Here is a 55,631-nt window from a genome sequence, read left to right as displayed (position 1 = left end):
ACCCAGACCCAGGCCTTCACCGACGCCGTGAAAAAAGGCGACCTGCCCACCGCTCGGAAACTCTATGCGCCGACCCGCGTGCATTATGAATCCATCGAGCCGATCGCCGAGCTGTTCAGTGACCTCGACGCCTCCATCGACTCCCGGGTCGACGATCACGAAAATGGCGTGAAGGCCGAAGACTTCACCGGCTTTCACCGCATCGAGTACAGCCTGTTCTCCGAAAACACCACCCAAGGCCTCGACGCCCTCGCCGACAAGCTCAACAGCGACGTGCTCGACCTGAAAACCCGGGTCGACGGCCTGACCTTCCCACCGGAAAAAGTTGTCGGCGGCGCCGCAGCGCTGCTCGAAGAAGTCGCCGCTACCAAGATTTCCGGCGAAGAAGACCGCTACAGCCATACCGACCTGTACGACTTCCAGGGCAACATTGACGGTGCGAAGAAAATCGTTGACCTGTTCCGTGGCCAGATCGAGAAACAAGACAAGGTATTCCTGGCCAAGGTCGACAAGAACTTCGCCACCGTGGACAAGATCCTGGCCAAGTACAAGACCCCGGACGGTGGCTTTCAGACCTACGACAAGGTCAAGGATAACGACCGCAAGGCCTTGGTGGGCCCGGTCAATACCTTGGCTGAAGACCTGTCGATGCTGCGCGGCAAGCTGGGCCTGAACTAAGCGCCCCACACACAGAAACACCCAGGCCCCGTGAAGAGCCTGGGTGTTTTTGTGTGCCTGGTGGTTTTACAGGATCCGGTAGAGCAACCGCTCGATGCGTACCCGGCTGACCCGGCGCAGGAACTTGCCCACCGCCACCGGGTAATCCACCAGCGTCTGCAGCTGTTGGTAGCCGGCAATGCGCGTGGTGTGCTGGAAAATATGCGCAAGCTCTTGCGCACGCGGCGCCAGCCACTGGCCCTGGGGGTCGTCGATCAGCAAGGCGTTTTCCAGGTCGAGTCGGAACGCCCTGGGGTTGAGGTTATTGCCAGTCAGCAGGGTGTAGCGCTGGTCGATCCACAGGCCTTTAAGGTGGTAACTGTTGTCGCCGTCGTGCCACAGGTGCAGGTTCAACTGGCCGCTGTCGATCATCGGCTGATGGCGCTTGGCAAAGCGACGCAGGCTGATTTCATACAGATACGGCAACGCCGCGATCACCTTGAAGGGTTCGCTGGGCGGAATGTAGAAGTCGTTGGCGGTCTTGTCGCCGACGATGATGTCGATCTTCACCCCGCGCGCCAGGGCCCGGTTGATCTCGCGCGTCACCGGCAGCGGCAGGTTGAAGTACGGCGTGCAGATAGTCAGTTGCTGCTGGGCGCTGGCGATCAGCTCGAGGATCACCCGGCTGAGCGGGTTGTTTTTGCCGACACCGAGTAACGGGCTGACCTGCAAGTGCCCATTGGGCAACTGCCCGGCGCTGGTGTCATACGCCGCATGCTTGAGGCGGCTGCGCAGGTCACCGATGTCGTTGCGCAGGCTGCGGGTGGTGGGCGGGTTGGGCAGGTCGAGGCGATGCACCGCCTTGGACGCTACCAGGCCATGCTCCACCAGGTGCTGCATGGAGTCGGCCAGCGCCTGGCTGTGGATCAGGTGATAACGGTCGAAGCGGTACTTGTCGAATTTGTGCAAGTACACGTTGTTCAGGCTGGCGCCGCTGTACAGCACCGTGTCGTCGATCACAAACCCCTTGAGGTGCAGCACGCCGAACAGCTCGCGGGTTTGTACCGGCACGCCGTACACCGGCACTTCACTGGCGTGACGCTGGGTCATGGCTTGGTACCAGGCGCTATTGCCCGGCTGCTTGCCGGCGCCGATCAGGCCACGCTGGGCGCGCAGCCAGTCCACCACCACGACGATGTCCAACGCCGGCCGTGCGGCTTTGGCGGCGTGCAGTGCGTCGTAGATCTCCTGCCCCGCCTCATCCTGCTGCAAGTACAACGCAACGATGTAGATGCGCCGGGTGGCCTGGGGGATTTTCTCCAGCAGGCAACGCCGATAGGCATCGGCGCTGGGCAGCACCTCGATGGCATCGGTGGACAGCGGGAAACCGCGCAGTTTAGGCAACAGGAAGCGTTTGAAGAACGACGGCATAAGGCTCGCAATGGGTCGAATCCGAAGAGGCCCAAAGCTTACACCATGGGGGTGCTCAGGTCTCGTCGGCGCACAGGGGAAAATGCCCATTGACCAAGAAGAACGATCGTTCTACTGTCTGAGGCATGAACGATATGACTCTTAATGAAACCCGCGACATTATTCTCGACGTGACCGAGAAGTTGATTTATCGCCACGGCATCGCCGCCACCGGCATGGACCTGCTGGTGAAAACCGCCGGCGTCTCGAGAAAAAGCATTTATCGCTACTTCAGCAACAAAGATGAGCTGGTGATTGCCGCCCTGCAGCGTCGCGACGAACGCTGGATGCGCTGGCTGCGCACGCAAGTCGAGCGCCATGAAGACAGTGGCGAACGCCTGCTGGCGCTGTTCAGCGCGCTGAAAAGCTGGTTCGGCTCGGCGGATTTTCGCGGCTGCGCCTTTATCAATACCAGTGGCGAAACCGGCAACGCGCAAGCCCCGGTACGCCTGCTGGCCAAGGCCCACAAACAGAAACTGTTCGAGTACGCACTTGAACTGTGTCAAGCACATGGCACCCCCGACCCGGAGCGGCAGGCCGCGCAGCTGCTGATCCTGATCGATGGCGCCATTACCGTTGCCCTGGTGATGGGCGATTCGACGGCTGCCGATACTGCGCAAGCGATGGCGCGGACCCTATTGGGGCTTTGAACTACTGTCGATGCACTTTCATAACTTTTCAGGAGCCGTTGCATGTCCTCTAACCCAGAAGTCCGCCCACCCCTGCCGCCCTTTACCCGCGAGTCGGCGATTGAAAAAGTGCGCCTGGCCGAAGACGGCTGGAACTCACGCGACCCGCAACGGGTGTCACTGGCGTACACGCTGGATACCCAGTGGCGCAACCGCGCCGAGTTTGCCCATAACCGCGAAGAGGCCAAGGGCTTCCTCACGCGCAAATGGGCCAAAGAGCTGGATTACCGACTGATCAAAGAGCTATGGGCCTTCACCGGCAACCGCATCGCCGTGCGCTATGCCTATGAATGGCACGATGACTCCGGTAACTGGTTCCGTTCGTACGGTAATGAAAACTGGGAGTTTGACGAAAACGGCCTGATGGCCAATCGTTTTGCCTGCATCAACGATTTGCCGATCAAGGAAAGTGAACGCAAGTTCCACTGGCCGCTGGGACGGCGGCCGGATGATCATCCGGGATTGTCCGAATTAAGTCTGTAGCCCGATCATTCCCACGCTCTGCGTGGGAATGCCTCCCGGGACGCTCCGCGTCCCTAATACGCACAGGTGACGCGGATCGTCAGGGGCTGCATTCCCACGCGGGAGCGTGGGAACGATCCGCGCGGCTGTTACTCAGTCCTGATTCAGCCCAACTCGATACAGCACCCCATCATCCTCATCCGTCAGCACATACAGGTAGCCATCCGGCCCCTGCCGCACATCGCGAATCCGCGCGTTCAAATCACCCAGCAAACGCTCTTCATGCACGACCTTGTCGCCATCGAACTGCAGCCGGATCAGCTCTTTGCTGGCCAGCGCGCCGATAAACAGGTTGTGCTGCCAGGCCTTGAAACGGTCGGCGTCGTAGAACGCCATGCCACTGATCGCCGGTGACTTCTCCCACACATGGTGCGGTGCCACGGTGCCTTCAGCGGTCTTGCCCTTGGCCTCGGGGATCGGCGTGAGGGAATAGTTGATGCCGTGCGTCGCCAACGGCCAGCCGTAGTTCTTGCCGCGTTCGATGATGTTGATTTCATCACCACCCCGTGGCCCATGTTCGTTTTCCCAGATCGTCCCGCTCCAGGGGTTCAACGCCAGGCCCTGTGGGTTGCGTTGGCCGTAGGACCAGATCTCAGGGCGTACCCCAGGCTGACCAACAAACGGGTTGTCGTCGGGTACGCGACCATCCGCATAAATGCGTACGACTTTACCCTGCAGCTTGTCCAGGTCCTGGGCGGTGGGCCGCACATTGTTTTCGCCCAGGGTCACGAACAGGTAGCCGTCACGGTCAAACGCCAGGCGCGAGCCGAAGTGGTTGCCGGTGGACAGCTTGGGCTCCTGGCGCAGGATCACCGTGAAGTCCTTCAAACCGCTCAAGTCATCGGCCAGACGCCCTCGCCCCACGGCGGTCCCGGCCTTGCCATCCTGGCCGCCCCCTTCGGCGTACGACAGGTAGACCATGCGGTCTTGCTTGAAGTCGGGCGACAGCACTACATCAAGCAAACCGCCCTGCCCCTTGGCCCACACCTGGGGCACGCCGGTCAACGGCGCGGACAGCTTGCCGTCCGGGCTGACAAAGCGCAGTTGGCCGGGCAATTCGGTCACCAGGAAACCTTGCCTGTCCGGCAGGAATGCCACCGCCCAGGGGCGATTCAGGCCCTTGGCGACCGGCGTCGCAGTAATGCTGCCTTGCTCACTGGGAAACTGTTGTGCATCGGCGGCTTGAACCGCAGCCATTGGCAGCAGCGTGGTTGCGCAAAGAGCGGCTAGCAGGGTTTTGCGTAGAAACATAAGACGGATCCTTACCGGCGATTACCGTTGGCATCATAGGTGGGAGCTTTGGTTTCGGTGTTCGGGCGACTGGGCGCGGCGTCACGCTTGGGATAGCTGTTGCCAATCCCGCCGTTTTCCACGGTAGGCCGAGGTTGGGTCGGCGCCGTCTGGATACCGCGAACGGCCGGCGCATTGGGCTGGGTGCCCTGCATGCTGTTGGGGTTGGCCCGGTGGATAGGGCTGTTGTTGGAGTCGTAACGACCCGGCAAGTTTTGCGCCTGGGCCAATGGCACCAGGGCCAGGCCCGAGCCCAGCACTGCAACCAGCGCTGCAAGATGACGCACATAACGGTTCATGACGATGCCTCTCTATGCCGAGGAGTACGTGCTTTCGATAACACGCTACCCCAGGGGTTCGTCTGGCGACATTAAATAGTTGCTCATCAGGTGTAACACGATCTGTCCGAGCATCTGCTCGCCGAAACTTTTGCCCAGGCCCACGAGTCACCAGAACACAGACTTATCTTTGTAGGAGATGCACTTATGCCCCGGGCAATCTGGAAAGGCGCCATCAGTTTCGGTTTGGTTCACATCCCGGTGTCGCTGGTGTCGGCGACGTCTGCCCAAGGCGTCGATTTTGACTGGCTGGACAAACGCAGCATGGACCCGGTGGGCTACAAGCGCATCAACAAGGCCACGGGCAAAGAAATCACCAAGGAAAATATCGTCAAAGGCGTAGCTTACGAAAAAGGCCGCTACGTGGTGCTCAGCGAAGATGAGATCCGCTCAGCCCACCCCAAGTCGACCCAGACCATCGAAATCATCGCCTTTGTCGCCAGCGACCAGATCCCCCTGCAGAACATCGATACGCCCTACTTCCTGGCCCCGGATAAACGCGGCGGCAAGGTCTACGCGCTGCTGCGCGAAACCCTGAAAAAAACCGGCAAGGTCGCCCTGGCCAATGTGGTGTTGCATACCAAGCAGCACCTTGCCGCCTTGATGCCGCTGGAGTCGGCACTGGTGCTGGTCATGCTGCGCTGGCCCGCCGAGGTGCGCAGCCTGGATGAGTTGGAGCTGGGCAGCGATGTGACCAAACCCACCCTGGCCAAGGGCGAGCTGGACATGGCCAAGCGCCTGGTGGAAGACATGAGCGCCGACTGGCAACCCGAGGAGTACCGCGACAGCTTCCAGGAAAAAATCATGGCGCTGGTGGAGAAAAAGGCCAAGGCCGGCAAGATCGAAGACGTGGAATCGACCGAAGGCAGCGAAGAGCGCAAATCGGCCGATGTGATCGACCTGACGGAACTGCTCAAGCGCAGCCTGGCGGGCAAACCTGCGGCGAAAAAAACCGCGGCGAAGAAATCCAACAAAAAGGCCTCTTGAGCCTGCCATTGGCTGGAGAACGACATGGCAAAGCCCCTGAGCGAGTACAACCGTAAACGCGACTTCGGGATCACCGCCGAACCCGCCGGCGACTCACCGGCCGGCAAGCGCAAAGCCTCGGCCCTGAGCTTTGTGATCCAGAAACATGATGCGCGTAACCTGCACTATGACTTTCGCCTGGAACTCGACGGCGTGCTGTTGAGCTGGGCGGTGCCCAAAGGCCCGAGCCTGGACCCGAGCCAGAAGCGCCTGGCGGTCCACGTTGAAGACCACCCGCTGAGTTACGGTGGCTTCGAGGGCAGTATTCCCGCCGGCCAATACGGCGCCGGGGATGTCATCGTGTGGGACCGCGGCATCTGGCAACCCCATGACGACCCGCACAAGGCTTACGCGGCCGGCAAACTCAAATTCAGCCTGGTCGGCGAAAAACTCTCGGGGGACTGGACCCTGGTGCGCACCCGGCTCAAGGGCAGCGGCGACAAGCAACAATGGCTGCTGATCAAGGAAAAGGACCAGCAGGCACGGCCCATCGCCGAATACGATATCGTCCAGGCCGAACCCGCCAGCGTGCTGAGCGACGCGGTGGTCGGCAAGCCCAAGGCCAAGGCTCAGGCAAAAACCAAAGCGGCACCCAAGGCAGCTCCCAAGGCGAGCACGCGCAAGCAGGCCACCGCCGTGCCCGAGCAGTTCTCCCCGCAACTGGCCACCCTGGTCGATCGGGCACCCGAAGGTGACTGGCAGTACGAGATCAAGTTCGACGGTTACCGCATCCTCGCGCGCATCCAGGGAGGTGAAGTGCGCCTGTTCACCCGCAACGGGCACGACTGGACCGAGCGCCTGCCGCGCCAGGCCAAGGCTTTGCAAGCGCTCAAGCTCAAGGACAGCTGGCTGGACGGCGAGGTGGTCAGCCTCAACGGCGACGGCCTGCCGGATTTCCAGGCGTTGCAGAATGCCTTTGACATCGGCCGCAGCCTCGACATCGTCTATTACCTGTTTGACGCGCCCTTCCTGAATGGCCGCGATCAGCGCGAAGACCCGGTCGAAACGCGTCGCGCCGCGCTCAAATCCGCGCTGTCCGCCAGCAAGAGCAAGCTGCTGCGCTTCTCCGAAGCGTTTGCGGCCAACCACCACGACATTTTCGAAAGCGCCTGCGACCTGGCCCTGGAAGGCGTCATCGGCAAGCGTGCCGGCAGCCCTTACGTGTCCAGGCGCAGTGACGACTGGATCAAGCTCAAATGCCGCTTGCGCCAGGAGTTCGTAATTGTCGGTTATACCCGCCCCCAAGGCTCGCGCACCGGGTTTGGCGCGCTGCTGTTGGCGGTCAACGACGACGCCGGGCTGGTATACGCCGGGCGCGTGGGCACCGGCTTCGACCAGGCATCGCTGAAAGCCATCTACACCCAGCTCACCGCGCTCGAGCGCGACGACTCGCCACTGCAAAAGCCGTTGACCAGCGCCCAGGCGCGTGGCGTGCACTGGGTCGAACCGAGCCTGGTCGGCGAGGTGCAATTTGCCGAATGGACCCGTGAAGGCGTGGTGCGCCAGGCCGCGTTTGTGGGCATGCGCACCGACAAGCCGGCCGCGCAGATCATTCACGAACTGCCGCGCGCGGCCAAATCGGTCAAGGCGCCTGCGGCGAAAAAAACCGAGAAGCAGGTGAAAACCGTGAAGGACCTGAAAATCACCCACCCTGATCGCGTCATCGACAAGCAGAGCGGTACGCAAAAGCAGCAACTGGCACAGTTCTACGCCGACACCAGCGCATGGATCCTGCCGTTCCTGCGCAACCGGCCCGTGTCGCTGCTCAGGGCGCCGGAGGGCATCGAAGGCGAACAGTTCTTCCAGAAGCACATCGAACGCATGACGATCCCCCACATCAAGCAACTGGACCAGGCTCTGGACCCCGGCCATGCACGCCTGATGGAAATAGACACTGCAGACGCCCTGGTCGGCGCCGTGCAAATGGGCACGGTCGAGCTGCACACCTGGGGCGCCACCACGGACAAGATCGAAACCCCCGACCTGTTCGTACTCGACCTCGACCCGGACCCCGCCCTGCCCTGGAAGGCCATGCTGGAAGCTGCGCAACTGACCCTCTCGGTGCTGGACGAATTGGGCTTGCAGGCCTTCGTCAAGACCAGCGGTGGCAAAGGCTTGCACCTGATTGTACCGCTGGCCCGGCGAGACGACTGGGACAGCGTGAAAGCCTTCGCCAAGGCCATTGCCCAATTCATGACCCAGCAATTGCCCGAGCGCTTCACGGCCACCAGCGGCCCGAAAAACCGCGTGGGCAAAATCTTCATCGATTATCTGCGCAACGCCAGGGGCGCCAGCACGGTTGCCGCTTACTCCGTGCGGGCGCGGCCCGGCCTGCCGGTTTCGGTACCGGTCAGCCGGGAGGAGTTGAATGGATTGCGCAGTTCCCAGCAATGGACAGTGGCCAACCTGCACGAACGCTTGCAGAGTTTGCAGGCCGACCCCTGGGCCGGCTATGCCAATCGACAGAAGATCAGCAAGAAGATGTGGGACAAGCTGGGCGCGAAGCCACCGAACTGATCCGCGCCATGGGTGGGGCTCAGATAAGGATGAAGATCAGCGCGAGGCCAGCGAAGATCGCCCACTTTTCCAGGTAGTAGCGCGTGCGGTTGCGCTTTTTCAGCTCCTTGCCGCGCAGCCGGATCTTGTACAAGCGGGTAAAGGCGCGGTTGAGGCCGCCGGTCTTGTCGCCTTCATCATTGGGCGAACCCGCAGCGGCCATCACATTGCGGCTGAACCAGCGGTTGAACGCGGCTGCCCAGCGGTATTTCATCGGCCGCTCGATGTCGCAGAACAGAATGATGCGGTTGTGGGCCGTGGTGTTTTCCGCGTAATGGATATAGGTCTCGTCGAACATCACCGGCTCGCCGTCGTGCCAGTAATAGCTCTCGCCGTCCACATTGATATAGCAGCCCGGATCGTTTGGGGTATCCAGCCCCAGGTGATAGCGGTAGGAGCCCGCATAGGGGTCACGGTGACGCACCAGTTTGGAACCCGGCGGCAGCTCGGCGAACATCGCGGCCTTGATCGAGCCGATGCTTTGCACCAGTTCGGTGGTGCGCGGGCACAGCTTCATCGCCGAAGGATGGCTGTCGCCGTACCACTTCAGATAGAAGCGCTTCCAGCCGGACTTGAAGAACGAGTTGAAGCCCACGTCATTGTATTGCTCCGAGCGCTTGATCTCCCCGGCGCGCATCAGGTTCTGAGCTTCCTGGCGGATCTCTTCCCAGTGCGCCTGCAACGGGCTCAGGTCCGGAAAATCGCTGGGCGACAGATAGGGGCGACTGGGTTGCTTGGAGAACAGATACAGGAAGCAGTTGATCGGCGCCAGGAACGTCGAGTGGTCGCTGAGCTGGCGGCCCAACTTGTGTCGCACCCGGCCACGCAAATGTACATACGCGATGGAGGCAACGTAGAGAGCAACAATGATGAGTTTCAAGGGATTCGTCACACGTCAGGGAGAGAACAGGCTGCTCCTGCGTGCCCACAACGGCCGAGGATGGATAAGCAGCACCTGAAATCACAATTCACATACAGGCGACACGACCGGCTGGAGGACCCTCCGATGTGTGACCATTGGCCGTTATTTAGCCATACTTTGTAACCAAAGGTTAACTAAGAATTGTGAAAAGCTGTCCACTGAGTGTGTTGGGGAGGTTGCGCAGGCGGGCCCCCAGGACCCGCCGGCCAGAGACGTCGCTACGGCTTAAAGCTGATCGTCCTTACGTTCACGGCGTGAAAAACTGCTGTCTTCCAATGCCGAATACGGTACCGCCTGACGCTGGGTAAACATGAGGTGGCGGACCAGCGCGACCATCAGCCCGAGCAGTAACCCGCCCACCAGGCTCAACGCAATGACCAGAGCTTTTTTCGGTTTGATCGGCGCCAGAGGCTCCTGGGCGCGACGGTCAATTGTCACCAGCTTCAGGTTGCTCATGTCGATGTTCAAACCACGCAACCTGGCGACTTCGGCGCGAAGCGGCTCGACGTCCTGCAGGAAGATGTCTTCATTGCCACGTTTGCGCAGCACTTCAACTTCGCGGTTGGCGTCCAACAGCTGGAGCTCCTTGCCAATTTCGGCAATACGCGGATTGGTGAAGTCATCGCTGGTGCGCTTTTGCAGCGCGGCGCGTTCGGCCTCCAGGGCCTCGGTACCCATGAAGTACAGCGGAATTTTCTGATTGTTGACTTCGGTGCGCATCACCTGGCTCGAGCCGGTTCGCGCGGAGTCGGCCATGGAGGATGGCGTGGTCGGTGTCCTGATCCCCATGGACTGAGCGATGCCGATGGCTTCAGCCAATTCCGCCAGGCGGTTGGTCCGCTCCATTTTCATCTGCAAGCGCAGGGCGCTGAGTTCGTCCTGCAATTGGGCGCGCTTGAGACGGTCCGCCTCGAGCAACTTGGCGATTTTCGATTCCTTTTCGGTGTCGTAGTTGGCCCGGGCGGCGTCGATCTTGCCCTTGAGCTCAGCCAGCCGGTTGTTCACGATCACCTTGAGGTCGGCGCCGACCTGCTGACGCTCTGCGGCAATGGCGTAGTCGACAAACCCGTTGAGAATTTTCACCCCATCAACATCGGTCGGGTACTGCAATTCCAGACGGATGTAGTTGCTCAGCGAGTCGGACTTCTTCGGGTCCGGCAGGATCAGATTGACCGAGTTCCGATTGAAGGCTTCAAAACTCTGTTCCAGGGTTTGCCCGGGTTTCTGAAACGCCTTGAACAATTCCTCGTGATCCTTGAAGAACCCAAGGCGAGCCTCGTAGGAGTCCAACTGCGCGCCCACTTTGAGCAACGCATCGGCGGGCGGCAATTTATACACTTCAGAGCGGTTCAACGCGTCCAGCTCGTTGATCGCCGCAGGCCGTAGCACGCTGCTGACCTCGTAGGTCTTGGGCGCCAGGAAGGCATACCCCGCACCTAGAACGCCCGCCAGAACCGTACAACCCACGATCAGCTTTTTTTGTCGCCAGATGGCGTGAAACAATTCAAACAGATCAATTTCATCAGACGCTACAGCGGGCGCAGGCGGGGAAGTACGATTCAAAATAAGCACACCTTAATTAATACTAAAAGGCCATCACTCGAAGAAACCCTAAAGCTTCAAATCAGGGACAACGCCCTGAGCACGGCGGACCAATGGCAATCTGACTACTGAGTCTGACGAAAAATCCCGCGTATTTAAGGATTATTTCTGCTTTATGTCGATGTGTAGCCAAAAAGATATTTTGATGTGGGATTAATCACGCTACAAGCGTAGCTAATACAACATGAAAATGCTGTCAAATAGCTGTCCCATAAAGAAAAATCCTGCCACCTGAAAGCACTGGTCCTGTGCGGATACAATCCCCTCCCCCCTTCAGCAAAAGGAAGTTGCATGTCATCCCCTTCAGTCACGGATTACCACGCCCTGCAAGGTGCCTGGGAGCAAACCGCCCTGGAAGACAATGGCGTACTCAATCCTGCCGATGCACATAGCGCGCCAGGTGCCATCACCAGGATCAGCGGCGACACGTTTGAAGTCGTCACGGTCGAGGGCGACCTCTTGCTGGCGGGGCGTTTTGTCCTGGATGCCGAAACCACGCCCAAGAGCATTACCTGGGTGGATGCCATCGGCGCGGACGCCGGCAAGTCGCTACCAGCCAGCTACCGGCTAGAAGGTGATCATTTTGTATTTATCGCTGCCGATGAAGGCATGCCCCGGCCCACCGTGTTCAGTACCGGCCCGGGGCAAACCATGCGCACCTTCGTACGCCGGGCATGAACGGCGCTCTTATCCGCTTTGATCATCGCATTTTCACAAGGCCTTCACGTTCCGGCCTATAGGGTGAAGCCTACCTACTCCAGTGATTCCCTTGGCCCGCCGTTATGTGCGGGCTTTTTTTTGCGCGCCGAAAAACGCCCTGGGCCAGCGCGAAACTTATCGCCAGGCGCGCAGGTCACTAGCCCAACGCGTGTCCGGCCCCTGGACAGCGTCCTGGAAGGTTGCATCGTGGCCCATCATTCAGACCTGCGCATTGCCTTGTCCCTGGACAGCCTGAATTTCTTCCTCGCGGATGTGCGCGACGGCCTGGGCCCGTACCTGGCGATTTATCTGCTGGCGGTACATAAATGGGACCCGGCCAGCATTGGCGTGGTCATGACCCTGGCGGGTATTGCCGCGCTGATCACCCAGGGTCCGGCAGGCGCATTGATCGACCGTACCCGCAGCAAACGCGCGGTGATTGCACTTGCCGCGCTGCTGGTCACGCTCAGTTGCCTGATGCTGCCCTTCGTCAGTTCGTTTGGCTGGGTGGCGCTGACCCAGGCCGCCAGCGCCATCGCCGCGTCGGTGTTCGCCCCGGCGATTTCCGCGATTTCCCTTGGCATCACCGGGCCGCGCGCGTTTACTCGGCGTACCGGACGCAACGAAACCTTCAATCACGCCGGTAACGCCGTGGCAGCATTGCTGGCCGGGGGTTTGGCTTATCTATTCGGGCCGGTGGTGGTGTTTTACCTGATGGCGTTTATGGCCGTCGCCAGTGTCATCGCGGTCGGTTGCGTGCCGGGCAAGGCGATCGACCATGAGGTGGCCCGGGGCTTCGACCCCGCGCATCATACTGACCATGAGCAGCCCTCGGGCCTGAACGTCTTGCTCGCCAACCGCCCCTTGTTGCTGTTCGCCATCTGCTGTGCGCTGTTTCACCTGGCCAATGCCGCGATGCTGCCGCTGGTCAGCCAGAAGCTGTCGCAGATCAACCTGCAGATGGCCACGCCATTGACCTCGGCCTGCATCGTCGCAGCGCAATTGGTGATGGTGCCGACGGCTATGCTGGTGGGGGCCAAGGCCGACCTCTGGGGGCGCAAGCCGCTGCTGCTGGCCGGTTTCATGATTCTGCCGTTGCGCGGCGTGCTTTATACCCTGTCCAGCGACCCCTACTGGCTGGTTGCCGTGCAGATGCTCGACGGCATCGGCGCGGGCATTTTCGGCGCGCTGTTCCCCGTGATCGTCAAGGACCTGACCCAAGGCACCGGCCGCTTCAATGTCAGCCTCGGCGCGCTGTCCACGGTATTTGGCCTGGGCGCGGCGCTGAGCAGCAGCCTGGCAGGCTTCGTGGTGCAAATGGCCGGCTACAACGCCGCCTTCCTGACCCTGGCCGGGGTGGCGGCCGTCGCGTTGCTGCTGGTAGGGCTGGCCATGCCCGAGACACTGGCAAAACCATCCTTCGCTCGCCATACACCTGTTGCCTGACATATGCGACAATGCGCGCCAAATTCCAACACACAGATTTTGCGCTCAGCGACCGGGTTTCGCGCCTCGATGTCGCTGTTGGCGCATGTCTGAAGGCTCCTGCCGGGACGACGCGATCACCCATGTTCCGCTGCCAACATTGACCTGAACTGAGAAATGCTCTCTGAAGATAGCCCGGCACCTTCAAACACTGCGCAGGTGAAGCTAACGGGGGCGGTGCCTGGAGCAGTAATGATGCGGTCTGCCATCACCGCTATCGAGCTGCTTCGGTAAAGCGTGCAGCCTTCATAACTGACGGCACTCTGTAAGAAGTCAGCGCTGTTCGAGGTATGAGGAACCGTGTCTAGAAGACCGGCCCTCGCAAGTGCCAGCGTTCCTCCACAGATACCGGCAATGGTTGCTCCACTTGAACGACTGGCATGAAGAAAGTCCCGAATATCCGGGGCTTCTGCACTGTCCCAGACCATCCCTCCAATGACGACGACAACGTCCGGTTTCCAGTCCAGACATTGTTGCAAGCTGCTATCGACCGTTACAGCCAATCCACCCTGCGAACGAAACTGCCCCGTAGTAGGAGCAAAAAACCTGACGTCGATCCCGTAAAACGGGGACGCCGTACCAGCAATGAAAGCATATTCCCAGTCCGCAAAACCGGGTGTCAGTATCAAACCCACGCGTGCCATCAGTCAGAATCCTCCATGAATGTCGTAACATATGACGACAACAAACAGACATCAAGGCCTGCGCCCTACGGCCAGCGCCAGCACGTTCGCAGCAAGAATCTGCTTTTGTGCTGCGCCCATGCTGTCCTCCAGGCAAGAAAAAAGCTGCAATATGCGACTTCGGTTAACCTTTATATTTTGTGGCAAGGAGCCATGTGATGTATTCGAAAGTCGTCTTAATGATTTTTGCAGCTGTTTCTGCGTCAGGTTGTGGGACCGTCAATACCACGTTCAGAGACGACGCTATCGCGAGCAACAAGCTTGCCCGATGGCACTCGCACTGTGATTCAGTTCCGAGAATCTATAGCGGTGCCGTTTTTGATTACTGCACACTCAATGCTGAGCCCCGCCACGGCACGGGCTTTGACGGATATCCCTCAGCGTCATTAATTGCGCTTGATATGGCCTTGTCTGGAGTGACGGACACGATACTGTTGCCCTATACGATTTATCTTCAGAGGAAGCATGGAGATATAAAAAAGTCGAGTTTCTGATCAGTCTTTCGCCGACGAATTTAATCAGCCACCACTTCTTCAGAGGTGCATTAGAGGTCGTATATCTGAATTTTTGGAAGCAAAACCGCTTTCTTGATCTTCAATCAGTGTTTCAAAGCATCACATTGTGCACGTAGGTCCCTATCGTCGATCGAACCGCAACTACCGTTGTTGGTTCTTGCGTTACACAGATAGCGCTGATCGCGGTCGTCAATGCTATTGCAGCTACCTCCGTTGGTTTCCGCATTGCAGGCATAGCGCAGGTCCCTATCGTTGATCGAACCGCAACTACCACGGCCTTCTTTGGCTTTGCAGTAAGCGCGCTGGTCCGAATCGCCAATACTGTCGCAGCCCGCAAAGGTATAGCCGCTAATCATCATCAGCAGTAAAAAGAATACTCTCATAGTTTTCCTTCCTAGGTTTGCTGGGAACTTAGCCGGTTTTCTCAGCCCGCTATGACGCGCTTCGTTCATCTTTAGCGCCATACACCCCGCCAGCATCGCCACCGCGACCGCCGCTATTAAAATTCGCATGTCGCTTCCTGTTCTTAAATCGAATCGATATCTACAGCGCTCATCGGGCGCAAGTACTCACAACGCCGGATATTTTTTCTGACGGAGATTGCCATGTACGGTCACTGCCATTCCAGCTAAAACACTCCGCATGTCGTTCCCTCTTTGGTTTGGCAGGCCTGCAACAGTTACAGCTGCTTAAATCGAACTACTACGGTGGATGCGAGCATGTCTCCTAAGCGCTTCCGTGAGCCAAAGAAAATAAATATCCAGTCAAAAATGCTCAGAATGGGCGTAGTGATGTTTCGCATAAAAGATTGATATAGATTGCAATTAAGGTGGCTGCGCTCGTCAATCACTGACATCCCCAACAATTTTTTACCCACGCTTTGACCGTTAGGCATTGCGTCGGAGAATAGGTAATAAGCCGCAGCAGCGCCGAAAGCCAGGACCGCGACCACATCTGGAGAAAAACCAACAAACTCAGTCGCGCGCCCGACGAAAAATAGCACAAAGAGGGTAATTAACGAGTCAATCCATTGCCCTCCAAGCCGACGCCCTAATCCGGCCAGGTTGTCTGGCTTCCGGTACTCGTTTTGCGTGGTACTCACTTCCATGCGTTTCCGCTCCAATGGATTTGATTTCAATATTTTCAGATGCAAAAAGTACAGCGCTTGGCTGGGCTATGTCTCATTGTTGGCGGACTTCTAAAATCGTCGCACTTGGATACTTAGCGAGTATTTTCCGGTCAGCCTCCCGCTGATCCACCCCGTTCTGAAGCAGATCGCTCATTCCGGAACCGTTGCTTGCTTTCAACTTGAACACGAATGTTCTCACTGTTGCCACGTTGCGGCTCCTTCGCTTTGATTGGAAACCCACGATGGCACTTTGCCTCGCCAGGCATCCAGTGTGGCTCCGGGCAATCAGGGAAACGGCGGGGAACTCGCCACCTTGGAGGCGAATGCTGAAAATGCCGATGATCGGAAACGCCACGGTACCTATCTCGGTGGAAGTAACCACCACAATGCCAAATTGACCAAGGGTCAGGCGGTGGCGATTCGGACAAAGCGAAGAGCGGGCGCGCGCGTGCAGGATCTCGCGGCCGAGCCTGGAGTGAGCGTAACTACCATCGAATCCATTATTTACAACCGGAGCTACTTGTCGCCAGGCGTCGAGTTCAAGCGGATGACGCTATGATCGCTACCCTCTGGTTCGAATACGTCTTCATCTACAAGGGGCCAAGGCCATGGCTGTGAAGTCCAGCTAGCGCGACACCGCCGTCATTTTCGTTGGAAAAAGCGATCTCAGAGCGACCGAAAGAGCCGCCGCTATGAAGGAAGCGGCAATTTTCGAAGATGAATGAATCACATTGAGAAAATCACCGAAGGTCGCCGTCCCCGGATCAGCTTTCAGGAGAAATAACACGATGAAGCCAAGATAGCAGCCTAGAGCACACCCCAAAAAAAGCCTCATTTCAGAACGCGCAAAAGCTATGGAGCGTTGAGTTAACAAAGCACCACTGTGGGCGGCGCTTCTTAGCGACTCGTTGAAATTCATAGGCTGGATCCTTCCATTGATTGATGGCGGACCATTAGTAAATCAACACAAAACAAACCCCAATCCCCCTGCATGCCTGCCGATGACCAGGCCGCTGATCCTCGAGTGCGGTGTACACCCTGACAAATTTGCCGGGGTGAACCTGCCCTCGATCATCGGCGCGTGCCAGGCGTGATGATCGCAAACAAATGCGACCCGGTCGGCGCCGGCCACGGCTGCGCTTACCGCCTCGGTTCTATCGCAGAAACAGGCGGGACCGTTTCGTATTGTTGTATGAGCGCGCCATGCACGCGTTGAAATTTGCGAGGGGTACGCGGAGCGTCGGAAAAAAGGCAAAGGGAACGTGCTGGAAACGCCCTCCATTTTCCCGCCGTCAAAGAACTCGGAGTACGTGAAACAGACATCTGACCTGCACAAGCAGTGGGTGCCGACGCTGAAAGCCCTGAATATCCGTCGTCGACCGCCATACAACTGTCGTCACACCTATGCGACAATATGCATTATGTCTGGCATGAACCCCGCCTTCATCTCCCAGCAGCTCGGCCATAGCGTGCAGATGCTGCTCTCGACTTATGCGCGTTGGATCAACTCAAGCTCAGATTGGAGCGAAATGGAAAAGCTCCAAATTGGTCCCAAATTGGTCCCAGTTCAAATAAGCGCACTCTAAGCTATTGATAGGTAAAGTAATTGATCTCCACAGCTAACATCACCATGCAGTTCGGCGCCAAGCCGCTCTTCGAGAACGTCTCGGTCAAGTTCGGCGCCGGCAACCGCTATGGTTTGATCGGTGCCAACGGTTGCGGCAAGTCGACCTTCATGAAAATCCTCGGCGGCGACCTTGAACCGTCCGGCGGCCAGGTCATGCTCGAGCCGAACGTGCGCCTGGGCAAGCTGCGCCAGGACCAGTTCGCCTACGAAGAATTCACCGTGCTCGACACCGTGATCATGGGCCACGAAGAGCTGTGGAAGGTCAAGGCCGAACGCGACCGCATCTACTCGCTGCCGGAAATGAGCGAAGAAGATGGCATGGCCGTGGCCGAGCTGGAAACCGAGTTCGCCGAGATGGACGGCTACACCGCCGAATCCCGCGCCGGTGAGCTGCTGCTGGGCCTGGGGATTCCCCTGGAACAGCATTTCGGCCCGATGAGCGAAGTGTCGCCCGGCTGGAAACTGCGAGTATTGCTCGCCCAGGCGCTGTTCTCCGACCCGGAAGTGCTGTTGCTCGACGAACCGACCAACCACTTGGACATCAACACTATTCGCTGGCTGGAAAACATCCTGACCCAGCGCTCCAGCCTGATGATCATCATCTCTCACGACCGTCACTTCCTGAACAGCGTGTGCACCCACATGGCTGACCTGGACTACGGCGAGCTGCGCCTGTTCCCGGGCAACTACGACGAGTACATGACCGTGGCGACCCAGTCCCGCGAGCAACTGCTGTCGGACAACGCCAAGAAGAAGGCGCAGATCTCCGAACTGCAGTCCTTCGTCAGCCGCTTCTCGGCCAACGCCTCGAAAGCCAAGCAGGCCACTTCCCGCGCCAAGGCGATCGACAAGATCCAACTGGCCGAGGTCAAGCCTTCGAGCCGTGTGAGCCCGTTCATCCGTTTCGAACAGAACAAAAAGCTGCACCGCCAGGCGGTCATGGTCGAGAAGATGGCCAAAGGTTTTGACGGCAAACCGTTGTTCAAAGACTTCAGCTTCCAGGTTGAAGCCGGCGAGCGCGTGGCGATCATCGGCCCGAACGGCATCGGCAAGACCACCCTGCTGCGCACCCTGGTCAACGAACTGACCCCGGACGCCGGCAGCATCAAGTGGACCGACGCCGCGGAACTGGGCTACTACGCCCAGGACCATGCCCATGACTTCGAAGACGACCTCACCCTGTTCGACTGGATGGGCCAGTGGACCCAGGGCGAGCAGATGATTCGTGGCACATTGGGCCGCATGCTGTTCTCCAACGACGAAATCCAGAAGTCGGTAAAAGTGATCTCCGGTGGTGAACAAGGCCGCATGCTGTTCGGCAAGCTGATCCTGCAAAAGCCGAACGTGCTGATCATGGACGAACCGACCAACCACTTGGACATGGAATCTATCGAAGCGCTGAACCTGGCGCTGGAGAACTACCCGGGCACGCTGATCTTCGTCAGCCACGACCGTGAGTTCGTATCGTCCCTGGCTACCCGCATCATCGAGTTGAGCGCAGACGGCGTGATCGACTTCAGCGGCACCTATGACGATTACCTGCGTAGCCAGGGCGTGGTGTTCTAAGAACAGCGCATAGCTGCCGGGGCAAACAGGTTCAAATGTGGGAGGGGGCTTGCCCCCGATGGCGGTGTATCAGTCACCTATGAGTGGGCTGAGCCACCGCTATCGGGAGCAAGCCCCCTCCCACATTAGACAGCGCAGTGGCATCATGACCGCACCGCCCGCCAGCGAACGAGTTCACATGCCTGCCGCCCCCTCCTCCCTGTCGATCACCCTGCAGATCGTCTCCATCGTCTTCTACACCTTCATTGCCTTCATCTGCATCGGCCTGCCGATTGCAGTAATTCCAGGCTATGTGCACGAACACCTGGGCTACAGCGCCGTGGTGGCCGGGGTCACCATTGGTTCGCAATACCTGGCCACCTTGCTCAGCCGGCCGATGGCTGGGCGCATGTCGGACAACGTTGGCACCAAGCGCGCCATTGTGCTGGGCCTGGCCGGCATCCTGATCAGTGGCGTGCTGACGTTTATCGCGGTGCTGCTGGAGGGTCTGCCAGCGCTGAGCCTGACCATCCTGATCGCCGGTCGGCTGTTGCTGGGCGTGGCCCAGGGCTTGATTGGCGTGGGCACCATCAGTTGGTGCATGGGCGCGGTCGGCACCGAACACACGGCCCGGTCGATTTCCTGGAACGGCATCGCTTCCTACGGCGCCATCGCCATTGGCGCGCCGCTGGGGGTGGTGATGGTCGCCGACTATGGCTTCGCCAGCCTGGGCCTGGCGCTGACGGGGCTGGCCGCGCTGGGCCTGATGCTGATCCGCAACAAACCCTCGGTGCCAGTGGTGCGTGGCGAGCGCCTGCCGTTCTGGGCGGTGTTCGGACGTATCGCACCGTTTGGCGCCAGCCTTTGCCTGGCCTCGATTGGCTACGGCACGCTGACCACCTTTATCACCTTGTACTACCTCAATCGCGGCTGGACCGGCGCAGCGTACTGCCTGACGGTATTTGGCGTGTGTTTTATCGCGTCGCGCCTGGTGTTCATTTCTGCCATCAGCCGCGTGGGCGGTTTCACCGCCGCCATCGCCTGCATGCTCATCGAGACTCTGGGCCTTACGCTGTTGTGGCTGGCGCCGTCGACCGGCGTGGCGCTGATTGGCGCGGGGTTGACCGGCATCGGCTTGTCACTGGTGTACCCGGCGCTCGGGGTCGAGGCCATCAAGCGCGTGCCAGACAGTAGCCGTGGCGCCGGGCTGAGTGCGTATGCGGTGTTTTTCGACCTGGCCCTGGCGATTGCCGGCCCGTTGATGGGCGCGGTGGCGCTGAACCTCGGCTATGGCTGGATCTTCTTCTGCGCGGCGCTGCTGTCAGTCACGGCGCTGGCACTGACCGTGCTGCTCAAGCGTCGCGCTTACTGATCGGCCGTCTGTAACCCGGCACGGGTGGCCTCGCCGAGGGTGTGACTGAAAAAGCGCCCGGCCTCGGAGACCAGATCGCGATGGATGCCCTCACGGTCGACACCGTCGGCATCGGTGCAGATGGCCGGCATCGTCGCCAATTGGTCGCTGTCGCACGGCGCCATGAACACGAAGTGCCCTGCCCCGGCCAACAGTTTGAAGTCCGGCGGCTCCGGCAGTTTGCGCGCCAGGGCGGCGGCGTTCTTGTCCACGGCCACCAATTTGTCGCCATCGCCACTGTAGAGCAGCACCGGTACGTGCACGTCAGCCAGGGTGTGGCGACCAAACATCAGGCTCAGCGGCGCCATCAGCATCAGCGCATGGATGCGCGGGTCGGCCTGGGGCTGCAAGTCGTCACGGTCGACCACCAGTTCGCCTTTGGTGGTGCAGGCGTCACGGTCCTCCGGGCGCTGCTGGCAATAGCGGCGCAGGCGCTCGAAATCCGGCTTGGCCCCCGCCAGGATCAGCGCGGTTTCACCGCCGGCCGAATAGCCGATCACGCCCACTTGGTCGATGTCGACGAAGGGCGACAGCATCGGGTCGTCCAGCGTCGCGGTGATTGCCTGGGAAATCTGGATCGGCCGGCCATACAGATTGCTCACGGTGCCCAGGCGGCTGTGATCCTTGTAGTTGTCGCCGGGGTGCAGCACCGCCACCACCACAAAGCCCTTGCGCGCCAGCGAAGTGGCCAGGTCATGCAGAGCCAGCGGCGTGCCGGTATTGCCGTGGGACAACATCAGCATCGGGAAACGGCCGATGGCAACCTTGGCGTCTTCGCCGGCAGCCACATGGTAGGCGCCCAACGTCGTGGTGTGCTCGGTGTCGGTGGAGGGGTAGAACGCAATGGCCTTCATCGGCTGCGAATCCAGCGGGTCCAGGACGCTCATGCGATGAAAGCCCACACTCCAATGGGGGTGCGGCGCAGGCGCGGCGTGCACTGAAAGCAGGCCGCCGCACAGGGAAAGAACCAAAACAGCACAGAGACGCATCATGGGGATGTCCACCTTTGCTGCGTGAGAACCGGCATGCCGTATGAAAATTCCAGGGTAGTGAACCCAAGCGTGCATAACCTGGGCCATAAATGCAAAAACTCCGTACCCCGCTCGCGCTCAGGCGAACAGAATACAGAGTTTAGACGCCGGCTTCAGATTGAAACCGGCCGCGACGAACATTTACACAAGCCTTACGCAGCGGCGAACAAGTGCTCGCTGATCAGCACGTTGGCGTCGCTCAAGGCTTTGCTGCGCACTTCGTCGCCGTAGGCCAGGCCTTCAGCACGTACGATTTCGATATCAGTGATGCCGAGAAAGCCGAACAGCAACTTCAAGTAGCCTTCATGGGCGGCACCGGACGCCTGGCCGGCATGCAGGCCGCCGGCGGTGGAGACGATGATGACTTTCTTGTTGCCGCACAGGCCTTCAGGGCCGGCCTCGGTGTAGCGGAAGGTCTGGCCGGCGACCGCGATGCGGTCGATCCAGGCTTTGAGCTGGGTCGGGATGGTGAAGTTGTACATCGGTGCGCCCACCACCACGGCATCGGCGGCGAGAAATTCAGCCAGCGACGATGCGCTCAGTTGCGCCTCATGCTTTTGCGCAGCATCGCGCAGTTCAGCAGCGGTGCCCAACGCACCCAGGGTGGCGCCGGAAAAATGGTTGATACTTTCGCTGGCGAGGTCACGGTAAGTCACTTCCACGCCCGGCTCGGCGGCCTGCCATGCCTTGACCACGCCGGCGCTGAGCTGACGGGAAGCGGAGTTGTCGCCGAGGATGCTGGAATCGATATGCAACAGTTTCATGGTGGATCTCCGAGGGTGGGATCGACAGGGGCGATCAGATGGTGTTGATGCTACGCATCCAACCAATAGTCGATAAGCCATCTGGAATGCGATAGATTGTCCCACTGACAGGACAATAGGCTGACCATGCAAGACCTCAACGACCTCTACTATTTCGCCAAAGTCGTCGAAGCCGGCGGTTTCGCCGCCGCCGGCCGCCTGCTGGGAATTCCCAAATCGCGCCTGTCGCGGCGCATTGCCGAGCTGGAGGAACGCCTGGGCGCGCGCCTGCTGCAACGCACCACCCGGCAACTGACCCTGACCGCCGTCGGCGAGCGCTACCTGCGCCACTGCCAGGCGATGTTGCTGGAAGCGGAGATGGCCGATGAGGCCGTGGCCAGCATGTCCACCGAGCCCCGTGGGCGTCTGCGGGTCACTTGCCCGGTCGGCCTGGCCCAACAGATCCTGCCGGAACTGGTGGCCGGTTTTCTCGCCGCCCACCCGCTGGTGCAACTGGACATGACCCTGGTCAACCGCCGCGTCGACCTGGTGGGCGAAGGGATCGACGTAGCCTTGCGCGTGCGCGAACTGGGCGACGAAGACCCGTTGCTGGTCACCAAACGCCTGCGCCAGGCACACACCGTGCTGGTGGCCAGCCCGGCACTGCTGCGTGATCGGCAGGTCGACAGCCTGGACGACCTCAGGCAATTACCGATAATGGGCGCACTCGAGGCGGACCGCATGGTGCACCAGCGCATCATCGACCCCCAGGGCAACGCTCACGAGCTGGTCATGGAGGCGCGCCTGGGCATCGAAGACTTTATCGTACGCAAGACCAGCGCCCTCATGGGCGTGGGCTTCACGGTGCTGCCGATGATGTATTGCGAAGAGGAACTGGCCAGCGGCCGACTGGTGCAGTTGCTGCCGCAATGGTCGTTACCCGGCGGCTGGCTGCAGGCCGTGTACCCGCACCGGCGCGGCGTGCTGCCGGCCATTCGCGCCTGGATCGACTACCTGGAAGAAGGTTTCAAAGGCTGTGGAGATCGCCTGCTATGAGCATGACCGAAGCGCAAGTCGCGCAATTCTGCCTGAGCCTGCCGGGCGCACGCGAGGACTACAAATGGGGCGGCGTACGGGTGTTCTCGATTGCCGGCAACAAGATGTTCGCGCTGCAGAACCTGCGCGGCGACTCGCTGGCGTTCAAGGTCGACAAGGAACTGTTCCTCGGCCACGTCGACCGCCCAGGCATCCACCCGGCGCCGTACCTGGCACGCGCGCAATGGATCATCATGAACACGCCCTACCCGCTGGCGCCCGAGGAACTGCGTGGTTTGTTGCAGCGCTCCCACCAATTGGTGGTAAGCAAGCTGCCCAAGCGCACGCAGGTGGGGTTGTTGCTATAGGACCGACAGTAGCGTGCCGCCGAGAAACAGCTGGTCCAGCCAGAACACTTGATGCAGCAGCACGATCACCCAGAACAGCACCTGGTAAGACACCTTGCGCGTCTTGTGCCGGAACACCTGCTGGGCGATCAACGCTCCCGGCCAACCGCCCGCCAACTCGACGGCGTGCAGGATGTTTTCCGGGATGCGCCGGCCCTCGGTCTGGGCCTTGCGCTTGTCACTCCAGTACAGAAAGAACGCCACCACGCTGACCACCCCGTAGGCCGCCAGTGGGATGACCGTCTCGCCGCGCTGCCACAGCAGCGCCGCACCCAGCAGCGGCGCGGCGCACAGCACTAGCAGGACCAACGCCTTCAGGCGCGAATGCTGAATGTTCATGGCTTGACGGCGGTCCAGTCGATCCAGCCGAATTGCCAGGTCGCCAGGATCACCAGGCCAAACGCAATCCGGTACCAGGCAAAGGCCGCGTAGCTGTGGTTGGCGATAAACTTGAGCAGGCCCTTGACCGCGATCATCGCGAAGATGAACGAGGTGACAAAGCCGATGGCGAACACCGGCAGGTCCGCCGGCTGGAACAGGTCGCGGTATTTGTAGCCCGAGTACAGCGCTGCACCGACCATGGTCGGCATGGCCAGGAAGAACGAAAACTCGGTGGCGGTCTTGCGCGACAGGCCGAACAGCAGGCCGCCGATAATCGTCGCACCGGAGCGCGAAGTGCCTGGGATCATGGCCAGGCACTGGGCGACGCCGACCTTGAGCGCGTCTTTCCAGGTGATGTCGTCCACGGTTTCGGCATGAACGACATGTTGGCGACGTTCAGCCCACAACATGACCACGCCGCCCACCACCAGGGCCGTGGCCACGGTGATCGGGTTGAACAGGTAATGCTTGATCAGGTCAGCGAAAATCACCCCCAGCACCACCGCCGGCAACACGGCGATGATCAGGTTTACGGTGAAGCGCTGGGCGTTGCGCTGAGTGGGCAAGCCGATGACCACATCGAGGATCTTGCGGCGAAACTCCCAGACCACGGCCAGGATCGCGCCCAGCTGGATAATGATATTGAATGCCTCGAAACGCTCGCCGCCGAAGTTGATCAGGTCGGCGACGATGATCTGGTGGCCGGTGCTGGAGATCGGCAGGAACTCCGTCAGCCCCTCGACCACGCCAAGAATCAATGCCTGTATGGCAGTCCAAAAATCCATGCTTTCTCCAAAGGTCACGCGCCTGGCATGCCTCTTATGTTTTTTAAGTTCACTGACAACGAGCGCGCTGCAGCGCCCGGCATCGATTCTCAATGCCGGACTGCAAAAATTCCGTGAAAAATCAGGCAGTACTCAGGTTTTTCGATTACGGGCCGAAAGCCTATCAGACAAGCCGAAAAAGTCGATGCAACACCCACAATTATAAAAGGCACGGAGTGACAGGACGATGAACAGTTTGCGCAATATGTCGATCAGCCGACGCCTCTGGCTGATCCTGGTAGTCGCCGTGCTGATGCTGCTGACCTTGGGCGCGTTGATGCTCAAACAGATCCATGACGACCTCTACCAGGCCAAGCGTCAACAGACCCAGCACGTGGTGCAAACCGCCAGCGGCGTGTTGGGCTACTACCAGAACCTGGAAAAAACCGGGGTGCTCACCCGCGAAGCCGCGCAGCAGCAAGCCCTGAGCGCAGTGCGCGGCCTGCGTTACGACCACGACGATTACTTCTGGATCAACGATCTCACCCCCGTGATGATCATGCACGCGGCCAATCCCAAGCTGGACGGCCAGAACCTCTCGGCGATCCGCGATCCGGACGGGTTTGCGGTGTTCAACGAGTTCGTGAGCCTGGCCAAGGCCAAGGGCGCCGGCATCGTCAATTACCGCTGGCCGAAACCGGGGGCCGATGCGCCGGTGCAGAAAACCTCCTACATCCAGTTGTTCGCACCCTGGGGCTGGATTATCGGCTCGGGCGTCTACGTGGACGACGTGCAGGCCGAGTTCACCGTCCAGGTGTGGAAAGCCTCGGCCATCGGCCTGGGCATCGCGCTGATCATGGCCCTGCTGGTGCTGTTGATCGCGCGCAGCATCCTGCAACCGTTGCAGGCGGCGGTGAATGCCATGGGCAACATCGCCAGCGGTGAAAGCGACCTGACCCGCAGCCTCGATACCCACGGGCGCGACGAGGTCACCCAGCTGTCCCAGCACTTCAATACCTTCACCGCCAAATTGCGCCAGGTGGTCGGCCAATTGCAGGTGTGCGCCAACGCCCTGGGCGAGTCGTCCACCGAGTTGGGCCACAACGCCAGCCAGGCCCACGACCGCAGCCAGCAGCAGTCGCAACAGATGGAACTGGTGGCCACCGCGATCAATGAAGTCACCTACGGCGTGCAGGACGTGGCCAAGAACGCCGAGCACGCCGCCAGCGAAATGCGCGACGCCCAAGCCCAGGCGCAACAAGGCCAGGTCAACATCGACGGCAGTTTGCAGCAGATCGACCAGCTCTCCAGCACCATCAGCCAGGCCGTGGAGGTTATCCGAACCCTGTCCAGCGAGAGCACCCAGATCGGCGGCGTGCTGGAAGTGATTCGTTCAATTGCCGACCAAACCAATTTGCTCGCCCTCAACGCCGCCATCGAGGCCGCACGCGCCGGCGAGCAGGGTCGTGGGTTTGCCGTAGTGGCCGATGAGGTACGCTTGCTGGCCCAGCGCACGCAGAAATCCACGGCTGAGATCCAGGCGATGATCGAGCGGCTGCAGGGCCATTCGGAAGCGGCGGTCAAGGTCATCAGCGACAGCCACAGCGCCTCGCAACTGACCATCGAACAAGCCGGCCTGGCCGGTGCAAGCCTCAGTGCCATCGGCCAGGCGCTGCATAATCTCAACGGGCTGAACGCCTCGATTGCCAGTGCCACCCTGCAACAGGCGCATGTGGTGGAAGACATCAACCAGAACGTCACCCAGGCGGCCGGCTTATCCCACAGCACCGCGCTGGCGGCTGAACAGTCGAGCGTGGCGAGCGCGCAATTGCGCGGCTTGAGTGAGCAGCTTGACGGGCTCTTGCGCCAGTTCAAAGTCTGACGCCCATGTCATGAGCACCCTGTGGGAGGGGGCAAGCCCTAATGCCAGCCAGTTAAGGCGACACCGAACCTGTGGCGAGGGAGCTTGCTCCCGCTGGACTGCGCAGCAGTCCCATTGTTTGGGGCCGCTTCGCGCCCCAGCGGGAGCAAGCTCCCTCGCCACAAGTTAGTTCTCGCTCCTGCTACTTCTTAACTGACCGGCATTAGGGCTTGCCCTCTCCCACATTTTTTTTCTGCATCAAACCAGGATCATTGTTGGGCCAATTGAGTCCACAACGCCGGCGCACCGGCTGCCTTGGCGATCGCGTCCAAGCGCGCGGCATGCTCGGCCAGGTCCTGCTCGCTGGCACGGATGATAGCTGTAGGCCTGCGATCAGCCGGCAGGCGACGAATCTCCGAGGGACGATTGCCCGAGCCTTCTGCCGAACCGTTGCCATCGGAGGCATTACCGGCCAGCGACAGGCTGGTCTGCCCACCGGTCATGGCCAGGTAGACCTCAGCCAGAATCTCGGAGTCGAGCAAGGCGCCGTGCAGTTCACGGCCGGAGTTGTCCACGCCGTAACGTTTGCACAAGGCATCGAGGCTGTTGCGTTGGCCCGGGTGACGCTCGCGGGCCATCATCAAGGTGTCGAGGATCGAGCAGTGCTGGGAAATATCCGCTCGATCCATCTGCCCCATCAGGGAAAATTCATTATTGATGAAGCCGACGTCGAACGCCGCGTTATGAATGATCAGTTGGGCGCCGTTGATGAACTCGAAAAACTCATCGGCCACTTCGGCAAAGCGCGGCTTGCCCTTGAGGAACTCGTCGGTGATGCCGTGGACGCCGATCGCGCCTTCGTCACTGTCGCGGTCCGGTTGAAGGTAGACGTGAAAGTGACGACCGGTCAGACGGCGGCCCATCAGTTCGACACAGCCGATTTCGATGATCCGGTGACCATCGGTCACCGGCATGCCGGTGGTTTCGGTATCGAGTACAACGGATCGGATGGCCATCAGGGTTCAGCTCTCAACGGTATGTGGTGAGTCAAAGGGCGCGATGTTAACACGTCAGCCAGCTTCAGCTCTGCTTGTAGCCGCGCACTTCATCCACGCCCCTGTTGGCGAGCTGGTCAGCCCGTTCATTGCCGGGATGACCGATATGCCCACGCACCCATTTCCAGGTGATGTCATGCCGGTTGCATTGCTCATCGAGCAATTGCCACAAGTCGGCATTCTTGACCGGTTCCTTGGACGCCGTTTTCCAGCCGCGCTTCTTCCAGTTGACCATCCACTCGTTGATGCCCTTCATCACATATTGCGAATCGGTCACCAGCAGGACGTTGCAGCGCCGCTTGAGCTCTTCCAGACCGCGAATGGCGCCCATCAGCTCCATGCGGTTGTTGGTGGTGTTGGCTTCGCCGCCCCACAACTCCTTCTCCACGCCCTTGCACACCAGCAATGCGCCCCAGCCGCCGGGGCCGGGGTTGCCCTTGCAGGCGCCATCGGTGAAGAGTTCTACGCTATCGGTCATCGGTTATTGAGCCTGAATCAAAAGAGGTTTTACGGTTCGCGCTGTTCGCGGTTGACCTTGGCCAGTGGCATCGGCACCAGCTTGGCGAGCGGTTCGCGGCGCACTTGCTGCACCGGCCGCAGCCCGACCGCGATCTTGCGCGCCACTAATAAATAGAAGCCCCCACCCGACAGTTGCCAGGCACCTGCGCGGCGTTCCCAGCCGGCGAGGCGCCCCTGCCATTTGGCGGACGCAAGCGGCGGACGATAGCACCCGAAGCGGCGTTTCTCCAGCGCGAAGCCCAGCAGGTTCAGCCAGTCGCCCACCCATGAAGGCGCGATGCAGCGCGCCTGGCGCAGGCCGTCCTGGGCAAACGCGTGGCGCAGGCCCCAACTGCTCCAGGGGTTGATGCCGACAATCAGCAAATGGCCACCGGGACGCACACTGCTGGCGGCTTCGCGCAACAAGCCGTGGGGAGACAGGCAAAAATCCAGGCCGTGCTGCAACACCACCACATCGGCGGCGTGTTCGCTCAGCGGCCAGGCCTGCTCCTCGCAGACGATTTCCACACCCGGCAACGGCGCCCCCAGGCGTACATTGCGTTGTACCTGCGGTGCGCACGGCGGCGTTTCGGCCGACGGGCCGTAATGCACCAGGTAGCCACCAAAGAACCGACCCAGCTCGTCGTCGAGCATGCGCCGCTCTTCATCCAGCAGAAATTGCCCAAGCGGCCCGGACAACCATTCGCGGGCTGCACCGATCAGGGCCAGCCACTCAGGATCGGCCTGGGCGAACGCTTTATCAGTCATTGCATTCTCCAACTCGCCTAGACGTTCTAAGATGCACCAATGTGTTCAGCTTGGCGAATCGAAGAATGATACAGATCAGTGCCCTGCCCGCCTTCACCGATAACTACATCTGGTTGTTACAGGATGAGCAAACCCACCGTTGCGCCGTGGTCGACCCCGGTGATGCCGCGCCGGTAATCGCCTGGCTTGAGCAGAACCCGGCCTGGGTACTCAGCGACATCCTGGTCACTCACCATCACCATGATCATGTCGGCGGTGTCGAGCAACTCAAAAAGCTCACCGGCGCCAACGTCTACGGCCCTGCGAACGAAAACATCCCGGCTCGGGACGTCGACTTGCAGGACAACGACCGCATCACCGTGCTCGGCTGGGATTTCGATGTGTATGCAGTACCCGGCCACACCCTCGGCCACATCGCTTATTACCATCAAGGCGTGCTGCTGTGTGGTGACACCCTGTTTGCCGGCGGTTGCGGTCGCCTGTTCGAAGGCACGCCGCAACAGATGTACGCGTCCCTGGAACGCCTGGCTGCCCTGCCTGCCGATACCTTGGTGTACTGCACTCACGAATACACACAAAGTAACCTCAAATTTGCCCAAGCCGTGGAACCGGATAATGCCGACATCGCTGCACGGGTCGCGCAAGTCGCTCAATTGCGCGCCCGTGGCGAGATGACGCTGCCTTCCAACCTGGCCCTGGAAAAACGCACTAACCCTTTTCTACGCACCTCCGAAACATCCGTTAAACAAAAAGCGGACGAACGGAACGGACGCGACAACCGCTCTGGGGCCGAGGTGTTTGCTAGCTTGAGGGCTTGGAAAGATAAGTTCTAAGCGGACGCAATCTGATACGTAATTTCTGAATGGTTGACCGGAACCGAAGCGCTTTCTAGAATCGCCCGACATTTTTGCCCGGAACTTACTTCCAGCCAATGTCGTCATCTATTCGTAAATCCATTTCTTCAGACGCATTGACCCGCCTGGCTCAAGCCGTGGCGGTGGCCGTTTCCGCAACTCTGGCGGGCTGCCAATCGACTCATTACGCTGCACAATCCACCGTGCAACCCAAACCCAATCTTGCTGCCAAGATCAAGCAAAAACCTATTTGGCTCTCAGAGAAGCCCAGCCCCGAAGTGCCCCAGGATGTCTGGGAACGCATGCGTCGGGGCTTTCAATTGCAGGACGGCGTAGGGGTCAACCCGCGCATCGAGCAACAACGCCTGTGGTTCGCCAGCAACCCCTCCTTCCTGGAAAACGCCGGCGAACGCGGCAGCCTCTACATTCACTACATCGTCGAGCGCCTTGAAGAACGCAACATGCCCCTGGAGCTGGCGCTGCTGCCGGTGATTGAAAGTGCCTACAACCCAATGGCCTATTCGCGCAGCGATGCGGTCGGCTTGTGGCAGTTCATTCCGTCCACCGGGCGCTACTTCAACCTGCGCCAGACCCGCGCCTACGATGGCCGCCGCGATATCACCGCCTCCACCACCGCCGCCCTGGACTACCTGACGCGTCTGCATGACATGTTCAACGGCGACTGGCTGCTGGCCCTGGCGGCCTACAATGCCGGTGAAGGCACGGTGAGCCGGGCCATCGAGCGCAACGAGAAGCTCGGCCTGCCGACGGACTACTGGAACCTGCCGCTGCCCCAGGAAACCAAGGACTACGTGCCCAAATTCCTGGCGTTGTCCCAGGTGGTGCTGGCCCCCGAGGCGTATGGCGTCAACCTCAACCCGATTGCCAACACACCGTATTTCGAAGTGGTTGAAGTCAAGCAAAGCATGGACCTGTCCCGGGTCGCCGCGCTGGCGGAAATCGATGAAGACGAGCTGTTCCAGCTCAACCCGGCCCTGAAACAACGCACCACCCTGGACGGCCCCCAGCATTTGCTGGTGCCTACCTCCAAGGCGCAACTGCTCACCAGCACCCTGTCGACGATGAAGCCGGAAGAATTGTTGAGCATGCGCCCGAAAAAGCCGGTGTTCGACGAAGTCGAGACCAAGGCGGTGGCCGGGCGTACCCGCAGCTACAAGGTGCGCACTGGCGACAACCTCACGCTGATCGCCAAGGCCAACAAGGTCGATGTGCATGACCTGCAGCGCTGGAACAAGCTCAACGGCCAGGCGCTCAAAGTCGGCCAGACCCTGGTGATGCAGGACACGCGTAAAGCCGCCGCGACCAAACCGGTGCAGTACAAGGTCAAGAAAGGCGACTCGCTGTACATGGTCGCCAAGCGCTTCAACGTCGAGATGCAACATCTCAAGCGTTGGAACCCACGCACCGGCCAGGCGCTGAAGCCTGGGCAGATGCTGGTGGTTTCCGGGCCAAGATAAAGGCCTGAAGAACACCGGGGAACCTAATGTGGGAGGGGGCTTGCTCCCGATAGCGGTGGGTCAGTTAGCCTATGTACTGACTGGCACAAAGCTATCGGGGACAAGCCCCCTCCCACATTGGATCTTCAGTGCTCTCAGCAGCCTTTTTCCATCCGGAACAAGCTGTTACTGTACCGATCATAAAGCCCAAGCCGCCCGGATCGGATCTCTGACTTGAAGCGTTCCCTCCTTCTACTAATAAGTCTGACCTTGAGCTTTGCTGCGAACGCGACGATTACCGAGAGCCACGGTTACGCGCAGTTCGGCACACTCAAGTACCCGGCCAAATTCACCCATTACGATTGGGTAAACCCTGCAGCGCCGAAAGGCGGGACACTGCGGGTGATGGCCTTTGGCACGTTCGACACCCTCAACCCTTATACCTTCAAGGGCACCAGCCCGGTTTCCACTGGTAACTTCCTGCAGTACGGCGTCAATGAGCTGAACGAACCGCTGATGGTCGGCACCGGCCAGTACGCTCCTTCCGGCGATGAGCCGACGTCCAGCTACGGGCTGATTGCCCAATCGGTGGAATACAGTGAGGACCGCAGCTGGGTTGTGTTCAACCTGCGCCACGAGGCGCGTTTTCACGATGGGGCACCGATTACTGCCGATGACGTGGCGTTTTCCTACCGAACCCTGTTGACCGAAGGCCACCCGCAATACCGCACCAACCTGCAGGAAGTGGCGCGGGTCGACATCCTCAATCGCCATCGCATTCGTTTTGTGTTCAAGCGCGCCGGCAACCCGCTGCTGATCCTGCGCCTGGGCGAGTTGCCCGTGCTGCCCCAGCATTACTGGAAGAACCGCGACTTCAAAGCCACCACCTTCGAGCCGCCACTGGGCAGCGGGCCGTACCGCATCAGCAAGGTCACCCCCGGCCGCCAGCTGGTGTTCGAACGGGTCAAGGATTACTGGGGCAAGAACCTGCCGGTCAACCAGGGTTTGTATAACTACAACAAGGTCGAGGTGGAGTTCTACCGCGACAGCGACGTCGCCTTTGAAGCTTTCAAGGCGGGCGAATTCGACATTTATATCGAACACCAGGCCAAGAACTGGGACACCGGCTACCACTTCCCGGCGGTGAACCGCGGCGAGGTTATCAAGGCACAGATCGCCCACCGCATCCCCACCCAGAGCCAGGGCCTGTTCATCAACACCCGGCGCCCGGCCTTCAGCCAGACCCAGGTGCGCGAAGCCCTGGGGTTGATGTTCGACTTCGAATGGACCAACCGCACCCTGTTCAGCAATGCCTACAAACGCGCCTTGAGTTACTACCCCAACAGCGAATTTTCCGCCACCGGCGTCCCGGTCGGTCACGAGTGGCTGATGCTCTCGCCCTACCGCGACCAACTGCCGGCCAAGCTGTTTACCCAGGCCTTCAGCCTGCCGCAGACCGACGGTCGCGGCATCCCCCGCGAGACCCTGCGCCACGCCCTGGCGCTGCTCGGTGAGGCCGGCTGGAAACTGTCCGGTCAACGCTTGCTGAACCAGGACGGGCAACCGCTGCGCCTGGAAATCCTGCTGGTCAACCCGAATCTGGAGCGCATCCTGCAGCCCTATGTCGAGAACCTGATCAGTATCGGCATCGACGCGCACCTGCGCACCGTTGACCGTGCGCAGTACAAGCAGCGCCTCGACCAGTTCGACTTCGACATGATCCTGGTCACCCTCAACCAGACCCTCAGCCCAGGGCTGGAACAGTGGCAGTACTTCCATTCCAGCCAGGCTGCCATCAAGGGCAGCAAGAATTACGCCGGCATCGCCAACCCTGTGGTCGACCACCTGCTGGAACAACTGCTCGCGGCCCAGACCCGCGAAGAACAACTGGCCGCCGGCCGCGCCCTGGACCGGGTGCTGCTGTGGCAGCACTACAGCATTCCCAATTGGTACCTCAACTATCATCGCCTGGCGTACCGCAACCGGTTCGCCTTTGTCACCACGCCGCCCTACAGCCTGGGCTTGAGCGCATGGTGGCTGAAAGCTTCGGAGAAAGCCCAATGATGTCTTTGCGCAGTACTCTATTCGCCAGCCTGTTGCTGTGCAGCGCGGCCCAGGCCGCCCCGCAACATGCGTTGACGCTGTATAACGAGCCGCCCAAGTACCCCGCCGATTTCAAGCATTTCGATTACGTGAACCCCGACGCCCCCAAGGGTGGCACCTTCCGTGAGTCGGCCATGGGCGGCTTTGACAGCCTCAACCCCTACATCAGCAAAGGCGTGCCCGCAGACAATCTGCCGTTGATCTACGACACGCTGGCCATGCAGAGCCTGGACGAGCCCATCACCGAATACGGCCTGGTGGCCGGCAAGATCGAAAAGGCGCCGGACAACAGTTGGGTGCGCTTTTACCTGCGCCCCGAGGCGCGCTTCCATGATGGCCACCCGATCCGCGCCGAAGACGTGGTGTTCACCTTCCAGACCCTGATCAAGGATGGCACCCCGCTCTACCGCACTTACTACGCCGACGTGGATGAAGTGGTCGCCGAGGACCCGTTGCGGGTGCTGTTCAAATTCAAGCGCACCAACAACCGTGAGCTGCCACTGATCCTCGGGCAGTTGCCGGTACTGCCCAAGCATTGGTGGGCCAGCCGGGATTTTTCCAAGGGCAACCTGGAAATTCCGCTGGGCAGTGGCCCGTACAAGGTGGCTGAGGTCAAGGCCGGGCGCATGATTCGCTACGAGCGGGTCAAGGACTACTGGGCCAAGGACCTGCCGGTCGCCAAGGGTTTCTACAATTTCGATAACCGCATTACCGATTATTACCGTGACAGCACCGTGTCCCTGGAAGCCCTGAAGGCCGGGCAGTTCGATTATTGGCTGGAGTTCAGCGCGAAAAACTGGGCCAACGCCTACAACATTCCGGCGGTAGCCGAGGGCCGCTTGATCAAGGAAGAAATCCCCAACGGTAACCCCACCGGTATGCAGGGTTTCGTGTTCAATACGCGCAAACCGATGTTTCAGGATGTCCGGGTGCGCAAGGCCATCAGCCTGTTGCTGGATTTCGAATGGAGCAACAAACAGTTGTTCAATGGCGCCTATACCCGCACGCGCAGTTACTTCGAAAACTCGGAAATGGCCGCCACCGGTTTACCCGGCCCGGATGAGCTCGCGATTCTCGAGCCCCTGCGCGACAAGATCCCTGCCGAAGTCTTCACCCAGTCCTTCGAGCCTTCCAAAACCGACGGTAGCGGCATGATCCGTGCGCAGCAGCGCGAGGCGTATCAGCTGTTGCAAGAGGCCGGCTGGAAGATCGTCGACGACAAGATGGTCGACACCACTGGCAAACCGGTCACCATTGAATTCCTGCTGGCCCAGACCGAATTCGAGCGCATCCTGCTGCCGTTCAAGCGCAACCTGGCCGACCTGGGCATCGACCTGGTGATTCGCCGGGTTGACGTGTCGCAGTTCATCAACCGCCTGCGCTCGCGGGATTTCGACATGCTGGTGGGCAGCTTTCCGCAATCCACCTCCCCAGGTAATGAGCAGCGTGAGTTCTGGAAGTCGTCCAGCGCCGACAAACCCGGCAGCCGTAATTACATGGGCCTGAAAGACCCGGCCGTCGACCAGTTGGTCGAGCAGTTGATCGACGCCGACTCGCGCAAAAGCCTGATCGCCCACGCCAGGGCGCTGGACCGCGTGCTGCAGTTTGGTTACTACGTAATCCCCAACTGGCACATCAAGACCTTCCGTGTGGCGTATTGGGACCACCTGGGCCATCCGCAAGTCTCGCCGCGCTATGACGTCGGCACCGCCACCTGGTGGGCCAAACCCGACGTCAAACCGGCGATCCCCCTGGACACCACACAAAGCGCCGAAGCGGCGAGCGGAGGCGATTGAATGCTGGCCTATATTGTTCGTCGCCTGTTGCTGATCATCCCCACGCTGTTCGGCATTCTGCTGATCAACTTCGTGATCATCCAGGCCGCCCCCGGCGGGCCGGTGGAACAGATGATCGCCAAGCTCGAAGGCTTTGACGGCGCCACCAGCCGCATCGCCGGTGGCGGCGCCGAAGTCGCGGTGGCCGGTTCCAGCTATCGCGGCGCCCAGGGGCTCGACCCGGCGCTGATCAAGGAAATCGAGAAAATGTACGGCTTCGACAAGTCGGCGCCGGAACGCCTGTGGATCATGGTCAAGAACTATGCCCGGCTGGATTTCGGCGACAGTTTTTTCCGTGATGCCAAGGTCATCGACCTGATCAAGGAAAAAATGCCGGTGTCCATTTCCCTCGGGCTATGGAGCACCCTGATCATGTACCTGGTGTCGATCCCCCTGGGCATCGCCAAGGCTACGCGCCACGGCAGCCATTTCGATGTGTGGACCAGTTCGGCAATCATCGTCGGCTATGCGATCCCGGCGTTCCTGTTCGCCATTCTGTTGATCGTGGTGTTTGCCGGCGGCAGTTACCTGGACTGGTTCCCCTTGCGCGGGCTGACCTCCAATAACTTCGACGAATTGAGCTGGAGTGGCAAGGTGCTCGATTACTTCTGGCACCTGGCGCTGCCCGTGACCGCCCTGGTGATCGGCAACTTCGCCACCATGACCCTGCTGACCAAGAACAGCTTTCTCGACGAGATCAACAAACAGTACGTGGTCACCGCCAAGGCCAAGGGCCTGACCAACCACCGCGTGCTCTACGGCCATGTGTTCCGCAACGCGATGCTGCTGGTGATCGCCGGTTTTCCCTCGGCCTTCATCGGCATCTTCTTTACCGGTTCCTTGCTGGTGGAAGTGATCTTCTCCCTCGACGGCCTCGGCCTGATGAGCTTTGAAGCGGCGATCAACCGCGACTATCCGGTGGTGTTCGGCACGCTCTTTATCTTCACCCTGCTGGGACTGATCGTGAAACTGATCGGTGACCTCACCTACACCCTGGTCGATCCGCGTATCGACTTCGCCAGCCGGGAGCATTGAGATGAACCTGTCCCCCCTCAATCGCCGCCGGTTCGAGCGGTTCAAGGCGAACAAACGTGGCTGGTGGTCGCTGTGGCTGTTCCTGATCCTGTTCGGGCTGAGCCTGGGCGCCGAGTTGATCGCCAACGACAAACCACTGGCCGTGCACTTCGACGGTGACTGGTACTTCCCGGCGCTCAAGCGCTATCCGGAGACCACCTTCGGCGGCGAGTTTCCCCTGGAAGCCAACTACAAGAGCCCGTATATCCAGGAACTGCTCAAGGCCAAGGACGCCTGGACCTTATGGGCACCGATCCCGTTCAGCTACCAGAGCATCAACTACGACCTCAAAGTGCCGGCCCCGGCGCCGCCGTCCAGCGTCAACCTGCTGGGCACCGATGACCAGGGCCGCGATGTACTGGCGCGGGTCATCTACGGTTTTCGCGTGTCGGTGCTGTTTGCGCTGACGCTGACCGTGCTCAGCTCGATCATCGGCGTGATCGCCGGCGCCCTGCAGGGTTTTTACGGCGGTTGGGTGGACCTGGCCGGGCAACGTTTCCTGGAGATCTGGTCCGGGTTGCCGGTGCTGTACCTGCTGATCATTCTCGCCAGCTTCGTGCAGCCCAATTTCTGGTGGCTGCTGGGCATCATGCTGCTGTTCTCGTGGATGAGCCTGGTGGACGTGGTGCGCGCCGAGTTCCTGCGCGGGCGCAACCTGGAGTATGTGCGCGCGGCCCGTGCGCTGGGCATGCAGAACGGCGCGATCATGTTCCGCCATATCCTGCCCAATGCGATGGTCTCGACCATGACCTTCATGCCATTCATTCTCACCGGCGCCATCGGCACCCTCACCGCCCTGGACTTCCTGGGCTTCGGCCTGCCGGCCGGCTCGCCGTCACTGGGTGAACTGGTGGCTCAGGGCAAATCCAACCTGCAGGCGCCGTGGCTGGGCATGAGCGCGTTTGCCGTGCTGGCAATCATGTTGAGTCTGCTGGTGTTTATCGGCGAGTCCGCTCGCGACGCCTTCGACCCGAGGAAATGAGATGAATCAGGACAATCTGATCGAAATCCGCGACCTCAGCGTCGAGTTCGTCACCGGCGAGCATCACCATCGCGTGGTCAATAACGTCAGTTTCGATATCAAGCGCGGCGAAACCCTGGCCCTGGTCGGCGAAAGCGGCTCGGGCAAATCGGTGACGGCCCATTCGATCCTGCGCCTGCTGCCCTACCCGTTGGCGCGGCACCCGTCCGGCACCATCCACTACGCCGGGCAAGACCTGCTGACGCTCAAGGAAAAGACCCTGCGGCACATTCGCGGTAACCGCATCGCGATGATCTTCCAGGAGCCGATGACCTCGCTGAACCCGCTGCACTGCATCGAAAAACAGATCAACGAAGTGCTCGGCCTGCACAAGGGCCTCACCGGCAAGGTCGCTACCCGGCGCACCCTGGAACTGCTGGAGCTGGTGGGCATCCCCGAGCCGCATAAACGCCTCAAGGCATTGCCCCACGAACTCTCCGGCGGCCAGCGCCAGCGGGTGATGATTGCCATGGCATTGGCCAACGAGCCGGAACTGCTGATCGCCGATGAGCCCACCACTGCCCTCGACGTGACGGTGCAATTGAAGATCCTGGAACTGCTCAAGGAACTGCAGGCGCGCCTGGGCATGGCGTTGTTGCTGATCAGCCACGACTTGAACCTGGTACGCCGGATCGCACACCGGGTGTGCGTGATGCAACAGGGCTGCATCGTCGAACAGGCCGATTGCGAGGCGCTGTTCCAGGCGCCGCAACACCCTTACACCCAGGAATTGCTGGCGGCGGAACCCAGCGGCGGGCCGGCCACCAACGCCGCCGGGCCACCGCTGCTGGAAGTGGACGACCTGAAAGTCTGGTTCCCGATCAAGAAAGGCTTTTTGCGCAACACCGTCGATTACGTCAAGGCCGTGGACGGCATCAACTTCAGCCTGCCCCAGGGGCAAACCCTGGGCATCGTCGGCGAAAGCGGCTCGGGCAAGTCCACCCTGGGCCTGGCGATCCTGCGCTTGATCGCAAGCCAGGGCGGCATTCGCTTCGAAGGCCAGCAACTCGACCGCCTCACCCAGCAACAGGTACGCCCGCTGCGCCGGGAAATGCAGGTGGTGTTCCAGGACCCCTTCGGCAGCCTGAGCCCGCGTATGTGCGTCAGCGAGATCGTCGGCGAGGGCTTGCGCATCCACAAAATGGGCACGCCCGCCGAGCAGGAGGCGGCGATTATTGCCGCCCTCAAGGAAGTCGGCCTGGACCCGGAGTCGCGGCATCGCTACCCCCACGAATTTTCCGGCGGCCAGCGCCAGCGCATCGCCATCGCCCGCGCCCTGGTGCTCAAACCGCGCCTGATCCTGCTGGATGAGCCGACGTCGGCGCTGGACCGTACGGTGCAACGCCAGGTGGTGGAACTGCTGCGTGGTTTGCAGGCCAAGTACAACCTGACCTACCTGTTCATCAGCCATGACTTGGCGGTGGTCAAGGCGCTGAGTCACCAGTTGATGGTGGTCAAGCAGGGTCAGGTAGTGGAGCAAGGGGATGCCGGGGCGATTTTCGCCAACCCACAACACCCCTATACTCGGCAATTGCTGGAAGCAGCCTTTCTGGTGCCCGCTTAACGTAGGAGCCCTCGCCATGTCGTTGAACACTCGCGCTCATCCTTCGCACTCGCCGCGCTTCTGGCGCGATGAGCGCTTGCCGTTCATTGAGGCGCGCACCATCGCCGACGGGCGCAAGGTGACGTATACGCGGCATGCTCATGAACATTTCTCCATCGGCGCAATCACCCACGGGCGCAGCTATTACCACCATGGCGCGCAGACCTACCAGATCAGCGCCGGCACCGTGGTGTTGATGAACCCCGGCGACGTGCATGCCTGCAATCCTATCGAAAACGAGCATTGGTCCTACCATATGCTCTACCTCGACACGCCCTGGCTGACCGACCTGCAGCATCAACTGGGCTTCAGTACCGACCAGGGTTACCGCCCGTTCAACACCCCCCATACGCAGGACCCGTCGTTGTACAACGGCTTGCTGGCGCTGTACCGCCTGTTGGTGGATGAGCGGGCCGAACTGCTGCACAAACAGAGCGCGCTGGTGAGCTACTTCAGCGAGGTGCAGCAGCGTCTGAACCCTTCGCTCGCACCGGTACGGGAGGTCAATCACAAGTTGGAGCGGGCCGCCGACTACATCCGTGAACACTGCACCGAGGCCCTGAAGCTCGAGGACATTTGCCAGGCGGCCGAGTTGTCGCCGTCTTATCTGATTCGTGCCTTCAAGCAGTATTACGGGCTCACGCCCCATGCCTTTCTGGTCAATTGCCGTATCCAGTTCGCCCGCACCCAGCTGCGCAATGGCGCGCTGATCGCCGATGTGGCGCTGGCCGCAGGGTTTGCCGACCAGGCGCATTTCCAGCGAGCGTTCAAACAGCACTTCGCCGCCACGCCCGGGCAATACCGCGAAATACTCAAGCCATCAGCAAATAACCCACACTGGCCACCAGCAACGCGGCCATCGAGCGGTTGAATACCCTGACACCCTGGGGATTGTGCAGGTAGCGCCGCAGAAACGTTCCGGCATAGGCCCAGCACGCCACCGACAGGTAGCAGATCACCAGGTAGAGGCCGGCGAACAACCAGACTTGCCCGGCATCGCCGTCCGCCGCAAACAGTCCCATCCCCGCCACGCAGGCCAGCCAGGCCTTGGGGTTGAGCCACTGCATGATCGCGCCGTACACCATCGATGGCGCCGTGGCGGCGCCATCGGCCTGCAACTGGCCATTATCCACGGCGAGCTTCCAGGCCATGTACAGCAAAAAGGCCACCCCGCCCCACTGGATCAGTTGGGTCAGGATCGGCCAGCGCAGCAGCACCTCGTGCAGGCCCAGGCCGATCAGTATCAACAGCAGCGTGAAGCCGAGCGCAGCGCCGAACACGTGCTTCTGGCTGGCGGCAAACCCGAAGCGCGCGCCGCTGCTCAGGGCGACCACGTTGACCGGCCCTGGCGTAATGGAAGTGGCGAGGGCGAACGCAGCCATGGAAATGATCAAGCTCATTGCGGTTCCTTTTCGTGATGCCAGACGGGATGGCATCACGGTATAGGCTGGAGCGAACTCGGTATTGAACAAAATGCCCCTCAAGCTGCGCGAGGCATCCAGGCTCAGCGCTGCGCGGGGATCCGGATATCGCCGCTGCGGCACTGGCTTTTCACGCTGCGCGGGCAACCGGCGAAGGCCAGGTCCTTGGTCAGGCATACCCGCACTTCAGACAGGACTTTGCCTTTGCAGACGACGGCCATCCCATGATTGCCCATGCGTGGGTTACTGTCGCGAAACAGCGCCTCGATCTCGCTGGCCGCTAATGACGGCGGCGTATTGAACGGCTGCAGTTGTGGCGGAATGACCACCGCCCCCAGTGCCGTATCGGTTTTCTCCAGGTATTCCAGCGGCACAAGCCCGCTGCAGGTGCCGTGCTTGGCCCATTCATGCTTGAGCAGCGCACGGGTGGGAAACAGCGTCGCGCCCTTGCGCATCTCCTCGTTGGTCAATTGCACGTCAGGGGCACAGGAGGCCGGCCACCCGCCTCGCGCGTACTGCGGCCACAAGCCATGCAGGACAAACCCATAGCCTTTGCCCGAACACTGTTCATTGTTCGGGTGTGTCAGGCAAAACGTCGGCGACCATGACAGCGACAATACATAGAAATCAAAGTCCCCCGGCAGCCCTTGGCTGCGCGGCGCTGCCGTTGCGCCGGTGATGATCAGCAGCCATCCCACCATCCAGTATTTCATCGCGATATCCGTTCAAACAAAGTGAATCACCACGCTATCGCGACGGCTAGGGATGTTGAGAGTAACGTTGTAGCACCTTGTCCAGGATTCGATCCGTCTTCAGCGCCTCGATCGCCAGCGAAGGGTGCTTGGCTTCCCCACGGATATGGGCATTCATCGCAAGCACGTGGTGCCATTGGATGTGCGCATGACAAGGCACTTCCAGCACCTCGTCGACCTCCCCTTCAAGACGCAGCGGCTGGTCTTCGAATACCGAGAACGTGATGCGCCCATGACTGCCGATCAGCTCGACCCGGTCTTCGCGGCGGTCTGCCACGAAGTTCCAGCAGCCCATGCCCAGCGCACCGCTGGCGAAGGTCCAGCAGGCGGTCACTGCATCTTCCGCCGCGTAACGCCCGGCCTGCCGCGCGGTAAAGCCCGAGACTTCGACGATATCTCCCGCCAGGTACTGGAACAGGTCGAACCCATGGCTGGCCAGGTCGGCAAAATAACCGCCGCCGGCAATCGCCGGATCCGTGCGCCAATTGGCGGGATTGGTGTCGGCCTGTGTCGCAGGCTTGCATAGAGTCCAGGTCAAGTGGCGTAGCTCGCCGATACGGCCTTCCTGCAACCAGCTGCGCACTTGCTGGAAGCGTGGCAATGAGCGCCGATAGTAAGAGACGAACAGGTGCAGCCCGGCGCGCTCGAAGGTGCGTTGCATCAATGCGCTCTGTTCGGCGTTCAACGACATGGGCTTTTCGACGCAGCAATGCTTGCCTGCCGCTGCCACCATCAAGCTGTACTCGAGGTGGCTGTCGGGTGGCGTGGCGATGTACACCGCGTCCACCTCGGGGTCGTCGATCAGGGCCTGGGCGTCGGTATAGAAGCGGGCAATGCCATGGCGTGTCGCATAATCGCGCACGGCGTCCTCGCGCCGCCCCATCACGGCCACCAGGGCGGAGCCTGGCGCTTTGTAGAAAGCGGGTCCACTCTTCAATTCAGTGACACTGCCACAGCCGATCATGCCCCAACGTACGGTGCTCATCTGCTCTCCTCGTTCGTTTATGTCAATCGGGCAGTATCCACATACACACCCTGGCGCGCCATAACCACTTAGCATGACAATTGCATTACACTTTTATGACAAAGATTTCGTTACAGGCACAGATGATGAAAATACGGGCCACGGTCATATGCGAACACGAGGGGCATATCCTCTTTGTGCGCAAGGCAAGATCGAAATGGGCGTTGCCGGGCGGTAAGGTCGAACGCGGTGAACGCCCAGTGGGCGCGGCAGAGCGCGAGCTGGAAGAAGAGACCGGGTTGAACGTGGACGGCTTGCTGTACCTGCAGGAGTTGAAGGCCCGCGACACCCTGCACCATGTGTTTGAAGCCTCGGTGGTGAACATCGACGAGGCGCGGCCGTGCAACGAGATCGTCGACTGCCAGTGGTACGCCTACAACGCTCTCGATGAGTTGGACACCACTGACGCCACGCGGCACATCGTCAAATCCTTCCTGCGCCGCCTCTGACGCGACGGCCTTGCCGACGCTGTTGTGCCAAATTCCAGGCAAAAAAAATCCCAAGTAGCTGATGGAAACTTGGGATTTAAAAATGCATAAACCGTGGGAGGTGAACGCACGGCTATAGTAGCGATTGCAAAAACACGTCACAAGATTGTTTTCTTCCTTTCGTCGGATTGGAAGCGTCGTAAGTCATTCAATAACCACATGTTTTTTAAGGAAAGAGGCTAATTTGTGCCACTTTTTGGTGCAAGTTAGGGGCAAGGCTTTGAACTTAATCCGCTTATAAAAAAGGGTTATTAGTTATTCCACTTTCACAGTTTTCAATAACGGTTTGTTCAATCGCCTGCATGCGCGCTGCAGCGCCCAACACTCCAGCACGAAGTTGCGCAAGCTGTCAGCTAATCGGGGCTTAGGCGCTCATGAAGTCAGTATGCCCTGCTTTTTTCGTAGCGAACGTCATCACCCTCAACACGGCCGGCCCTCAGCCACCCCAGGCGCTGATAGAACCCATTAGCGCGGACTTCATCGCGGCCATCAGTGACCAGGTACACGCGCTCGTGATGCACAAACAACGCGGCCTCGGCCACCGCCATCAACCGCCGGCCCAGGCCCAGGTTCTCGTGGGAAGGCAACACGAACATCGCGAACACCTCGCCGGTCTCAAGATCAACCATGGAAAAGGCCGCTGCCTGGCCGTCCACTTCCGCGACCCATGCGCACGGGGCTGCGCGCAGCGCGTCGGCCAGTACCTGCGGCGTAATCCCCAGATCAGCCATCTGCTCAACGCTCAAGTGGTTTTGCACCACCGAGGTACGAATTTTAATGAGCGTGTCGAGGTCTTCGACGGTCGCCACTCGAATAAGCACTTGCATACATGCCTCCTGATCAAGCACGCGATTGTATGCAAATACTTACACAGCATTTGTCGTGGATTTGTAAACCACTCGGCAGCACGGTAGGAAAAACGCTTACTTGCGCGCCACTTTATAGCGCACGCAATCCTGGTAGAAACTCTGGCGAATCGCCTCGGGTTTGAGCCGTGAACGGCTGTCATAGGTCTGCTCGGTAATGCCCATGGCCATCATGCGCATCCACGATTTGTTGAACTTGATGGACTGGATCTTCTGCCGCGCGGCGTACAGCGACACCCCCGAAAGCTTGAGTTCCTGAGCCCTGGCAGCCGTGCCTGCGCCCCAACTGCACATATATTTGTCGCCCTCGCGCAACTCCCGAGCCTGCGCGGCTGCCGCGCCGCCGGCCAGGGAACAGGCAATCAGCATGATTCCAACAGTGCGCATTAGCTTCCTCACCTAACTACCTGAAATAAAAGTGATTCTGGCGAGAATTTTGTTACAGAGGGGCCATCAGATTGCCTTATCTCAGGCCCATGCCACTACCAACAGGCCAGCGCCCAACACCAGACACAGCGGCGAATAAAAGTAGGTGTCCAGCCTGGCGAACCTTGAGCCCACCACCTTTTTGAAAAACCCCACCAGCTCCGAATCGCCGATCGCCCTGGCAAACATCACTACAGCAATCGCACTGATCCCCCATTGCAGCGCCCCATGGGACACCGGCGAAAAATACAGTCCGGCGCGCAGGCAGACCAGCAGCGCAATCGCCACCAATCCCATCGCCACCAGGAATGTACCCAGCGTCGAGGGTTTGAAAGCCGGCCTTGGCCCGCCGGCGAATTCGCCCGGTAATTGAGGAATGGCGGCCAGGCTCCCGAGTTTGCCGCCCGCAGCCCAGTACAGATGCACCATGCTGATGCAGGTGAAAATGGCGACGATCCAGCGCGCGATGATGAAGCTCATGGCGGGCTCCTCATAGAAATGTGCGAATGAGGATAGTCGCCCTGAAGGTTTCTGCAGGTATTTCGTCGGCGGAGCGGGCTCGCCGGGACAGCCCGCTCTCTCATGCGCCCCGGTTGACCCGCGCTCTACTTGAGGCTTGCCTCAACCTTGCGCGCTACATCGTCCGTCAACCACGCTTTCCACACGTCTGGATGCTCCTTGAGGAACGCCTGGGCGACGTCCCTGGGTGCTGTGTGATGCTCACTCATCGCCGCCAACGCTTTGTTGAGCGGCTCGATGGGAAACTCGACCTTCTCAAAGAACTCGGCGATCTGCGGATGCTCCTTCTGGAACGGCGTGGACACGCCGATGCTCAATTTCGAGGCCAGCGAGCGCGTCGGCTTGGGATCGGGATTGTCCGCATCCGTCAGCGTCTTCCAGGCCTCGGCGTCGAACGGCGGCTCTTGCAGCTGAATCAATTTATAGCGGCCCATCAACGGCGTGGGCGACCAGTAGTAGAACAGCACCGGCTTGCCCCGGCGGATCGACGACGCAATCTCGGCATCCAGTGCCGCCCCCGAGCCGCTGCGGAAGTTCACGTAGCTGTCGTCCAGGCCGTACGCCTTGAGCTTTTGCTTGTTGACCACTTCCGAGGTCCAGCCGATGGGGCTGTTAAGAAAGCGCCCTTTGCCGGGAGACTCAGGGTCCTGGAACACATCCTTGTAGCGCGCCAGGTCGTTTACGCTTTTCAGGTCAGGGGCCAGGGGCTTGATGTTTTTGCTCGGGTCTCCCTTGACCACGTATTCCGGCACCCACCAGCCCTCGGTGGCGCCCTTGACCGTATCGCCCAGGCCCACCACCTTGCCTTCAGCCTCGGCCTTGACCCAGACGGGGCTGCGGCCCGCCCACTCTTCACCGATCACCTGGATGTCGTTCTTGGCCAGGGCGGTTTCCAGAGTGATGGTGGTACCGGGCAAGGTGTCGGTGGGCAAGTCGTAGCCCTTCTCGACAATGAACCGCAGCACCTCGGTGATCAGGCTGCCGCTTTCCCAGTTCAGGTCGGCAAAGTGCACCGGCGCTTGGGCGGCCGATACCGGCATTGACGCCAGCGACAGGCCCAGGGCCGTCAACGATGCAGCCAGCAGTGTTCGCATTCCTTTCATACCCTCGCACCTCGCGATATCGCAGCCATCAGCGGACGGCTTTGCTGCTATGCGCGAAGCCTCTGAATAGTTAAGTCAACTCAACTGTAGTAGAGGTTCCGGAAGATAAAAGAAGTTCGCCGTGGCGATATTTATTCACTGGCCTTGAACGTCACCAGTTCGCCCTTGCGCCACTTGGCGGCTTTGCCTGTCACGGCCTTGAGGGTTTTGGTCAGGCCTTCCTGCAGCTGTTCGTGGGCAGCAAATACCAGCATGACGCTGTGGCCTTCCTTGAACACAATCCCCTCGCCCTCGGCCGATGACACAAACGCGTAGTCGCCCAAGCCATACACGGTCAACTTGATATCGCGGAATTTCAGTTCGAACTTGCCACCTTCGCGGCTGGGCAATACCGCCGCGCGAAAATGGTCGCCGACCTTGAGTTCCAGGCGCGGCTTGTCGTCCACCACCAACGCCGCTTCGGTATCGATCTCAGCGATGTAGATACCTTCCGGTGTCTGCTCGGTGACGTAGACAAAACGAGATTGAAACTGCTTGACCAACTTTGCGCGCAAATCACCCAGCACGAATAACGCGTGCATATCCAGATTACTGACTGCCAAGGAAACGCCCCCACATCGAAATAGCACTGGCCGCTTGAGCGGGCAGCACAAAAAAACGGCCGTTACGGCACGATCACAGACTCGTTAAAAACCTGAAGAAAACCCATAAGACCCGTACAGATAAGCGCGGTGGCCCTTATGCGAGGTCATCCGGCAACACAGCAAATCACAGGTTCAACGACCCGAGAATACGGGTCGAACAACTTCAGAGAATAACCCGATTAAAAACGCAGTTTTCCGACACGCATCACAAAAGAAAACACCTGGACATGGAACCAGGCGCGCGCCGCCAACGACAATACTAAAACAGTAACACTAGTCAAACCACCCGAAACGTGGCGGCTATATCAACAAGGTCGATCGACAGGAGCTGAGCATGCTACGACGTCAACACGACGATACGTCCTTCCACTCGCATTCATCATGTCCGGACGAACCGCAATACTACTGCTTACCTACGCCCGATGGGTACTCCCATTCCGTGCTTTATCGCGTTGTGCCGGCCGGAAGGAATTTTTTCCATATCCAGGAAGTGACCAGCGGCAGGATAAAAGGCTTTCGCAGCGATCACACCAAGGCCTGTGCACTGGCCAAAGCCCTGGAAGCCAATTTGTATAGTCTGCACGGCACACTCGTTTCGTCACCTGGCTGACTTTACTGCACAGCGGCCCTTCAACAACTGCCATACTGACCCGTCCATTGGAGTTTGCCCCGTGCGGGTCAGGTTTCATCAGTGCAGTTACCTTGAAGAGAAGCCTATACGTGACGGAATTTGATATTGGCGAATTTTTTATCCATGGCGATGCCAGGGAAGTAGACGGTGAGTTTCAAGCGGTCATCATCATGCGGGCCAAACCGCCGTTGACCACAGTTACAACGCATCAGGTAGAGAAAGACCGCTGGTTCAAAACCGTCGACGCTGCGGCCATCGCAGCGAAAGAGGCCGCCAAGGAGCTGAAAGCCGCCGTGGATTCAGGCGCACTCAGTTCTTGATAATCCGATAGAACTCTGGCGTGCCATACCCCTCACATGCAGGACGATGATCAGCCCGCATGGAGAATGTTATGGACACCACCACCCCGACACTTGAAACCCTGTTCGAACAACTAGGCCTGGATTCCAGCCAGGAAGCCATCGAACGCTTCACCGCCGAACACCGTTTGCCGGATGACGTCAAACTCATCGACGCGCCGTTCTGGAGCGAGCAACAAGCGGCCTTCCTCAGGGAACAATTGCATATCGACGCCGAATGGGCGCCTGCGGTCGATGACCTCAACGCCCTGCTGCACGAGTCTCCCAGCGTTTGATGCAATGCAGGCTGTCTGCTTGCTCCGGGCGCAACAGCGCTTGCCAGGCAGCCTTGCATTCCTGCGTTATCGCCCTGACTTTGCACCTTGCGGCTTGTAGCCCAGGCGCAAACCACCCCAATGGCGCCCCTGGACCATGATCGGCACCGACAAGTCGTGCATCAGCTCGCCGGTATCGCGCGTGTAAGTCTGCAGCAACATGGGCTGTTGATGGCTACCGCAGCGTATGCCGGTACGGTCGTCAAACTTGCGCTTGGTGCGGTTCTGCACCGCGTCCACTTGGTCATCCCCGGTCAATGCGTGAGAAAACGCTTTGTTATGCGTCGGCACGTAGCCCTGTTGGGTGCAGGCGATGGCAAACACCAAGCCTTCATGACGTGGCAACAGCGCCTCTTGAATGGCGGGCAACACTTGGTCGGTGTAAGCGTCAAACCGGGTTTTATATTTGCTCGGGCGCGTGTTCGCAATCAGCGTGTAGTTGCGGTCAAACAGATCCTCGAGGCTGATCCGGCGGCTCAGCGCATCCGCCTCGAACTGTTCGGCAATGCGCCTGGCGCCTTCGCGAGCCAAGTCGTAGATACGCTGGTGATAATCATCCAGGCCGACTTGCGCCAGGCGCTCGCTGATGGTTTCCGCCTGCCCTTCCATTTGCACAGCGGCGTCGGCGAGCTGGCGGGTTTGCTGATCGCTTACCGCAAGGTCGCTGCGCATCTGCTCCACGGCGTGGAACAGGCTGTCGAGTTGCGTGCGATTGGTATCGGTGCCCTGGGCGATTTCACTGACTTGGGTTTCCACATCCGCCGCCAGGCTGGCGATGCTCGCCAGGTGTTCGCCTGCAGATTCCACCTGTTCAACACCGGTGTGCAGGTCCGCCGACAGTTGGCGAATCTGCTCCACCACCTGGGCGGTACGTTGCTGGATGTCAGCGACCATTACCCCGACTTCATCCGTGGCCGTTGCCGTACGGCCAGCGAGGCCGCGTACTTCATCGGCGACCACGGCAAAGCCACGCCCATGTTCACCGGCCCGCGCCGCCTCGATCGCCGCGTTCAGCGCCAGCAGGTTGGTCTGGCTGGCAATAGACTGGATCACCAGCGTCACACGCTGGATTTCCTCGCTGCGCTGGCTCAAGGCTTCGATCAGCTCGCGGCTGGCATCGGCACGCTGGCTGAGTTGATGCATGCGGGTGATGGACTGCACCAGCACTTCCCGGCCTTCACTGCTGCGCTGATGGGCTTGGCTGGCCGCGCCCAAAGCCTGGCGGCTGAGCTGGGAAGTGACCTGTTCGGTGCTGATCATCACTTGCGCGCTGCTGACGATCTGTTGGGAGGCGCCCAGCTGCGACTGCAAACGCGCCGCCAGCTGCTTGACCGAATAGGCCACGCCCGCAGCGGCGAGTGCGTTATGGCTGGTGGTATAGGACAGATCGCGCGTCAGCTCGCCAATCGCATCGCTGGCCGCAGCGTGCGCCACCCCAGGTTTGGGACTTTTCAGGCGGGGTAGCCAGATCACCAGCAAGGCCAGCGGCAGGCACACATAGAGTGGCAAGCGGGTAAACGCCAGGCCCAGCAGTAGCAGCACCAAGGCGGCGCTCTGCGCGAGCGGTGTGAGCCAGCCGGGCAGCACGCGCGCCACCGATTGCGGTGGCACTGCTGCGCCCGTCAGAGATCCGTCTCCAGCCATTGTCGTTACCCCGCTGCTTGTCGTTATTGTGTCTGCATTAAACGCCACTATCGGGCCATTATCCATGGGCCTTTAGTGCAAGTGCATGCAGTAGATCAATAACCAGGGCGTAACGAATAATTCTTTGGGGAGCCGAGCTTGCGGCCCCCCGTGCAGCGCATCAGGCTTGACGCTGGTGCTTGTCGATCTGCTCGTGGCGCTCTTGCGCTTCGATGCAGTATTTGGTGGTGGGGCTGATCAGCAGGCGCTTGAGGCCGATAGGCTCGCCGCTGTCATCACACCAGCCAAAGGAATCTTCCTTGATACGTTCCAGGGCACGCTCCAGTTGCGGCAACATGCGCTGGTCGCGATCGATGGCATTGACCAGCCAGGTGCGCTCTTCTTCCACGGAAGCAGCGTCAGCCGGGTCGGCAGGCGTGTCCAGGCTTTCAATGGCGATACGGTTCTGTTCAATGCGCTCGTGGTGTTCCACTTTCATGTCTTGCAGCAACTTCTCAAAAAAAGCGTGCTGTTCGGCATTCATGTAGTCATCCGCCGGCATGGCCAGCAACTTTTCCTTTGTCATTGATTTCTCTATAAAAAATACGTGCATTAAGGCGAATAAGGGAGCGTTCCGGCCGACCTCTGCAGGTCTCGGAAAGGCGCCATCCGTTCCAAGCGCCACCCGGCACTCAATTTACGAGGGGCGGCAGTCTAAGGCCGACTTGAAGGCGCAGCAACTGAAATGACAGGCATTTTTCCCGATCAACCCCCAAAAGCACCAGGACGGGCTTGGCGAACGGTCATCGGAGTGCGTTTATAGCAAGAAATTCAGTCCAGGTGAGCTATATAGAAGACAAACGGTTGAACAAGCTGGCGCATTACTCAATGTGGGAGGGGGCTTGCTCCCGATTGCGGAGTATCAGTCGCCATCTGTTTGACTGAGCCACCGCAATCGGGAGCAAGCCCCCTCCCACCCTTGATCTGCTACAGCCATTGAATTCAGCGCTTGAGCTTGCGCTTGTTGCGGTATTGGTCGATCACCACCGCCACCACGATGATCAGCCCCTTGATGATGTCCTGGATGTACGCATCCACCCCGACAAAGGTAAACCCGCTGGCCATCACGCCGAGGATCAGCGCGCCGATCACGGTGCCGGTGATGCGCCCTACCCCGCCCGCCAGGCTGGTGCCGCCGATCACTGCGGCCGCGATTGCATCCAGCTCATAGGACATGCCCATGCCGGCCTGGCCGGTCGCCGCACGGGCCGAGGCCACCACGCCTGCCAGGCCTGCCAGGAGGCCGGCGATGCTGTAGACGATGATCAGGTGCCGCTTGACGTTGATCCCCGAAGTACGCGCCGCCTGCATGTTGCCGCCGATGGCATAGGTGTACTTGCCGTACTTGGTGTAGCGCAGGGCGATATGGAAAATCACCGCCACCACCAGGAAGATGATCACCGGCATCGCGCCATGGCCGATGGCCGTGTACGAGTCAGACAGCATGCTCACCGGCTGGCCTTCGGTGTAGTAACGCGCCAGGCCACGGGCCGAGACCATCATGCCCAGGGTCGCAATGAACGGCGGAATACCGGTCACCGCGATAATGCTGCCGTTGATCGCCCCCGCCAGCAGCCCCACGCCCAGGCCCATCGCCACCGGAATCCATACCGGCAAATCGGTCAAAGACGGAAACACCGCACGGGAAAAATCGGAAGTCTGCGCCAAACTGGCAGCGATCATCGCGGACAAGGCCAGCACCGAGCCGGACGACAGGTCGATGCCGGTGGTGATGATCACCTGGGTCACGCCGATGGCCAGCAAGCCGATGATCGACACTTGCAGGATCATCAGCACCAGGCGCTGGGAGTTCATCAAAAAGCTCTGGTCGCGCACGATCCAGCCAAACAGTTCAAACACCAGGCCGATGCCGATCAGCACCAGGAAGATGCTCAATTCAGTGGGCATGCGTCGACGGTTCTTGACCGGTGCCATCGCCGGCTTGTTGTCTGTTATTGCGTTCATAGCCAATTACCTTCTTATTCTGGAGTCAGTGGACCACGGTCATACCGGAGGCCAATTGCATGACTTTTTCCTGGGTGGCCTCAGCCCGATCCAGGGTGCCCATCAGTTCGCCTTCGTGCATCACCATCACCCGGTCGCTCATGCCGAGCACTTCGGGCAGTTCCGAGGAAATCATGATCACCGCCATGCCCTCGCTGGCGAGGAAGGAGATCAGGCGGTAGATCTCGGCCTTGGCGCCCACATCGATGCCACGGGTCGGCTCATCGAGGATCAACAACCGCGGGTTGGTCATCAGCCAGCGCGCCAGGAGCGCCTTCTGCTGGTTGCCGCCGGACAAGGTATCGATGCACTGTTCCAGCGAGGGGGTTTTCACCCGCAGCTTCTTGCACATGTCTTCGCACAACACGCGCAGGGCTTTCTGCTGGATGAAACCGTTGCCCGAATAGTGCGGCAACACCGCCATTTCCATGTTTTCCAGCACCGACAGGCACGGGAACAGGCCGCTGAGCTTGCGGTCCTCGGTCAACAGCGCAAAGCCCTTCTCGATGGCCATGTGCGGGTCGCTGATGCGCACCGGCTTGCCGTCGAGGGTGATCTGCCCGCTGCTGCTTGGGGTGATGCCGAAAATGGTTTCCGCCACGTTGGTGCGGCCCGAGCCCATCAACCCGGCGATGCCGAGGATTTCGCCCGCGTGCAGGTCAAACGAAACGTCCGTGAACACACCGTCCAGGCTCAGGTTGCGCACCGACAGCAACAAGTCGCCGATCGGCGTCTCGCGTACCGGGAACAACTGGCTCAGCTCACGGCCGACCATCATCGAGATCAGGCTGTCGCTGTTCATCGTGTCGGCACGCTGCAAGCCGATGTACTGGCCGTCGCGAAACACCGCCACTTCATCGGCGATGGCGAACACTTCGTTCATTTTATGCGTGATGTAGACGATGCCTTTGCCCTGGGACTTGAGGTCGGCAATGATCGAAAACAGATGGGCGACTTCCTTCTCGGTAATCGCCGAGGTCGGTTCATCCATGATCAGGATGTCGGAGTCATAGGACACGGCCTTGGCGATCTCGACCATCTGCCGCTCGGCGATGCTCAGGTTGCCGACCTGTTCTTCCGGGTCGAGGTTGATGCGCAGCCGCGCCAGCAGCTCGGCGGTACAGCGGTGCATTTCGCGGTGGTTGACCATGTGCAGGCTGTTGAGCTGCTCACGGCCGATCCAGATATTCTCGGCGATGCTCATATGCGGCATCAGGTTGAGTTCCTGGTGGATCATCGCAATCCCGGCCTTTTGGGCCGCCAGGGGCGTTTCAAACACAATCGGCTTGCCGCGCAGGCGAATTTCGCCGGCATCGGGCTGATAGATGCCGGCGATGATTTTCATCAGCGTCGACTTGCCCGCACCGTTCTCGCCCATCAGCGCCAGCACCGTGCCGGGGCGCACCCGCAACTGCACATCGTCCAGGGCCACGACGCCGGGAAAGCCTTTGCTGATGTTGAGAATTTCCAGCAGGTAGGGTTCGTCCTGCGCCAGCGGCTGGATACCCGGCGGCTGCGAGACAGTGGCATGAGCGAGCATAGGAAGGTACTCCATCTGCAGGGCGGCCGTGACCGCCCTGCCGGCTTAGGGTTGTGAGGTCAGGGCTACTTGAAGTCTTTGACGTTGTCCGGGGTGATGAGCTTGAACGGGATCACCACGTTCTGCTCCACCGGCTCGTTCCTGGCCATCTTGCGCGCCGCTTCCACCGAGCCCACGGCCTGGCCCTTGGCATCCTGGAATGCCGAGGCGGCCATCTCACCCTTGGTGATTGCGTTGAGGCCGTCCGGCGTGCCGTCGACCCCGGCGATCAACACGGTGCCGGGCTTGGTGCCTGCCGATTTGAGCGCCATGGCCGCGCCAATCGCCATCTCGTCGTTGTTGGCCAGTACGGCATTGAACTCACGGCCCTGGGTCAGCCAGTCGTTGACCAGGGTCATGCCCCTGTCGCGCAACCAGGTACCCGTCTGTTCCTGCTCGATCTTGATGCCCGGGTAGTTGGCCAGCACTTCCTTCACGCCCTTGGTGCGGTTGGTGGTGGAGTTGTTCGCCAGGTCGCCGAGCAGGATCACGATCTTGCCCTTGCCGCCGAGTTTTTCGGCGACGTACTGCATTTGCAGCTTGCCGGCTTCAACGTCATCGGACGTCACCGCGACCACGTCCTTGGGCAAGTCTTTCTGGTCGGGACGGCGGTTGACGAACACCAGCGGAATTTTCGCGGCGGTGGCGGCCTTGATGATGTTGGCTGTCGAGGCGGTATCCACCGGGTTGACGATGATGGCGTCGACTTTCTGGCTGATAAAGTTCTCGACCTGGCTCAGTTGCTTGACCACATCGGCGCGGGCGTCTTCGAACTGCAGTTGCACGCCGTCGCCCTTGGGATAGGACTTGGCTTGCTTGTCCATGTCTTCGCGCAGGTAGGTGAGGAAGGTGTCATCGAAGGCGGACATGCTCACGCCCACCTTGATGTCGGCGGCCGTGGCGACGCCACTGGCGAGCAGCATCGACAGGGCCAGCGCGGTAAAACGGATCGGGGTCTTCATGAACGGTCTGTCTCCACTTTCTTGTTGGTTTTATGGACGTTGCGTTTATCAGCGCTCGGCGGGCACCCGCACCACCGGCGCGCCTGGAATGCAGCAGACCAGCGCGCCCTGGTTTTCGACGCACAGCACATTGAGGAAGGAGAAGTAGAACGGCCGGGCGCGAGGCAGTGCGCGTGGCGTGTGGGCAGGGCGTAAAACTCGCAGTACAGCGTTGAAGATTTTCATCTGACGGTACCTGGTTGTTTTTGATCTTGTTTTTGTTGAGTCGCCGGGGTCGAGCCCAAGACGTACTTTATGCAACCTGGAAAAGACTTTATTGGAAAATAATTTCCATATCAACCTGTTTTAGAATTTTATTCTATTTTTGTTGAAACCACCTGCTGGCGCTCGGCGCTGAGGCGTGCGGCGTCCAATATACGGGTGGTTTCCAACGCGTCATAGGCGTCCACGGGCAATGGGCCCTGGCCTTGCACCGCCGTTTGCAACTGCCGATAGAACTGGGTCCAGCAGCCTTTTTCAGAGGGCACTCGCTCGCGTTCCGGCCCCTGTTCGAACCAGCCCCAGCGTCGATGTTCTTCTGCGCCCCAGTGCTCGCCTTCGGTTTTCGGCGACTTGCCGGCCATCAGTGCTTCTTCCTGGCCATCCAGCCCGTCAACGGTGTAACAACCCAAGGTGCCGCTGACGCGAAAACGCGGGGCCTGGCAGTTCTGCAGGGCGTTGCCCCACAAATGGGAGACCACTCCGTTGGCGTGGGTCAGGGACACGAAGAAGCCGTGATCGACGTTGGGGTGCTCAGGGGTGAATTGCAATTGCGCGAATACCTTGTCCACCGGGCCGAACAATTGCAGGGCCTGGTCCACCAGATGGCTGCCGAGGTCGCGCAACCAGCCGCCGCCGCTGGCATTGCCCACTGCCTGCGGGCTGTAGCGTTCGACACGGGACTCGAAACGGGTGATCTCACCCAAGGCACCGGCATCGATGAGTTTGCGCAGGGTCAGGTAATCCGAATCCCAACGTCGGTTCTGATAGACGCTGAGCAGCGTACCTTGGCGTTCAGCGGCGGTGATCAAGGCCTGGGCCTGCTCGGCGTTGGCGGCGAAAGGCTTATCGCTGACCACCGCCACGCCATGTTCGATGGCTTCCAGCACTAGGGCCGGGCGGCCCTTGAGGGTGGTGGAGATGACCAGGGCATCGACGCCGGCTTCGACGATCTGGCCGATGCTGTCGAAGGCCTTGACCCCTGGCAGATCGGTATTCAGTTGCTGACGTCGCTCGGGTGAACGGGTCACCACCCCACAAACGTGGCGCCCGGCAATGTTGCAATCAGTGGCGCATGAAAAAAGCGCCCTCCATGGCCATAGCCGACCAGTCCGATTCGCATAAATTCACCCCTTACTTGAAGTGCTAACCCAATCAAAATGTGGGAGGGGGCTTGCTCCCGATAGCGGAGTATCAGTCAATAAATCTGTACCCGATACACCGCCATCGAGAGCAAGCCCCCTCCCACATTGACCCGGTTGCACCTGTGAAATTGTGATCAGCCGTAGAAATGCGGGCGATCCGGCAGGCTGACTTTTACAATCTGCCCACTGCCCTGCGCTTCAATACACGCATCCGCCGCCACCGCTGCCGCATAGCCATCCCACGCCGACGGCCCGCCCACTTGCCCGGCCCGCACGCTGTCGATGAACGCCTGCAATTCCACGTCATAAGCGCCAATGAAGCGATCCTTCCAGTCCATCAGAATCGCATTCGACAGCTTGGCCTCGCTGCGCAGTTGCACCTGGGAAGGCTCGGGCAATTTGGCGATGCCGCTCTCCCCCACCACTTCGCACTGAATGTCGTAGCCGTATTGGCAGTTGACGAACACTTCGACGTCGATGCGCGTGCCCTTGGCGGTCTCCAGCAGCACGATCTGCGGGTCGCGCAGGTGGGCCAGGGCTTTGCTGGTCTTGCGCGGGAACACCACCTGCACCGAGACGTAGTCGTCGTTGAGCAGCCAACGCAGTACATCCAGTTCGTGAATCAGGGTGTCGGTAATCGCCATGTCGGTCTTGTAGTTTTCGCCCACCGTCGGGTTGCGATGCGCGCAGTGCAGCATCAGCGGCTCGCCGATCTGGCCGCTGTCGATCACGGCCTTCAAGGCGCGATAACCTTCGTCGTAGGGGCGCATGAACCCGACTTGCACCAGGCGTTTGCC

The 55,631-nt window shown here is 60.1% G+C and carries 57 protein-coding genes and 3 pseudogenes (2 of these 60 cut by a window edge); 27 read left to right on the top strand and 33 right to left on the bottom strand.

All coding sequences use genetic code 11. The features are described from left to right. Positions 1–678 carry the 3' portion of an iron uptake system protein EfeO gene (efeO, locus tag C4J87_RS11980; protein WP_124366947.1) on the top strand. 141 nt of this gene lie to the left of the window's left edge, so 678 of the gene's 819 nt are visible here — the last part of the coding sequence; the start codon falls outside the window, past its left edge; the stop codon is at positions 676–678. Between the two features lie 66 nt (positions 679–744). Here the strand turns inward: efeO and pssA are convergent, their stop codons facing one another. Beyond that, positions 745–2,088: a CDP-diacylglycerol--serine O-phosphatidyltransferase gene (gene pssA, locus C4J87_RS11975; RefSeq protein WP_124366946.1), complete on the bottom strand. Its 1,344-nt coding sequence runs from the start codon at positions 2,086–2,088 to the stop codon at positions 745–747. Between the two features lie 125 nt (positions 2,089–2,213). On the opposite strand from pssA, the gene C4J87_RS11970 reads away from it, so the two are divergent. Beyond that, positions 2,214–2,777: a TetR/AcrR family transcriptional regulator gene (locus C4J87_RS11970; RefSeq protein ID WP_124366945.1), complete on the top strand. Its 564-nt coding sequence runs from the start codon at positions 2,214–2,216 to the stop codon at positions 2,775–2,777. Positions 2,778–2,819: 42 nt separating this feature from the next. Beyond that, positions 2,820–3,299: a nuclear transport factor 2 family protein gene (locus C4J87_RS11965; RefSeq protein WP_124366944.1), complete on the top strand. Its 480-nt coding sequence runs from the start codon at positions 2,820–2,822 to the stop codon at positions 3,297–3,299. Positions 3,300–3,431: 132 nt separating this feature from the next. On the opposite strand, the gene C4J87_RS11960 is transcribed toward C4J87_RS11965, so the two are convergent. Further along, the gene (locus tag C4J87_RS11960; RefSeq protein ID WP_124366943.1) at positions 3,432–4,589 is read right to left on the bottom strand and encodes a PQQ-dependent sugar dehydrogenase; all 1,158 of its coding nucleotides are present in this window, start codon (positions 4,587–4,589) and stop codon (positions 3,432–3,434) included. Between the two features lie 11 nt (positions 4,590–4,600). Then, a complete protein-coding gene (locus C4J87_RS11955; protein WP_124366942.1) occupies positions 4,601–4,927 on the bottom strand; it encodes a hypothetical protein in 327 nt (108 codons plus the stop codon). Positions 4,928–5,113: 186 nt separating this feature from the next. On the opposite strand from C4J87_RS11955, the gene C4J87_RS11950 reads away from it, so the two are divergent. Both C4J87_RS11950 and ligD read left to right on the top strand, forming a co-directional pair. Further along, complete coding sequence (locus tag C4J87_RS11950) at positions 5,114–5,953, top strand: Ku protein (RefSeq protein WP_124366941.1); 840 nt, start codon at positions 5,114–5,116, stop codon at positions 5,951–5,953. Between the two features lie 24 nt (positions 5,954–5,977). Then, positions 5,978–8,509: a DNA ligase D gene (gene ligD, locus C4J87_RS11945; RefSeq protein WP_124366940.1), complete on the top strand. Its 2,532-nt coding sequence runs from the start codon at positions 5,978–5,980 to the stop codon at positions 8,507–8,509. Between the two features lie 19 nt (positions 8,510–8,528). Here the strand turns inward: ligD and lpxO are convergent, their stop codons facing one another. Together lpxO and C4J87_RS11935 are read right to left on the bottom strand one after the other, a co-directional pair. Next, entirely contained in the window at positions 8,529–9,428 is a 900-nt protein-coding gene (gene lpxO / locus C4J87_RS11940) for a lipid A hydroxylase LpxO (RefSeq protein ID WP_124366939.1), read from the bottom strand. 267 nt (positions 9,429–9,695) lie between these two features. Further along, positions 9,696–11,033 carry a Wzz/FepE/Etk N-terminal domain-containing protein gene (locus C4J87_RS11935; RefSeq protein WP_124366938.1) on the bottom strand — a complete coding sequence of 446 codons (1,338 nt, stop codon included), beginning with the start codon at positions 11,031–11,033 and terminating at the stop codon, positions 9,696–9,698. Positions 11,034–11,363: 330 nt separating this feature from the next. Between C4J87_RS11935 and C4J87_RS11930 the strand changes: the two genes are divergently transcribed. Then, positions 11,364–11,750 carry a TIGR03067 domain-containing protein gene (locus C4J87_RS11930; RefSeq protein WP_124366937.1) on the top strand — a complete coding sequence of 129 codons (387 nt, stop codon included), beginning with the start codon at positions 11,364–11,366 and terminating at the stop codon, positions 11,748–11,750. A 228-nt stretch (positions 11,751–11,978) separates the two neighbouring features. After that, on the top strand, positions 11,979–13,217 hold the full coding sequence (locus tag C4J87_RS11925; RefSeq protein ID WP_124366936.1) for an MFS transporter: 1,239 nt from the start codon (positions 11,979–11,981) through the stop codon (positions 13,215–13,217). Between the two features lie 116 nt (positions 13,218–13,333). Here the strand turns inward: C4J87_RS11925 and C4J87_RS11920 are convergent, their stop codons facing one another. Then, a complete protein-coding gene (locus C4J87_RS11920) occupies positions 13,334–13,900 on the bottom strand; it encodes a DJ-1/PfpI family protein (RefSeq protein ID WP_124366935.1) in 567 nt (188 codons plus the stop codon). Positions 13,901–14,097: 197 nt separating this feature from the next. Between C4J87_RS11920 and C4J87_RS11915 the strand changes: the two genes are divergently transcribed. Next, the gene (locus C4J87_RS11915; RefSeq protein WP_124366934.1) at positions 14,098–14,433 is read left to right on the top strand and encodes a YceK/YidQ family lipoprotein; all 336 of its coding nucleotides are present in this window, start codon (positions 14,098–14,100) and stop codon (positions 14,431–14,433) included. Positions 14,434–14,537: 104 nt separating this feature from the next. Here the strand turns inward: C4J87_RS11915 and C4J87_RS11910 are convergent, their stop codons facing one another. Both C4J87_RS11910 and C4J87_RS11905 read right to left on the bottom strand, forming a co-directional pair. Beyond that, a complete protein-coding gene (locus tag C4J87_RS11910; RefSeq protein ID WP_256680064.1) occupies positions 14,538–14,966 on the bottom strand; it encodes a hypothetical protein in 429 nt (142 codons plus the stop codon). 167 nt (positions 14,967–15,133) lie between these two features. Further along, on the bottom strand, positions 15,134–15,562 hold the full coding sequence (locus C4J87_RS11905; protein WP_124366933.1) for an RDD family protein: 429 nt from the start codon (positions 15,560–15,562) through the stop codon (positions 15,134–15,136). A 292-nt stretch (positions 15,563–15,854) separates the two neighbouring features. Here C4J87_RS11905 and C4J87_RS11900 point away from each other — a divergent pair, with 292 nt between their 5' ends. Further along, positions 15,855–16,142 (top strand): hypothetical protein, encoded by a 288-nt coding sequence (locus C4J87_RS11900; RefSeq protein WP_177412793.1) that lies wholly within the window; start codon positions 15,855–15,857, stop codon positions 16,140–16,142. A gap of 66 nt (positions 16,143–16,208) precedes the next feature. On the opposite strand, the gene C4J87_RS11895 is transcribed toward C4J87_RS11900, so the two are convergent. Continuing rightward, positions 16,209–16,502, bottom strand: coding sequence for a hypothetical protein (locus C4J87_RS11895; protein ID WP_124366932.1), 294 nt, complete (start codon positions 16,500–16,502; stop codon positions 16,209–16,211). Between the two features lie 254 nt (positions 16,503–16,756). Between C4J87_RS11895 and C4J87_RS26655 the strand changes: the two are divergent. From C4J87_RS26655 to C4J87_RS11880, 3 genes and pseudogenes are all read left to right on the top strand, one after another. Beyond that, positions 16,757–17,169: pseudogene (locus C4J87_RS26655) on the top strand (site-specific integrase); the annotation flags it as partial. A gap of 20 nt (positions 17,170–17,189) precedes the next feature. After that, entirely contained in the window at positions 17,190–18,776 is a 1,587-nt protein-coding gene (locus C4J87_RS11885) for an ABC-F family ATPase (RefSeq protein WP_124362737.1), read from the top strand. Between the two features lie 178 nt (positions 18,777–18,954). Beyond that, positions 18,955–20,127, top strand: a complete 1,173-nt coding sequence (locus C4J87_RS11880) for an MFS transporter (protein WP_124366930.1) — start codon at positions 18,955–18,957, stop codon at positions 20,125–20,127. On the opposite strand, the gene C4J87_RS11875 is transcribed toward C4J87_RS11880, so the two are convergent. Beyond that, on the bottom strand, positions 20,121–21,158 hold the full coding sequence (locus tag C4J87_RS11875; RefSeq protein WP_124366929.1) for a dienelactone hydrolase: 1,038 nt from the start codon (positions 21,156–21,158) through the stop codon (positions 20,121–20,123). The genes C4J87_RS11880 and C4J87_RS11875 overlap by 7 nt on opposite strands. Positions 21,159–21,349: 191 nt before the next feature. Beyond that, positions 21,350–21,961 carry an FMN-dependent NADH-azoreductase gene (locus C4J87_RS11870; protein ID WP_124366928.1) on the bottom strand — a complete coding sequence of 204 codons (612 nt, stop codon included), beginning with the start codon at positions 21,959–21,961 and terminating at the stop codon, positions 21,350–21,352. A gap of 126 nt (positions 21,962–22,087) precedes the next feature. On the opposite strand from C4J87_RS11870, the gene C4J87_RS11865 reads away from it, so the two are divergent. Together C4J87_RS11865 and C4J87_RS11860 are read left to right on the top strand one after the other, a co-directional pair. Then, positions 22,088–22,996, top strand: a complete 909-nt coding sequence (locus C4J87_RS11865; protein WP_124362733.1) for a LysR substrate-binding domain-containing protein — start codon at positions 22,088–22,090, stop codon at positions 22,994–22,996. Then, on the top strand, positions 22,993–23,343 hold the full coding sequence (locus C4J87_RS11860; protein ID WP_124362732.1) for an MmcQ/YjbR family DNA-binding protein: 351 nt from the start codon (positions 22,993–22,995) through the stop codon (positions 23,341–23,343). The genes C4J87_RS11865 and C4J87_RS11860 overlap by 4 nt, the downstream gene beginning before the upstream one ends. Here C4J87_RS11860 and C4J87_RS11855 read toward each other — a convergent pair. Continuing rightward, positions 23,338–23,721: a DUF1294 domain-containing protein gene (locus tag C4J87_RS11855; RefSeq protein WP_124366927.1), complete on the bottom strand. Its 384-nt coding sequence runs from the start codon at positions 23,719–23,721 to the stop codon at positions 23,338–23,340. The genes C4J87_RS11860 and C4J87_RS11855 overlap by 6 nt on opposite strands. Beyond that, positions 23,718–24,548, bottom strand: coding sequence for an undecaprenyl-diphosphate phosphatase (locus C4J87_RS11850; protein WP_124366926.1), 831 nt, complete (start codon positions 24,546–24,548; stop codon positions 23,718–23,720). The genes C4J87_RS11855 and C4J87_RS11850 overlap by 4 nt, the downstream gene beginning before the upstream one ends. A 226-nt stretch (positions 24,549–24,774) precedes the next feature. Between C4J87_RS11850 and C4J87_RS11845 the strand changes: the two genes are divergently transcribed. Continuing rightward, entirely contained in the window at positions 24,775–26,409 is a 1,635-nt protein-coding gene (locus C4J87_RS11845) for a methyl-accepting chemotaxis protein (RefSeq protein ID WP_124366925.1), read from the top strand. 68 nt (positions 26,410–26,477) lie between these two features. Here C4J87_RS11845 and C4J87_RS26650 read toward each other — a convergent pair. From C4J87_RS26650 to C4J87_RS11830, 4 genes and pseudogenes are all read right to left on the bottom strand, one after another. After that, positions 26,478–26,573, bottom strand: a pseudogene (locus tag C4J87_RS26650) (N-acetyltransferase); the annotation flags it as partial. Between the two features lie 84 nt (positions 26,574–26,657). Next, positions 26,658–27,398 carry a DNA polymerase III subunit epsilon gene (gene dnaQ, locus C4J87_RS11840; protein WP_164487683.1) on the bottom strand — a complete coding sequence of 247 codons (741 nt, stop codon included), beginning with the start codon at positions 27,396–27,398 and terminating at the stop codon, positions 26,658–26,660. A 70-nt stretch (positions 27,399–27,468) separates the two neighbouring features. After that, positions 27,469–27,921, bottom strand: coding sequence for a ribonuclease HI (gene rnhA / locus C4J87_RS11835; protein ID WP_057725161.1), 453 nt, complete (start codon positions 27,919–27,921; stop codon positions 27,469–27,471). Between the two features lie 29 nt (positions 27,922–27,950). Further along, positions 27,951–28,709: a class I SAM-dependent methyltransferase gene (locus tag C4J87_RS11830; RefSeq protein ID WP_124366923.1), complete on the bottom strand. Its 759-nt coding sequence runs from the start codon at positions 28,707–28,709 to the stop codon at positions 27,951–27,953. A gap of 65 nt (positions 28,710–28,774) precedes the next feature. Between C4J87_RS11830 and gloB the strand changes: the two genes are divergently transcribed. The 8 genes from gloB (at position 28,775) to C4J87_RS11790 (ending at position 39,527) form a co-directional block, all read left to right on the top strand. Continuing rightward, on the top strand, positions 28,775–29,542 hold the full coding sequence (gloB, locus tag C4J87_RS11825) for a hydroxyacylglutathione hydrolase (protein WP_124366922.1): 768 nt from the start codon (positions 28,775–28,777) through the stop codon (positions 29,540–29,542). 98 nt (positions 29,543–29,640) lie between these two features. Next, entirely contained in the window at positions 29,641–31,041 is a 1,401-nt protein-coding gene (locus C4J87_RS11820; protein WP_124362725.1) for a transglycosylase SLT domain-containing protein, read from the top strand. 213 nt (positions 31,042–31,254) lie between these two features. Next, positions 31,255–33,084, top strand: coding sequence for an extracellular solute-binding protein (locus C4J87_RS11815; protein ID WP_124366921.1), 1,830 nt, complete (start codon positions 31,255–31,257; stop codon positions 33,082–33,084). Beyond that, entirely contained in the window at positions 33,081–34,919 is a 1,839-nt protein-coding gene (locus C4J87_RS11810; RefSeq protein WP_124366920.1) for an extracellular solute-binding protein, read from the top strand. Before C4J87_RS11815 ends, C4J87_RS11810 begins: the two co-directional genes overlap by 4 nt. Beyond that, positions 34,920–35,993: a microcin C ABC transporter permease YejB gene (locus C4J87_RS11805; RefSeq protein ID WP_124366919.1), complete on the top strand. Its 1,074-nt coding sequence runs from the start codon at positions 34,920–34,922 to the stop codon at positions 35,991–35,993. Position 35,994: 1 nt separating this feature from the next. Beyond that, positions 35,995–37,014, top strand: a complete 1,020-nt coding sequence (locus C4J87_RS11800) for an ABC transporter permease (RefSeq protein ID WP_124362721.1) — start codon at positions 35,995–35,997, stop codon at positions 37,012–37,014. A 1-nt stretch (position 37,015) separates the two neighbouring features. After that, positions 37,016–38,617, top strand: coding sequence for an ABC transporter ATP-binding protein (locus tag C4J87_RS11795; protein WP_124366918.1), 1,602 nt, complete (start codon positions 37,016–37,018; stop codon positions 38,615–38,617). Positions 38,618–38,633: 16 nt separating this feature from the next. Further along, positions 38,634–39,527: an AraC family transcriptional regulator gene (locus C4J87_RS11790; protein WP_124366917.1), complete on the top strand. Its 894-nt coding sequence runs from the start codon at positions 38,634–38,636 to the stop codon at positions 39,525–39,527. On the opposite strand, the gene C4J87_RS11785 is transcribed toward C4J87_RS11790, so the two are convergent. From C4J87_RS11785 to C4J87_RS11775, 3 genes are all read right to left on the bottom strand, one after another. Continuing rightward, positions 39,469–40,056 carry a LysE family translocator gene (locus tag C4J87_RS11785; protein WP_124366916.1) on the bottom strand — a complete coding sequence of 196 codons (588 nt, stop codon included), beginning with the start codon at positions 40,054–40,056 and terminating at the stop codon, positions 39,469–39,471. The genes C4J87_RS11790 and C4J87_RS11785 overlap by 59 nt on opposite strands. Positions 40,057–40,160: 104 nt before the next feature. Beyond that, positions 40,161–40,790, bottom strand: a complete 630-nt coding sequence (locus tag C4J87_RS11780) for a ribonuclease T2 (RefSeq protein ID WP_124366915.1) — start codon at positions 40,788–40,790, stop codon at positions 40,161–40,163. 46 nt (positions 40,791–40,836) lie between these two features. Beyond that, positions 40,837–41,814 (bottom strand): Gfo/Idh/MocA family protein, encoded by a 978-nt coding sequence (locus C4J87_RS11775; protein ID WP_124366914.1) that lies wholly within the window; start codon positions 41,812–41,814, stop codon positions 40,837–40,839. 125 nt (positions 41,815–41,939) lie between these two features. On the opposite strand from C4J87_RS11775, the gene C4J87_RS11770 reads away from it, so the two are divergent. Continuing rightward, positions 41,940–42,302 carry an NUDIX hydrolase gene (locus tag C4J87_RS11770; protein WP_124365144.1) on the top strand — a complete coding sequence of 121 codons (363 nt, stop codon included), beginning with the start codon at positions 41,940–41,942 and terminating at the stop codon, positions 42,300–42,302. Between the two features lie 419 nt (positions 42,303–42,721). Here C4J87_RS11770 and C4J87_RS11765 read toward each other — a convergent pair whose 3' ends face one another. From C4J87_RS11765 to C4J87_RS11745, 5 genes are all read right to left on the bottom strand, one after another. Further along, positions 42,722–43,168, bottom strand: a complete 447-nt coding sequence (locus C4J87_RS11765; protein WP_124366913.1) for a GNAT family N-acetyltransferase — start codon at positions 43,166–43,168, stop codon at positions 42,722–42,724. A gap of 96 nt (positions 43,169–43,264) precedes the next feature. After that, positions 43,265–43,594, bottom strand: coding sequence for a hypothetical protein (locus C4J87_RS11760; RefSeq protein ID WP_124366912.1), 330 nt, complete (start codon positions 43,592–43,594; stop codon positions 43,265–43,267). An 81-nt stretch (positions 43,595–43,675) separates the two neighbouring features. Further along, the gene (locus C4J87_RS11755; protein ID WP_124366911.1) at positions 43,676–44,113 is read right to left on the bottom strand and encodes a DUF3995 domain-containing protein; all 438 of its coding nucleotides are present in this window, start codon (positions 44,111–44,113) and stop codon (positions 43,676–43,678) included. 125 nt (positions 44,114–44,238) lie between these two features. After that, positions 44,239–45,255: an ABC transporter substrate-binding protein gene (locus C4J87_RS11750; protein ID WP_124366910.1), complete on the bottom strand. Its 1,017-nt coding sequence runs from the start codon at positions 45,253–45,255 to the stop codon at positions 44,239–44,241. A gap of 131 nt (positions 45,256–45,386) precedes the next feature. Then, entirely contained in the window at positions 45,387–45,857 is a 471-nt protein-coding gene (locus C4J87_RS11745; RefSeq protein ID WP_057725140.1) for a hypothetical protein, read from the bottom strand. A gap of 376 nt (positions 45,858–46,233) precedes the next feature. Between C4J87_RS11745 and C4J87_RS11740 the strand changes: the two genes are divergently transcribed. The 3 genes from C4J87_RS11740 to C4J87_RS11730 all read left to right on the top strand — a co-directional run bounded on the left by C4J87_RS11740 (position 46,234) and on the right by C4J87_RS11730 (position 47,164). Continuing rightward, positions 46,234–46,509 (top strand): hypothetical protein, encoded by a 276-nt coding sequence (locus C4J87_RS11740; protein WP_124362710.1) that lies wholly within the window; start codon positions 46,234–46,236, stop codon positions 46,507–46,509. A 110-nt stretch (positions 46,510–46,619) separates the two neighbouring features. Beyond that, complete coding sequence (locus tag C4J87_RS11735; RefSeq protein WP_124366909.1) at positions 46,620–46,850, top strand: hypothetical protein; 231 nt, start codon at positions 46,620–46,622, stop codon at positions 46,848–46,850. Between the two features lie 71 nt (positions 46,851–46,921). Continuing rightward, complete coding sequence (locus C4J87_RS11730; RefSeq protein ID WP_124366908.1) at positions 46,922–47,164, top strand: DUF2789 domain-containing protein; 243 nt, start codon at positions 46,922–46,924, stop codon at positions 47,162–47,164. 66 nt (positions 47,165–47,230) lie between these two features. Here the strand turns inward: C4J87_RS11730 and C4J87_RS11725 are convergent, their stop codons facing one another. From C4J87_RS11725 to C4J87_RS11695, 8 genes and pseudogenes are all read right to left on the bottom strand, one after another. Continuing rightward, positions 47,231–48,463 (bottom strand): methyl-accepting chemotaxis protein, encoded by a 1,233-nt coding sequence (locus C4J87_RS11725; protein WP_372238443.1) that lies wholly within the window; start codon positions 48,461–48,463, stop codon positions 47,231–47,233. Between the two features lie 544 nt (positions 48,464–49,007). Then, complete coding sequence (locus tag C4J87_RS11720; protein ID WP_003191666.1) at positions 49,008–49,412, bottom strand: TraR/DksA C4-type zinc finger protein; 405 nt, start codon at positions 49,410–49,412, stop codon at positions 49,008–49,010. A gap of 416 nt (positions 49,413–49,828) precedes the next feature. Next, the gene (locus C4J87_RS11715; protein ID WP_124362706.1) at positions 49,829–50,851 is read right to left on the bottom strand and encodes an ABC transporter permease; all 1,023 of its coding nucleotides are present in this window, start codon (positions 50,849–50,851) and stop codon (positions 49,829–49,831) included. A 25-nt stretch (positions 50,852–50,876) separates the two neighbouring features. Then, the gene (locus C4J87_RS11710) at positions 50,877–52,430 is read right to left on the bottom strand and encodes a sugar ABC transporter ATP-binding protein (protein WP_124366906.1); all 1,554 of its coding nucleotides are present in this window, start codon (positions 52,428–52,430) and stop codon (positions 50,877–50,879) included. A 65-nt stretch (positions 52,431–52,495) separates the two neighbouring features. Beyond that, positions 52,496–53,431 (bottom strand): sugar ABC transporter substrate-binding protein, encoded by a 936-nt coding sequence (locus C4J87_RS11705; protein WP_124366905.1) that lies wholly within the window; start codon positions 53,429–53,431, stop codon positions 52,496–52,498. A gap of 48 nt (positions 53,432–53,479) precedes the next feature. Beyond that, a complete protein-coding gene (locus C4J87_RS26110; RefSeq protein ID WP_163001556.1) occupies positions 53,480–53,656 on the bottom strand; it encodes a hypothetical protein in 177 nt (58 codons plus the stop codon). A 128-nt stretch (positions 53,657–53,784) separates the two neighbouring features. After that, positions 53,785–54,812: pseudogene (locus C4J87_RS11700) on the bottom strand (Gfo/Idh/MocA family oxidoreductase). A 156-nt stretch (positions 54,813–54,968) separates the two neighbouring features. After that, positions 54,969–55,631: the 3' portion of a Gfo/Idh/MocA family protein gene (locus C4J87_RS11695; RefSeq protein WP_124366904.1), read on the bottom strand. 348 nt of this gene lie beyond the right edge of the window; the window shows 663 of its 1,011 coding nt (coding positions 349–1,011); the start codon falls outside the window, past its right edge; it ends in the stop codon at positions 54,969–54,971.

This window comes from Pseudomonas sp. R1-43-08 (genome assembly GCF_003852255.1).
In the GTDB taxonomy this organism is placed as follows: domain Bacteria; phylum Pseudomonadota; class Gammaproteobacteria; order Pseudomonadales; family Pseudomonadaceae; genus Aquipseudomonas.
Note: the sequence above shows the minus strand (reverse complement) of the source record. Positions and strands in the feature narration are given on the sequence as shown.

What these genes read in the sequence shown, in the direction of transcription:
- C4J87_RS11865 (WP_124362733.1), top strand. Translation starts at nt 22,088, where the DNA reads ATGCAAGACCTCAACGACCTCTACTATTTCGCCAAAGTCGTCGAAGCC.
- C4J87_RS11920 (WP_124366935.1), bottom strand. Translation starts at nt 13,900, where the DNA reads ATGGCACGCGTGGGTTTGATACTGACACCCGGTTTTGCGGACTGGGAA.
- C4J87_RS11870 (WP_124366928.1), bottom strand. Translation starts at nt 21,961, where the DNA reads ATGAAACTGTTGCATATCGATTCCAGCATCCTCGGCGACAACTCCGCT.
- C4J87_RS11795 (WP_124366918.1), top strand. Translation starts at nt 37,016, where the DNA reads ATGAATCAGGACAATCTGATCGAAATCCGCGACCTCAGCGTCGAGTTC.
- C4J87_RS11855 (WP_124366927.1), bottom strand. Translation starts at nt 23,721, where the DNA reads ATGAACATTCAGCATTCGCGCCTGAAGGCGTTGGTCCTGCTAGTGCTG.
- C4J87_RS11930 (WP_124366937.1), top strand. Translation starts at nt 11,364, where the DNA reads ATGTCATCCCCTTCAGTCACGGATTACCACGCCCTGCAAGGTGCCTGG.
- C4J87_RS11820 (WP_124362725.1), top strand. Translation starts at nt 29,641, where the DNA reads ATGTCGTCATCTATTCGTAAATCCATTTCTTCAGACGCATTGACCCGC.
- C4J87_RS11760 (WP_124366912.1), bottom strand. Translation starts at nt 43,594, where the DNA reads ATGCGCACTGTTGGAATCATGCTGATTGCCTGTTCCCTGGCCGGCGGC.
- ligD (WP_124366940.1), top strand. Translation starts at nt 5,978, where the DNA reads ATGGCAAAGCCCCTGAGCGAGTACAACCGTAAACGCGACTTCGGGATC.
- C4J87_RS11810 (WP_124366920.1), top strand. Translation starts at nt 33,081, where the DNA reads ATGATGTCTTTGCGCAGTACTCTATTCGCCAGCCTGTTGCTGTGCAGC.
- C4J87_RS26110 (WP_163001556.1), bottom strand. Translation starts at nt 53,656, where the DNA reads ATGAAAATCTTCAACGCTGTACTGCGAGTTTTACGCCCTGCCCACACG.
- C4J87_RS11800 (WP_124362721.1), top strand. Translation starts at nt 35,995, where the DNA reads ATGAACCTGTCCCCCCTCAATCGCCGCCGGTTCGAGCGGTTCAAGGCG.
- C4J87_RS11775 (WP_124366914.1), bottom strand. Translation starts at nt 41,814, where the DNA reads ATGAGCACCGTACGTTGGGGCATGATCGGCTGTGGCAGTGTCACTGAA.
- C4J87_RS11805 (WP_124366919.1), top strand. Translation starts at nt 34,920, where the DNA reads ATGCTGGCCTATATTGTTCGTCGCCTGTTGCTGATCATCCCCACGCTG.
- C4J87_RS11875 (WP_124366929.1), bottom strand. Translation starts at nt 21,158, where the DNA reads ATGATGCGTCTCTGTGCTGTTTTGGTTCTTTCCCTGTGCGGCGGCCTG.
- C4J87_RS11830 (WP_124366923.1), bottom strand. Translation starts at nt 28,709, where the DNA reads ATGACTGATAAAGCGTTCGCCCAGGCCGATCCTGAGTGGCTGGCCCTG.
- C4J87_RS11715 (WP_124362706.1), bottom strand. Translation starts at nt 50,851, where the DNA reads ATGAACGCAATAACAGACAACAAGCCGGCGATGGCACCGGTCAAGAAC.
- C4J87_RS11780 (WP_124366915.1), bottom strand. Translation starts at nt 40,790, where the DNA reads ATGAAATACTGGATGGTGGGATGGCTGCTGATCATCACCGGCGCAACG.
- C4J87_RS11955 (WP_124366942.1), bottom strand. Translation starts at nt 4,927, where the DNA reads ATGAACCGTTATGTGCGTCATCTTGCAGCGCTGGTTGCAGTGCTGGGC.
- pssA (WP_124366946.1), bottom strand. Translation starts at nt 2,088, where the DNA reads ATGCCGTCGTTCTTCAAACGCTTCCTGTTGCCTAAACTGCGCGGTTTC.
- C4J87_RS11845 (WP_124366925.1), top strand. Translation starts at nt 24,775, where the DNA reads ATGAACAGTTTGCGCAATATGTCGATCAGCCGACGCCTCTGGCTGATC.
- C4J87_RS11970 (WP_124366945.1), top strand. Translation starts at nt 2,214, where the DNA reads ATGAACGATATGACTCTTAATGAAACCCGCGACATTATTCTCGACGTG.
- C4J87_RS11910 (WP_256680064.1), bottom strand. Translation starts at nt 14,966, where the DNA reads ATGCGAATTTTAATAGCGGCGGTCGCGGTGGCGATGCTGGCGGGGTGT.
- C4J87_RS11730 (WP_124366908.1), top strand. Translation starts at nt 46,922, where the DNA reads ATGGACACCACCACCCCGACACTTGAAACCCTGTTCGAACAACTAGGC.
- C4J87_RS11755 (WP_124366911.1), bottom strand. Translation starts at nt 44,113, where the DNA reads ATGAGCTTCATCATCGCGCGCTGGATCGTCGCCATTTTCACCTGCATC.
- C4J87_RS11725 (WP_372238443.1), bottom strand. Translation starts at nt 48,463, where the DNA reads ATGATCAGCACCGAACAGGTCACTTCCCAGCTCAGCCGCCAGGCTTTG.
- C4J87_RS11710 (WP_124366906.1), bottom strand. Translation starts at nt 52,430, where the DNA reads ATGCTCGCTCATGCCACTGTCTCGCAGCCGCCGGGTATCCAGCCGCTG.
- C4J87_RS11850 (WP_124366926.1), bottom strand. Translation starts at nt 24,548, where the DNA reads ATGGATTTTTGGACTGCCATACAGGCATTGATTCTTGGCGTGGTCGAG.
- C4J87_RS11790 (WP_124366917.1), top strand. Translation starts at nt 38,634, where the DNA reads ATGTCGTTGAACACTCGCGCTCATCCTTCGCACTCGCCGCGCTTCTGG.
- C4J87_RS11895 (WP_124366932.1), bottom strand. Translation starts at nt 16,502, where the DNA reads ATGAATTTCAACGAGTCGCTAAGAAGCGCCGCCCACAGTGGTGCTTTG.
- C4J87_RS11740 (WP_124362710.1), top strand. Translation starts at nt 46,234, where the DNA reads ATGCTACGACGTCAACACGACGATACGTCCTTCCACTCGCATTCATCA.
- C4J87_RS11960 (WP_124366943.1), bottom strand. Translation starts at nt 4,589, where the DNA reads ATGTTTCTACGCAAAACCCTGCTAGCCGCTCTTTGCGCAACCACGCTG.
- C4J87_RS11860 (WP_124362732.1), top strand. Translation starts at nt 22,993, where the DNA reads ATGAGCATGACCGAAGCGCAAGTCGCGCAATTCTGCCTGAGCCTGCCG.
- C4J87_RS11965 (WP_124366944.1), top strand. Translation starts at nt 2,820, where the DNA reads ATGTCCTCTAACCCAGAAGTCCGCCCACCCCTGCCGCCCTTTACCCGC.
- rnhA (WP_057725161.1), bottom strand. Translation starts at nt 27,921, where the DNA reads ATGACCGATAGCGTAGAACTCTTCACCGATGGCGCCTGCAAGGGCAAC.
- gloB (WP_124366922.1), top strand. Translation starts at nt 28,775, where the DNA reads ATGATACAGATCAGTGCCCTGCCCGCCTTCACCGATAACTACATCTGG.
- C4J87_RS11785 (WP_124366916.1), bottom strand. Translation starts at nt 40,056, where the DNA reads ATGAGCTTGATCATTTCCATGGCTGCGTTCGCCCTCGCCACTTCCATT.
- C4J87_RS11765 (WP_124366913.1), bottom strand. Translation starts at nt 43,168, where the DNA reads ATGCAAGTGCTTATTCGAGTGGCGACCGTCGAAGACCTCGACACGCTC.
- C4J87_RS11705 (WP_124366905.1), bottom strand. Translation starts at nt 53,431, where the DNA reads ATGAAGACCCCGATCCGTTTTACCGCGCTGGCCCTGTCGATGCTGCTC.
- C4J87_RS11770 (WP_124365144.1), top strand. Translation starts at nt 41,940, where the DNA reads ATGAAAATACGGGCCACGGTCATATGCGAACACGAGGGGCATATCCTC.
- C4J87_RS11950 (WP_124366941.1), top strand. Translation starts at nt 5,114, where the DNA reads ATGCCCCGGGCAATCTGGAAAGGCGCCATCAGTTTCGGTTTGGTTCAC.
- C4J87_RS11880 (WP_124366930.1), top strand. Translation starts at nt 18,955, where the DNA reads ATGCCTGCCGCCCCCTCCTCCCTGTCGATCACCCTGCAGATCGTCTCC.
- C4J87_RS11750 (WP_124366910.1), bottom strand. Translation starts at nt 45,255, where the DNA reads ATGAAAGGAATGCGAACACTGCTGGCTGCATCGTTGACGGCCCTGGGC.
- C4J87_RS11720 (WP_003191666.1), bottom strand. Translation starts at nt 49,412, where the DNA reads ATGACAAAGGAAAAGTTGCTGGCCATGCCGGCGGATGACTACATGAAT.
- C4J87_RS11905 (WP_124366933.1), bottom strand. Translation starts at nt 15,562, where the DNA reads ATGGAAGTGAGTACCACGCAAAACGAGTACCGGAAGCCAGACAACCTG.
- C4J87_RS11915 (WP_124366934.1), top strand. Translation starts at nt 14,098, where the DNA reads ATGTATTCGAAAGTCGTCTTAATGATTTTTGCAGCTGTTTCTGCGTCA.